This window comes from Bacillus sp. FSL H8-0534 (genome assembly GCF_038005885.1).
In the GTDB taxonomy this organism is placed as follows: Bacteria; Bacillota; Bacilli; order Bacillales; family Bacillaceae_G; genus Bacillus_A; species Bacillus_A pseudomycoides.
Map to the genome: position 1 here is coordinate 3,270,686 of NZ_JBBOUC010000001.1, position 57,671 is coordinate 3,328,356.

The 57,671-nt window shown below is 39.3% G+C and carries 59 protein-coding genes and 1 pseudogene (2 of these 60 running past the window's edge); 56 read left to right on the forward strand and 4 right to left on the reverse strand.

Translation table 11 applies throughout. From position 1 onward, the window contains the following. From MHH71_RS16750 to pyrG, 7 genes are all read left to right on the forward strand, one after another. Positions 1–474 carry the final stretch of an acetyl-CoA C-acetyltransferase gene (locus MHH71_RS16750; RefSeq protein WP_097814688.1) on the forward strand. It extends 810 nt beyond the left edge of the window, so 474 of the gene's 1,284 nt are visible here — the last part of the coding sequence; its start codon lies beyond the left edge, outside the window; it ends in the stop codon at positions 472–474. Between the two features lie 18 nt (positions 475–492). Continuing rightward, a complete protein-coding gene (locus MHH71_RS16755; protein WP_006096674.1) occupies positions 493–1,344 on the forward strand; it encodes a 3-hydroxybutyryl-CoA dehydrogenase in 852 nt (283 codons plus the stop codon). 89 nt (positions 1,345–1,433) lie between these two features. Continuing rightward, a complete protein-coding gene (locus MHH71_RS16760; protein WP_033799260.1) occupies positions 1,434–2,564 on the forward strand; it encodes an acyl-CoA dehydrogenase in 1,131 nt (376 codons plus the stop codon). A 27-nt stretch (positions 2,565–2,591) separates the two neighbouring features. Continuing rightward, entirely contained in the window at positions 2,592–3,731 is a 1,140-nt protein-coding gene (gene acdA / locus MHH71_RS16765) for an acyl-CoA dehydrogenase AcdA (RefSeq protein ID WP_003202333.1), read from the forward strand. 63 nt (positions 3,732–3,794) lie between these two features. Next, on the forward strand, positions 3,795–4,424 hold the full coding sequence (locus MHH71_RS16770; RefSeq protein ID WP_018764915.1) for a TetR/AcrR family transcriptional regulator: 630 nt from the start codon (positions 3,795–3,797) through the stop codon (positions 4,422–4,424). Between the two features lie 323 nt (positions 4,425–4,747). Beyond that, complete coding sequence (gene rpoE / locus MHH71_RS16775) at positions 4,748–5,266, forward strand: DNA-directed RNA polymerase subunit delta (protein WP_006096672.1); 519 nt, start codon at positions 4,748–4,750, stop codon at positions 5,264–5,266. Between the two features lie 257 nt (positions 5,267–5,523). Then, on the forward strand, positions 5,524–7,131 hold the full coding sequence (gene pyrG, locus MHH71_RS16780) for a CTP synthase (RefSeq protein ID WP_003202338.1): 1,608 nt from the start codon (positions 5,524–5,526) through the stop codon (positions 7,129–7,131). Between the two features lie 35 nt (positions 7,132–7,166). Here the strand turns inward: pyrG and MHH71_RS16785 are convergent, their stop codons facing one another. After that, positions 7,167–7,694: a DUF2529 domain-containing protein gene (locus MHH71_RS16785; RefSeq protein ID WP_006096671.1), complete on the reverse strand. Its 528-nt coding sequence runs from the start codon at positions 7,692–7,694 to the stop codon at positions 7,167–7,169. A gap of 205 nt (positions 7,695–7,899) precedes the next feature. On the opposite strand from MHH71_RS16785, the gene spo0F reads away from it, so the two are divergent. The 14 genes from spo0F to MHH71_RS16855 all read left to right on the forward strand — a co-directional run bounded on the left by spo0F (position 7,900) and on the right by MHH71_RS16855 (position 21,524). Then, complete coding sequence (gene spo0F, locus MHH71_RS16790) at positions 7,900–8,268, forward strand: sporulation initiation phosphotransferase Spo0F (RefSeq protein WP_000398590.1); 369 nt, start codon at positions 7,900–7,902, stop codon at positions 8,266–8,268. A 210-nt stretch (positions 8,269–8,478) separates the two neighbouring features. Further along, positions 8,479–9,336 carry a class II fructose-bisphosphate aldolase gene (locus MHH71_RS16795; RefSeq protein ID WP_018781175.1) on the forward strand — a complete coding sequence of 286 codons (858 nt, stop codon included), beginning with the start codon at positions 8,479–8,481 and terminating at the stop codon, positions 9,334–9,336. A 388-nt stretch (positions 9,337–9,724) separates the two neighbouring features. Further along, positions 9,725–11,014 (forward strand): UDP-N-acetylglucosamine 1-carboxyvinyltransferase, encoded by a 1,290-nt coding sequence (gene murA / locus MHH71_RS16800; protein WP_003202346.1) that lies wholly within the window; start codon positions 9,725–9,727, stop codon positions 11,012–11,014. Positions 11,015–11,202: 188 nt separating this feature from the next. Then, on the forward strand, positions 11,203–12,168 hold the full coding sequence (gene glpX, locus MHH71_RS16805; RefSeq protein ID WP_003209232.1) for a class II fructose-bisphosphatase: 966 nt from the start codon (positions 11,203–11,205) through the stop codon (positions 12,166–12,168). A 217-nt stretch (positions 12,169–12,385) separates the two neighbouring features. Then, positions 12,386–13,657, forward strand: a complete 1,272-nt coding sequence (rho, locus tag MHH71_RS16810; RefSeq protein ID WP_003202242.1) for a transcription termination factor Rho — start codon at positions 12,386–12,388, stop codon at positions 13,655–13,657. 377 nt (positions 13,658–14,034) lie between these two features. Next, entirely contained in the window at positions 14,035–14,280 is a 246-nt protein-coding gene (locus MHH71_RS16815) for a type B 50S ribosomal protein L31 (protein ID WP_000643436.1), read from the forward strand. Between the two features lie 109 nt (positions 14,281–14,389). Further along, positions 14,390–14,974, forward strand: coding sequence for a thymidine kinase (locus MHH71_RS16820; protein ID WP_006096669.1), 585 nt, complete (start codon positions 14,390–14,392; stop codon positions 14,972–14,974). A gap of 397 nt (positions 14,975–15,371) precedes the next feature. Beyond that, a complete protein-coding gene (gene prfA, locus MHH71_RS16825; RefSeq protein WP_026008495.1) occupies positions 15,372–16,439 on the forward strand; it encodes a peptide chain release factor 1 in 1,068 nt (355 codons plus the stop codon). Continuing rightward, positions 16,439–17,290, forward strand: a complete 852-nt coding sequence (prmC, locus tag MHH71_RS16830; RefSeq protein WP_006096667.1) for a peptide chain release factor N(5)-glutamine methyltransferase — start codon at positions 16,439–16,441, stop codon at positions 17,288–17,290. Before prfA ends, prmC begins: the two co-directional genes overlap by 1 nt. A gap of 311 nt (positions 17,291–17,601) precedes the next feature. After that, the gene (gene spoIIR, locus MHH71_RS16835) at positions 17,602–18,477 is read left to right on the forward strand and encodes a stage II sporulation protein R (RefSeq protein ID WP_006096666.1); all 876 of its coding nucleotides are present in this window, start codon (positions 17,602–17,604) and stop codon (positions 18,475–18,477) included. Positions 18,478–18,527: 50 nt separating this feature from the next. Further along, entirely contained in the window at positions 18,528–18,986 is a 459-nt protein-coding gene (locus tag MHH71_RS16840; RefSeq protein ID WP_018764922.1) for a mechanosensitive ion channel protein, read from the forward strand. 107 nt (positions 18,987–19,093) lie between these two features. Next, entirely contained in the window at positions 19,094–20,137 is a 1,044-nt protein-coding gene (locus MHH71_RS16845) for an L-threonylcarbamoyladenylate synthase (protein ID WP_006096664.1), read from the forward strand. A gap of 333 nt (positions 20,138–20,470) precedes the next feature. Next, positions 20,471–21,019, forward strand: a complete 549-nt coding sequence (locus tag MHH71_RS16850; RefSeq protein ID WP_006096663.1) for a manganese efflux pump MntP — start codon at positions 20,471–20,473, stop codon at positions 21,017–21,019. A gap of 229 nt (positions 21,020–21,248) precedes the next feature. Continuing rightward, a complete protein-coding gene (locus MHH71_RS16855; protein ID WP_018781178.1) occupies positions 21,249–21,524 on the forward strand; it encodes a DUF3935 domain-containing protein in 276 nt (91 codons plus the stop codon). A gap of 65 nt (positions 21,525–21,589) precedes the next feature. Here the strand turns inward: MHH71_RS16855 and MHH71_RS16860 are convergent, their stop codons facing one another. Together MHH71_RS16860 and MHH71_RS16865 are read right to left on the reverse strand one after the other, a co-directional pair. Next, complete coding sequence (locus MHH71_RS16860) at positions 21,590–22,201, reverse strand: flavin reductase family protein (protein ID WP_003202262.1); 612 nt, start codon at positions 22,199–22,201, stop codon at positions 21,590–21,592. Positions 22,202–22,567: 366 nt separating this feature from the next. Next, positions 22,568–22,954, reverse strand: a complete 387-nt coding sequence (locus tag MHH71_RS16865) for a DoxX family protein (protein WP_006096661.1) — start codon at positions 22,952–22,954, stop codon at positions 22,568–22,570. Between the two features lie 390 nt (positions 22,955–23,344). Here MHH71_RS16865 and MHH71_RS16870 point away from each other — a divergent pair, with 390 nt between their 5' ends. The 18 genes from MHH71_RS16870 (at position 23,345) to MHH71_RS16955 (ending at position 37,342) form a co-directional block, all read left to right on the forward strand. Next, the gene (locus MHH71_RS16870) at positions 23,345–23,842 is read left to right on the forward strand and encodes a PTS sugar transporter subunit IIA (protein WP_006096660.1); all 498 of its coding nucleotides are present in this window, start codon (positions 23,345–23,347) and stop codon (positions 23,840–23,842) included. Between the two features lie 264 nt (positions 23,843–24,106). Continuing rightward, on the forward strand, positions 24,107–24,547 hold the full coding sequence (locus tag MHH71_RS16875) for a low molecular weight protein arginine phosphatase (RefSeq protein ID WP_018781180.1): 441 nt from the start codon (positions 24,107–24,109) through the stop codon (positions 24,545–24,547). A 138-nt stretch (positions 24,548–24,685) separates the two neighbouring features. Next, positions 24,686–25,129 (forward strand): ribose 5-phosphate isomerase B, encoded by a 444-nt coding sequence (rpiB, locus tag MHH71_RS16880; RefSeq protein ID WP_003202270.1) that lies wholly within the window; start codon positions 24,686–24,688, stop codon positions 25,127–25,129. Between the two features lie 57 nt (positions 25,130–25,186). Next, a complete protein-coding gene (locus MHH71_RS16885) occupies positions 25,187–25,759 on the forward strand; it encodes a TIGR01440 family protein (protein WP_018764926.1) in 573 nt (190 codons plus the stop codon). Positions 25,760–26,010: 251 nt separating this feature from the next. Next, positions 26,011–27,252 carry a serine hydroxymethyltransferase gene (gene glyA, locus MHH71_RS16890; RefSeq protein ID WP_006096657.1) on the forward strand — a complete coding sequence of 414 codons (1,242 nt, stop codon included), beginning with the start codon at positions 26,011–26,013 and terminating at the stop codon, positions 27,250–27,252. 451 nt (positions 27,253–27,703) lie between these two features. After that, on the forward strand, positions 27,704–28,333 hold the full coding sequence (upp, locus tag MHH71_RS16895) for a uracil phosphoribosyltransferase (protein WP_003202275.1): 630 nt from the start codon (positions 27,704–27,706) through the stop codon (positions 28,331–28,333). 373 nt (positions 28,334–28,706) lie between these two features. Next, positions 28,707–28,820 carry a DUF4024 domain-containing protein gene (locus MHH71_RS16900; RefSeq protein WP_003202277.1) on the forward strand — a complete coding sequence of 38 codons (114 nt, stop codon included), beginning with the start codon at positions 28,707–28,709 and terminating at the stop codon, positions 28,818–28,820. Positions 28,821–28,846: 26 nt separating this feature from the next. Beyond that, positions 28,847–29,071 (forward strand): AtpZ/AtpI family protein, encoded by a 225-nt coding sequence (locus MHH71_RS16905; protein ID WP_001171217.1) that lies wholly within the window; start codon positions 28,847–28,849, stop codon positions 29,069–29,071. Further along, positions 29,071–29,463 (forward strand): ATP synthase subunit I, encoded by a 393-nt coding sequence (locus MHH71_RS16910; RefSeq protein WP_006096656.1) that lies wholly within the window; start codon positions 29,071–29,073, stop codon positions 29,461–29,463. The genes MHH71_RS16905 and MHH71_RS16910 overlap by 1 nt, the downstream gene beginning before the upstream one ends. A gap of 7 nt (positions 29,464–29,470) precedes the next feature. Next, entirely contained in the window at positions 29,471–30,190 is a 720-nt protein-coding gene (gene atpB / locus MHH71_RS16915; protein ID WP_006096655.1) for a F0F1 ATP synthase subunit A, read from the forward strand. A 61-nt stretch (positions 30,191–30,251) separates the two neighbouring features. Next, positions 30,252–30,470, forward strand: a complete 219-nt coding sequence (gene atpE, locus MHH71_RS16920) for a F0F1 ATP synthase subunit C (RefSeq protein WP_000052064.1) — start codon at positions 30,252–30,254, stop codon at positions 30,468–30,470. A 126-nt stretch (positions 30,471–30,596) separates the two neighbouring features. Then, positions 30,597–31,103 (forward strand): F0F1 ATP synthase subunit B, encoded by a 507-nt coding sequence (gene atpF / locus MHH71_RS16925; RefSeq protein ID WP_003202282.1) that lies wholly within the window; start codon positions 30,597–30,599, stop codon positions 31,101–31,103. After that, positions 31,100–31,642 (forward strand): F0F1 ATP synthase subunit delta, encoded by a 543-nt coding sequence (locus MHH71_RS16930; RefSeq protein ID WP_018764928.1) that lies wholly within the window; start codon positions 31,100–31,102, stop codon positions 31,640–31,642. The genes atpF and MHH71_RS16930 overlap by 4 nt, the downstream gene beginning before the upstream one ends. Before the next feature lie 11 nt (positions 31,643–31,653). Continuing rightward, the gene (atpA, locus tag MHH71_RS16935) at positions 31,654–33,162 is read left to right on the forward strand and encodes a F0F1 ATP synthase subunit alpha (RefSeq protein WP_006096654.1); all 1,509 of its coding nucleotides are present in this window, start codon (positions 31,654–31,656) and stop codon (positions 33,160–33,162) included. A 215-nt stretch (positions 33,163–33,377) separates the two neighbouring features. Continuing rightward, positions 33,378–34,238 carry a F0F1 ATP synthase subunit gamma gene (atpG, locus tag MHH71_RS16940; RefSeq protein WP_003202288.1) on the forward strand — a complete coding sequence of 287 codons (861 nt, stop codon included), beginning with the start codon at positions 33,378–33,380 and terminating at the stop codon, positions 34,236–34,238. A gap of 236 nt (positions 34,239–34,474) precedes the next feature. After that, the gene (atpD, locus tag MHH71_RS16945) at positions 34,475–35,869 is read left to right on the forward strand and encodes a F0F1 ATP synthase subunit beta (RefSeq protein WP_006096653.1); all 1,395 of its coding nucleotides are present in this window, start codon (positions 34,475–34,477) and stop codon (positions 35,867–35,869) included. A gap of 20 nt (positions 35,870–35,889) precedes the next feature. Next, a complete protein-coding gene (atpC, locus tag MHH71_RS16950) occupies positions 35,890–36,291 on the forward strand; it encodes a F0F1 ATP synthase subunit epsilon (RefSeq protein ID WP_006096652.1) in 402 nt (133 codons plus the stop codon). 211 nt (positions 36,292–36,502) lie between these two features. Then, positions 36,503–37,342, forward strand: a complete 840-nt coding sequence (locus MHH71_RS16955; RefSeq protein ID WP_006096651.1) for a DUF975 family protein — start codon at positions 36,503–36,505, stop codon at positions 37,340–37,342. Between the two features lie 74 nt (positions 37,343–37,416). On the opposite strand, the pseudogene MHH71_RS16960 reads toward MHH71_RS16955, so the two are convergent. After that, positions 37,417–40,092, reverse strand: a pseudogene (locus MHH71_RS16960) (putative bifunctional diguanylate cyclase/phosphodiesterase). Positions 40,093–40,519: 427 nt separating this feature from the next. Between MHH71_RS16960 and MHH71_RS16965 the strand changes: the two are divergent. From MHH71_RS16965 to MHH71_RS17045, 17 genes are all read left to right on the forward strand, one after another. Further along, complete coding sequence (locus tag MHH71_RS16965) at positions 40,520–40,888, forward strand: NADH-quinone oxidoreductase subunit A (protein ID WP_006096649.1); 369 nt, start codon at positions 40,520–40,522, stop codon at positions 40,886–40,888. Further along, positions 40,879–41,397 (forward strand): NADH-quinone oxidoreductase subunit NuoB, encoded by a 519-nt coding sequence (gene nuoB / locus MHH71_RS16970; protein ID WP_018764931.1) that lies wholly within the window; start codon positions 40,879–40,881, stop codon positions 41,395–41,397. Before MHH71_RS16965 ends, nuoB begins: the two co-directional genes overlap by 10 nt. Beyond that, a complete protein-coding gene (locus MHH71_RS16975) occupies positions 41,394–42,653 on the forward strand; it encodes an NADH-quinone oxidoreductase subunit C (RefSeq protein ID WP_078211613.1) in 1,260 nt (419 codons plus the stop codon). The genes nuoB and MHH71_RS16975 overlap by 4 nt, the downstream gene beginning before the upstream one ends. A gap of 4 nt (positions 42,654–42,657) precedes the next feature. Further along, on the forward strand, positions 42,658–43,758 hold the full coding sequence (nuoD, locus tag MHH71_RS16980) for an NADH-quinone oxidoreductase subunit NuoD (protein WP_003209223.1): 1,101 nt from the start codon (positions 42,658–42,660) through the stop codon (positions 43,756–43,758). Further along, complete coding sequence (gene nuoH / locus MHH71_RS16985) at positions 43,758–44,759, forward strand: NADH-quinone oxidoreductase subunit NuoH (RefSeq protein WP_033799258.1); 1,002 nt, start codon at positions 43,758–43,760, stop codon at positions 44,757–44,759. Before nuoD ends, nuoH begins: the two co-directional genes overlap by 1 nt. 25 nt (positions 44,760–44,784) lie before the next feature. Then, a complete protein-coding gene (gene nuoI / locus MHH71_RS16990) occupies positions 44,785–45,204 on the forward strand; it encodes an NADH-quinone oxidoreductase subunit NuoI (RefSeq protein ID WP_003202066.1) in 420 nt (139 codons plus the stop codon). Next, a complete protein-coding gene (locus MHH71_RS16995) occupies positions 45,201–45,725 on the forward strand; it encodes an NADH-quinone oxidoreductase subunit J (RefSeq protein WP_016112671.1) in 525 nt (174 codons plus the stop codon). The genes nuoI and MHH71_RS16995 overlap by 4 nt, the downstream gene beginning before the upstream one ends. Next, a complete protein-coding gene (gene nuoK, locus MHH71_RS17000; RefSeq protein WP_018764934.1) occupies positions 45,718–46,032 on the forward strand; it encodes an NADH-quinone oxidoreductase subunit NuoK in 315 nt (104 codons plus the stop codon). Before MHH71_RS16995 ends, nuoK begins: the two co-directional genes overlap by 8 nt. Positions 46,033–46,061: 29 nt before the next feature. Next, a complete protein-coding gene (gene nuoL / locus MHH71_RS17005; RefSeq protein WP_006096646.1) occupies positions 46,062–47,924 on the forward strand; it encodes an NADH-quinone oxidoreductase subunit L in 1,863 nt (620 codons plus the stop codon). Further along, positions 47,921–49,423: an NADH-quinone oxidoreductase subunit M gene (locus MHH71_RS17010; RefSeq protein ID WP_033799257.1), complete on the forward strand. Its 1,503-nt coding sequence runs from the start codon at positions 47,921–47,923 to the stop codon at positions 49,421–49,423. Before nuoL ends, MHH71_RS17010 begins: the two co-directional genes overlap by 4 nt. Positions 49,424–49,430: 7 nt before the next feature. Next, the gene (gene nuoN / locus MHH71_RS17015; protein WP_033799730.1) at positions 49,431–50,945 is read left to right on the forward strand and encodes an NADH-quinone oxidoreductase subunit NuoN; all 1,515 of its coding nucleotides are present in this window, start codon (positions 49,431–49,433) and stop codon (positions 50,943–50,945) included. A gap of 261 nt (positions 50,946–51,206) precedes the next feature. Beyond that, positions 51,207–51,443, forward strand: coding sequence for a DUF1146 family protein (locus MHH71_RS17020; protein WP_003202077.1), 237 nt, complete (start codon positions 51,207–51,209; stop codon positions 51,441–51,443). Positions 51,444–51,495: 52 nt separating this feature from the next. Further along, positions 51,496–52,203 (forward strand): YwmB family TATA-box binding protein, encoded by a 708-nt coding sequence (locus tag MHH71_RS17025; protein WP_006096643.1) that lies wholly within the window; start codon positions 51,496–51,498, stop codon positions 52,201–52,203. Positions 52,204–52,238: 35 nt separating this feature from the next. After that, positions 52,239–53,543: a UDP-N-acetylglucosamine 1-carboxyvinyltransferase gene (gene murA, locus MHH71_RS17030; protein WP_003209210.1), complete on the forward strand. Its 1,305-nt coding sequence runs from the start codon at positions 52,239–52,241 to the stop codon at positions 53,541–53,543. 248 nt (positions 53,544–53,791) lie between these two features. Further along, positions 53,792–54,805 (forward strand): stage II sporulation protein D, encoded by a 1,014-nt coding sequence (spoIID, locus tag MHH71_RS17035; RefSeq protein ID WP_006096642.1) that lies wholly within the window; start codon positions 53,792–53,794, stop codon positions 54,803–54,805. A gap of 241 nt (positions 54,806–55,046) precedes the next feature. Further along, positions 55,047–56,663, forward strand: a complete 1,617-nt coding sequence (locus MHH71_RS17040) for a long-chain fatty acid--CoA ligase (RefSeq protein WP_006096641.1) — start codon at positions 55,047–55,049, stop codon at positions 56,661–56,663. 125 nt (positions 56,664–56,788) lie between these two features. Next, positions 56,789–57,671: the 5' portion of a LytTR family transcriptional regulator DNA-binding domain-containing protein gene (locus MHH71_RS17045; RefSeq protein ID WP_003202086.1), read on the forward strand. Its footprint extends 125 nt past the window's final position; the window shows 883 of its 1,008 coding nt (coding positions 1–883); its start codon is at positions 56,789–56,791; its stop codon lies off the right edge, out of view.

Sequence of the window (57,671 nt, forward strand, 5' to 3'; positions counted from 1 at the left end):
GATAAAACAGCGGCAGTAACGGCTGGAAATGCACCAGGGTTAAATGATGGCGGCGCTGCGCTTGTATTAATGAGCGAGGACAGAGCGCAGCAAGAAGGAAGAAAACCGTTAGCGACGATTTTAGCACATACAGCAATTGCGGTAGAAGCGAAAGATTTCCCAAGAACACCAGGGTATGCGATTAATGAGCTTTTGAAGAAAACAGGTAAGACAGTGGATGAGATTGACTTATTTGAGATTAACGAAGCCTTTGCAGCAGTTGCAATTGCGAGTGCAAATATTGCAGGAATTGATCCGGAAAAAATTAACGTAAACGGTGGCGCGGTTGCGATGGGACATCCAATTGGAGCAAGCGGGGCACGGATTATTGTAACGCTTATTCATGCACTGAAGCAACGCGGCGGCGGCATTGGAATTGCATCGATTTGCAGCGGCGGTGGCCAAGGCGACGCGATTATGATTGAAGTTCATTAATAAAAAGGGGGAGAAAAAATGAGTGTGCAAAAAATTGTTGTAATCGGTGCGGGGCAAATGGGTTCAGGTATTGCACAAGTATGTGCGATGGCAGGATATGACGTATATATGCAGGATTTGAAACAAGAGCAATTAGATCGGGGATTATCCATTATTACAAAAAACTTAGCACGCCAAGTAGAAAAAGGACGCATGGATGAAGAGTCAAAGGAAGCAACTTTAAATCGTCTTACAGCGACGCTTGAATTAAATTGTGTAAAAGAAGCAGATCTTGTTATTGAGGCAGCCGTTGAGAAAATGGATATTAAAAAGAAAATTTTCGCAAATTTAGATGAAATTGCACCAGAACATGCGATTTTGGCGACAAATACATCGTCTTTACCAATTACAGAAATTGCAGCGGTAACGAAAAGACCAGAGAAAGTAATTGGGATGCACTTTATGAATCCAGTTCCGGTTATGAAGCTTGTTGAAATCATTCGGGGTCTTGCAACAGATGATGCAGTATACGAAACAATCGAAGACATTACAAAGAAAATCGGAAAAGTACCAGTTGAAGTAAACGATTTCCCTGGATTTGTTTCCAACCGTATTTTATTACCGATGATTAATGAAGCGATTTATACGCTATATGAAGGCGTCGCAACAAAAGAAGCAATTGATGAAGTGATGAAGCTTGGTATGAATCATCCAATGGGGCCGTTAACATTAGCAGATTTTATTGGTCTAGATACGTGTTTATACATTATGGAGGTTCTGCATGAAGGACTAGGAGATAGTAAGTATCGCCCATGTCCGTTATTACGTAAATATGTAAATGCTGGTTGGTTAGGTCGAAAAACAGGTCGTGGTTTCTACGTATACGAATAGAAAGCAAGGGTAGGTCTCCCTCTTTTTTACAAAGTAGTGGTCTTACCAGGTGGTTGAAAAAAGATATATCGCAAATGGGGGCGGGGCATATGAATTTTCGTTTTACAGAAGAGCAGCAGATGATGAGGAAAATGGTTCGAGATTTTGCACAAAAGGAAATCGCTCCCTTTGTTCCAGAGATGGAACAAGGGGTGTTTCCTAGAGAGATTTTGAAGAAAATGGGTGAACTTGGACTTATGGGGATTCCAGCACCAGCGAAATATGGCGGTGTGGAAATGGATTTCATTTCTTACATTTTAGCTATTGAGGAATTATCAAAGGTGAGCGCGACAATTGGTGTTATTTTGGCGGTACACACATCGGTTGGAACAAACCCAATTTTATATTTTGGAACAGAAGAACAAAAGCAAAAATATGTTTCTAAACTAGCGACGGGTGAATATTTAGGTGCATTTGCTTTAACTGAGCCAAATGCGGGATCAGATGCAGGTAGCTTAAAATCAAGAGCCGTAAAGCAAGGTGATCACTATGTCATTAACGGTTCGAAAGTATTTATTACAAACGGTGGCGAGGCGGATACATATATCGTGTTTGCTTCTACGAATCCAGATGCAGGAAAGAGCGGAATTTCTGCGTTTATTGTAGAGAAAGATACACCAGGCTTAATCGTTGGAAAAGACGAACATAAGATGGGACTGCTTGGTTCTCGTACAGTGCAATTAACATTTGAAGATATGAAAGTACCAGTAGAAAACCTGCTCGGTGAAGAAGGACAAGGTTTTAAAGTAGCGATGGCGAATTTAGATGTTGGTCGCATTGGTATTGGAGCACAGGCACTTGGCATCGCCGAGGCAGCGCTAGCATGTGCAGTGGATTATGCGAAGGAGCGTCAGCAATTTGGAAAGCCAATTGCCGCGCAGCAAGGACTGGGCTTTAAACTGGCGGATATGGCTACGAGCGTAGAAGCTGCGAGGTTACTTGTATATAGAGCGGCATCGCTTAGGGCACAGGGACTTCCTTGCGGGAAGGAAGCATCTATCGCAAAGCTGTTTGCTTCGAAAACAGCGGTCGATGTCGCAATTGAAGCGGTACAAGTATTTGGCGGTTACGGCTATACGAAAGATTATCCAGTTGAGCGATTTTTCCGTGATGCAAAAATTTGTGAGATTTATGAAGGAACGAGTGAAATACAGCGGCTTGTTATTAGCCGAGCATTATAAAGAGAAGAGAGAGTGAGGGGAAGGAACATGGATTTTAAATTATCAGAAGAGCATGAAATGATACGAAAAATGGTTCGAGATTTTGCGAGAAATGAAGTGGCGCCGACGGCAGCGGAGCGAGATGAAGAAGAACGATTTGACCGCGCTTTATTTGACCAAATGGCGGACCTTGGTTTAACAGGAATTCCATGGCCTGAAGAATACGGCGGGATTGGAAGCGATTACTTAGCGTATGTGATTGCTGTAGAAGAGTTATCTCGTGTTTGCGCTTCGACAGGTGTCACGTTATCTGCTCATACTTCGCTTGCTGGTTGGCCCATTTTTAAATTTGGAACAGAGGAACAAAAACAAAAGTTTTTACGCCCGATGGCGGAAGGGAAGAAAATTGGTGCATATGGTTTAACAGAGCCAGGTTCTGGTTCAGATGCAGGCGGAATGAGAACGACAGCGAAGCGAGATGGCGATCACTACATTTTAAATGGTTCTAAGATTTTTATTACAAATGGCGGCATTGCTGATATTTATGTTGTCTTTGCATTGACTGATCCAGAATCAAAGCAGCGCGGCACAAGTGCATTCATTGTAGAAAGCGATGCGCTAGGATTTTCAGTTGGTAAGAAAGAGAGCAAGCTTGGGATCCGCTCTTCACCAACAACAGAAATCATGTTTGAAGACTGCCGTATTCCTGCTGAAAATTTACTTGGCGAAGAAGGACAAGGGTTCAAAATTGCAATGCAGACGCTAGACGGTGGTCGTAACGGTATTGCGGCGCAAGCTGTTGGTATTGCGCAAGGAGCTTTAGATGCTTCTGTGGAGTATGCAAGAGAACGGCATCAGTTTGGAAAGCCAATTGCTGCGCAGCAAGGAATTGGTTTTAAATTAGCAGATATGGCGACAAGTGTAGAGGCAGCACGCCTATTAACATACCAAGCTGCTTGGCTAGAATCAGAAGGACTTCCGTACGGAAAAGAATCAGCGATGTCGAAGGTGTTTGCTGGGGATACAGCGATGAAAGTAACGACGGAAGCAGTACAAGTATTTGGTGGTTACGGTTATACGAAAGATTACCCGGTAGAACGGTTCATGCGTGATGCAAAGATTACGCAAATTTATGAGGGAACACAAGAGATTCAAAGGCTTGTAATTTCTCGCATGTTAACGAAATAAGAGAAAAAGCGTAGGTATTTTCCTACGCTTTTTCCTTCCAAATGGTAGAGAGAGGTGAAGAGGATGGTTAAGCACAATGTGCATGCGTCTGTAAAGGATGAGAAATTGGTTGCACTAAGGCGCGAGCAGATGATTAAAGGAGCGGTGCAGCTCTTTAAGCAAAAGGGATTTCCTCGTACAACAACGAGGGAAATTGCAAAAGCGGCCGGGTTTAGTATTGGAACACTTTACGAATATATCCGTACGAAAGATGATGTGTTGTATTTAGTATGTGATAGTATTTATGAACATGTAAAAGAACGATTAGAAGAAGTGGTCTGCACGGAAAAAGGAAGCGTTGAAAGTTTAAGGGTAGCCATTACGAATTATTTTAAAGTAATGGATGAGTTGCAAGAAGAAGTATTAATTATGTATCAAGAAGTTCGTTTTTTACCGAAAGAGTCTCTTCCATATGTACTAGAAAAAGAGTTTCAAATGGTGGGAATGTTTGAAAATATTTTAGAACAGTGTACGAAAAATGGCACATTTACATTAACGAAAAAGGAAATTCAACTGCTGGCTCATAATATTTTTATTCAAGGACAAATGTGGGGATTTAGACGCTGGGCCCTGCAAAAACTTTATACATTAGAGGAATATACAGAAATGCAGATTAGGTATGTATTACATGGCGCGCATATGCTTCCGAAATAAAACGATATCCCCCTTCTTTTAGGCGGGAGAGAGCATCTAGCCATGCATAGAAGCGGCCAGTGCCTTTTTTAGCTCCATGCCGAGTGAAACCAGAAGGAGAAAATGAGAGGAAATCCCCACTGATTAAAGTTTCACTTTATATAGTCCCTACAGGTTAATCTTGTAAATAATGGTCTGTAATCACTTTTATCGATTGCTCGTGAAAGTTTCCCGTTTTTTTTGTAGCATATTTGTTGGAGTTTTGTTTATAATGAATAGTATGGATTTTTTTAAACAGGCCGTTATATATAGGATTATATTTTAAGAAAGGAAGTGCCGCATAAGTGGATTTTAAGAAATATTCACCAGAAGAGCTAAAAGAATTATCCATGATTGAAGTTGTACATAGTGTTTTAGAGGATAAAAGACAGGCAACGTCATTCCATGATTTAGTTCAGGAAATCGCTCAAGTGCTGGGACTATCTCAAGAACAAGTTGCTGCGAAGATCGCACAATTCTATACAGATTTAAATATCGATGGACGTTTCATCAATTTAGGAGAAAACCGTTGGGGGATACGTAGTTGGTACCCATACGAGCAAATTGATGAAGAAATCTTACCTCAGCCAAAGCCTAAGAAAAAACGTAAGGTTGAAGAGGAAGAAGATTTTGATGACTACATTGAAGAAGACGAAGACGACTTCGACGGTGATGACGAAGAAGATGATGATGTAGAAGATTTGGACAAGGTTCTTGACGAAGACGATGATCTTGATGATTTAGATGAAGATGATGAAGAGGAAGAATTCGCTGACGAAGAACTTGAGTATGATGAAACAGAAGAAGAAGAGGAAGAAGTGTAGTTCTTGACTTTTTATTATCGTCCATGTAGAATCATTTTTGGGCTCTTTAAAACAGGACGATAATACTTTTAAAGTGTAAATATAAAAGAAAATTGCTCCCTACTTATTACTTTTCGTGATGAGGGGAGCAATTTTCTTTTTTGTTTTTTGTTTAGAAAATAAAAAGAGTCTAACAATAAGATAGATAAGGTGTTATCTACATACGTTGCGCTTTGCAACGGTGATTATATAACAACAAAGTAGAAGGGAGTACTTTTATGACTAAGTATATTTTCGTAACAGGCGGTGTAGTATCTTCTTTAGGGAAAGGGATTACAGCAGCATCTCTTGGAAGACTTTTAAAAAATCGTGGTTTAAACGTAACAATCCAAAAGTTTGACCCATACATTAACGTAGACCCAGGGACAATGAGCCCATACCAACACGGTGAGGTATTCGTAACAGATGATGGCGCAGAAACAGACTTAGACCTTGGTCACTATGAGCGTTTCATTGACATTAACTTAAACAAATACAGCAACGTAACAACAGGTAAAATTTACTCTTCTGTTCTTCAAAAAGAGCGTCGTGGTGAATATTTAGGAGGAACAGTTCAAGTTATTCCTCACATTACAAATGAAATTAAAGAGCGTGTATATCGTTCAGGCCGCGAAACAAATGCGGACGTTGTTATTACAGAAATCGGGGGAACTGTTGGTGACATCGAGTCTCTACCATTCCTAGAAGCAATTCGCCAAATTAAGAGCGATATTGGTCGTGACAACGTAATGTATATTCACTGTACATTAATCCCGTACTTAAAAGCAGCGGGTGAAATGAAAACAAAACCAACGCAACATAGCGTTAAAGAACTTCGTAGCTTAGGTATTCAGCCAAATATTATCGTTGTTCGTACAGAATTGCCTGTTTCTCAAGATATGAAAGACAAACTTGCTTTATTCTGTGACATCGATACAAAAGCAGTTATCGAAGCGCGTGATGCAGATACGTTATATGCAGTTCCATTATCGCTTCAAGAGCAAAATATGGACCAAATCGTTTGCGATCACTTAAAACTAGACAATCCAGCTGCAGATATGACAGAGTGGACTGCATTAGTTGAAAAAGTACGTAACCTATCTAAGAAAACAAAAATCGCTCTTGTTGGTAAATATGTAGAACTTCAAGATGCATACATTTCTGTTGTAGAAGCACTTCGCCATGCAGGATATTCATTTGATACAGATGTAGAAGTGAAATGGGTAAATGCTGAGCACGTAACAGCAGAAAACGTAAAAGAATTAGTTGGCGACACAGACGGTATCCTTGTACCAGGTGGCTTCGGCGATCGCGGTGTAGAAGGGAAAGTCGCTGCAATTCAATATGCACGTGAAAATAAAGTTCCATTCTTAGGAATTTGCTTAGGAATGCAACTTGCATCAATCGAATTTGCACGTAACGTATTAGGATTAGAAGGGGCTAACTCTTCTGAAATTAATCCTGACACGCCTTATGCAATTATTGACTTATTACCAGAACAAAAAGATGTAGAAGACTTAGGTGGCACACTTCGTCTTGGTCTATACCCATGTAAGCTTACTCCAGAAACAAATGCTTACAATGCGTATAATGAACCAGTTGTATACGAGCGTCATCGTCATCGTTATGAGTTCAACAACGAATTCCGTAAAGACATGGAAGGCGCTGGATTTATCTTCTCTGGTACAAGCCCAGATGGTCGTTTAGTAGAGATCATTGAATTACAAGATCACCCTTGGTTCGTGGCAGCACAGTTCCACCCAGAACTTGTATCTCGTCCAAACCGTCCACAACCATTGTTCCATGATTTCGTAAAAGCTTCTATTACGAATAAAGAAAGCAAGTAATAAAAAAGGCGTCCAAATTTGGACGCCTTTTTCTTTTACTCATATTCGTTTATCATTTCATCAATTGTAAATTTTAATCCGTGATAAGCAAATAGGGATAAGATTAAACTTGGGAACCCATAACGGTTGCCTTCATCATTCGGGATTAAACCTTTTAGCAATTTTGTATCAATATGTACATCTGTGAATTGTTCTAGTGAGACTTCGCCATTTTGGATGGCTGAAATACCAACAATGGAGTGTCCTTCTTCTTGTAGCTGCTTCGCTAATGAAATAATATTTTCATCTGTTGAAAAACGACTGATAAGAAGTACGCGGTCTGCCGATGTCACTTCTGCTTTTGTACCATTTTCGATTAAGCGCTTTGCATGTTTTAGCGGCTCTGCGCCGTGTAATGCTTCCGAAACAACGCCGTCCATTTCGTTTGTACCGTGTAAATAAACGATGCCATCACCAACTAACGCTTGCGCAAGTAGACGGGCACTATCTTCTATATTCATCTCTTCTTTTTGAGAAATCTTTGTGAAATAGCCGCTTAGCTGAGTAGAAAAAATTTTTAACATTGTATTGCTCCTTTCGATTGTATTAAGGCGGCTTTCATTATAGCTTATTTTTTTAGAAAGGCGAAGTAATAGAGGTAGCATAACAAAATAGTAGGCGGTAAAATAAGAAAGAAATGGGAAGGAATTTGGTAAAGAATAGCGAAAATAAATCGAATAAGATATAAGAAGCTTTTAATCTTGTATTTACACAGAAAGGTTGGGGACTATGGAAGGGAAAATTTTAATCGTTGATGATCAATACGGCATTCGTGTGTTATTGCATGAAGTGTTCCAAAAAGAAGGTTATCAAACGTTCCAAGCAGCAAATGGATTTCAAGCTTTAGATATTGTGAAAAAGGATAATCCAGATTTAGTTATTCTAGATATGAAAATTCCAGGTATGGATGGTATAGAGATTTTAAAACATGTGAAAGAAATTAACGAAGATATTAAAGTTATTTTAATGACTGCTTATGGGGAGTTGGATATGATCCAAGAAGCGAAAGATTTAGGAGCTTTAATGCACTTTGCTAAGCCGTTTGATATTGATGAAATTCGCCAAGCAGTACGAAATGAAATCGCTGTAGAGGCTTAAAAATGAATTTTTTATAAAAAATATGAAAAAAAGCGTTTACATGGACTGATGAGCAGGTGAATACAGTTGAGTTTTTGAGTACAAGTTGTTATCCTATTGAGTGTAGAAAAAAGTCCGGTATGTAGATATACATATTTTACCTTATTCTGGTCATACTACCAGCGATAAGAACTTATCGGATACAAAAAACGTTTTTTAGGAGGATTCATCATGCCTTTAGTTTCCATGAAAGAAATGCTAAACAAAGCACTAGAAGGAAAATACGCAGTTGGTCAATTCAACATGAACAACTTAGAGTGGACTCAAGCTATCTTAGCTGCTGCGGAAGAAGAAAAATCTCCTGTAATCTTAGGTGTATCTGAGGGTGCAGCTCGTCATATGACTGGTTTCAAAACAGTTGTAGCTATGGTTAAAGCTTTAATCGAAGAAATGAACATCACTGTTCCTGTAGCGATTCACCTTGACCATGGTTCAAGCTTCGAAAAATGTAAAGAAGCAATCGATGCAGGTTTCACATCTGTAATGATCGACGCTTCTCACCACCCATTCGAAGAAAACGTTGAAACTACTAAAAAAGTAGTAGAATACGCACACGCTCGTAACGTATCTGTAGAAGCTGAGCTTGGTACAGTTGGCGGACAAGAAGACGATGTAATCGCTGAAGGCGTTATCTATGCTAATCCTGAAGAGTGTAAACACCTTGTTGAAGCAACAGGTATCGATTGCCTAGCTCCAGCTTTAGGTTCTGTACACGGCCCTTACAAAGGTGAGCCTAACTTAGGATTTAAAGAAATGGAACAAGTTCGCGACTTCACTGGTGTACCTTTAGTACTTCACGGTGGTACTGGTATCCCAACTGCTGATATCGTAAAAGCTATTTCTTTAGGTACTTCAAAAATCAACGTAAACACTGAGAACCAAATCGAGTTTACAAAAGCTGTTCGTGAAGTATTAAACAAAGATCAAGAAGTTTACGATCCTCGTAAATTTATCGGACCTGGCCGCGAAGCTATCAAAGCAACTGTTATTGGTAAAATTCGTGAATTCGGTTCTAACGGTAAAGCGTAAGAATAAAATTCCGTTTTGGAAACCGTCTAGTCTTTTAGACGGTTTCCTTTCGTTGTATAATGAAAGCGTGAACAAGTCTTAAGATTAAATGAATTGCCAATTTATTCACATGAACTGTAAGGAAATGTGAAAATGGAAAATGGTGTGAATGATTCTATTAATAAACGTTATCATGTATCTAAGATGAATTGACGAGTATAGCTTGACGGGCAGTTAGTCTTCATCTACTCGCCTAAAGCCTACCTATTTTAAGGTGAGGGCTTACCGCTTGTTAAGTTGAGGAAAGGGAAAAGTCAAAAATGATTGGCTCTTTTGTTTTTCTTGATAGTATGCTGAACAAATGAGATTCTTAAGGAAAATAAATACATTCATAAGAAGGGAGCTCAACATGGAAAAGTTGCTGATTGAAGGTGGAAGACCTTTAAACGGATCAATTCGCGTGAGCGGTGCAAAGAACAGTGCTGTTGCTCTAATTCCAGCGACCATTTTAGCTGATACTCCAGTGACCATCGGTGGTGTACCTAATATTTCAGATGTGAAGATGTTAGGAGACCTATTAGAGGAAATTGGAGGAGTTGTAACGTACAATCAGGAGGAAGAGATGACGGTTGATCCTTCCAAAATGGTTGCTATGCCCTTGCCGAACGGGAAGGTAAAAAAATTACGTGCTTCTTATTACTTGATGGGCGCTATGCTTGGCCGCTTTAACAAAGCTGTAATTGGGCTTCCTGGTGGATGTCACTTAGGGCCAAGACCAATTGATCAGCACATTAAAGGATTTGAAGCATTAGGTGCACATGTGACAAATGAGCAAGGTGCAATCTATTTAAGAGCGGATGAATTACGAGGAGCTCGTATTTATTTAGATGTTGTTAGTGTAGGAGCAACGATTAACATTATGCTAGCAGCTGTGCGTGCAAAAGGTAGAACGGTGATTGAAAACGCTGCGAAAGAACCAGAAATTATTGATGTAGCAACATTACTAACAAGTATGGGGGCACGAATTAAAGGTGCTGGTACAGATGTGATTCGTATTGATGGTGTGAATTCTCTGCACGGTTGTCACCATTCTATTATTCCAGACCGAATTGAAGCGGGTACGTACATGATTTTAGGAGCGGCGTCTGGTGGAGAAATAACAGTTGATAATGTAATCCCGCAACATTTAGAGTCAATCACTGCAAAATTACGAGAAGCTGGTGTACAAGTTGAGACGAACGATGATCAAATTAAGGTAAATGGGGATCGTAAGTTAAAGATTGTTGATATAAAAACACTTGTGTATCCAGGATTTCCGACAGATTTACAGCAACCTTTTACAACTCTTTTAACAAAGGCGCATGGAACGGGAGTTGTAACGGATACGATTTACGGTGCTCGTTTTAAACATATTGATGAATTGCGCCGGATGAATGCACAAATTAAGGTAGAAGGCCGTTCTGCTATTGTGACAGGACCTGTTGCTTTGCAAGGAGCAAAGGTAAAAGCGAGCGATTTACGAGCGGGTGCTGCACTTGTAATTGCAGGATTAATGGCTGAAGGGATTACAGAAGTGACAGGGCTTGAACATATTGACCGAGGTTATGAAAATATAGTAGACAAGCTTAAAGGTCTTGGTGCGAACATTTGGCGAGAACAAATGACGCGGCAAGAGATTGAAGAAATGAAAAATGCATAATTTGCAAAGATTGTTGGCAATGTACTCTTGATATGGAGTTTTGCTTATTATTGCAAAATGAAGATGAAGTGGTGGTGCTTCCGTTAATGGGGGACGAAGAATTACTGCTGACGGAAGCTACAATTTATAGAAGGAACCGGTTCACAAAATACGGCATAAATATTAAGACTTAAAGGAGAGGGATTATTGTGGAAAGAAGTTTATCTATGGAGTTAGTACGTGTAACAGAGGCTGCAGCATTATCATCAGCGCGTTGGATGGGACGCGGAAAAAAAGATGAAGCAGACGGTGCAGCAACATCAGCAATGCGCGATGTGTTCGATACAATTCCGATGAAAGGTACAGTTGTAATTGGTGAAGGGGAAATGGATGAAGCGCCAATGTTATACATCGGGGAAAAATTAGGTACAGGATACGGACCGCGCGTCGATGTTGCAGTTGATCCGTTAGAAGGAACGAATATCGTAGCAGCTGGAGGCTGGAATGCACTTGCTGTTATTGCGATTGCGGATCACGGTAATTTGTTACATGCTCCTGACATGTACATGGATAAAATTGCAGTTGGACCAGAAGCAGTTGGTGCAGTTGATATTGACGCACCTATTATTGATAACTTACGCGCTGTTGCAAAAGCGAAAAATAAAGATATTGAAGATGTTGTAGCAACAGTTCTAAACCGCCCGCGTCACCAAGCGATTATTGAAGAAATTCGCAAAGCTGGCGCTCGTATTAAATTGATTAATGATGGCGATGTAGCTGGAGCAATTAATACAGCATTTGATCGTACAGGTGTTGATATTTTATTCGGTTCTGGTGGTGCACCTGAAGGCGTTCTTGCAGCAGTTGCATTAAAATGTTTGGGCGGGGAAATTCACGGGAAGCTTCTTCCTCAAAATGAAGCAGAATTAGCTCGTTGTAAAAAAATGGGTATTGAAGATATAAATCGTATCCTTCGTATGGAAGACTTAGTGAAAGGTGACGACGCAATCTTTGCAGCAACAGGCGTAACAGATGGTGAATTACTACGTGGTGTTCAATTTAAAGGCAGTGTTGGTACAACAGAATCCCTTGTTATGCGTGCAAAATCCGGAACAGTTCGTTTCGTTGACGGACGCCATAGCTTAAATAAAAAACCAAATTTAGTAATTAAATAAAGAGAAAACAGAAGCAATATAAAAAGCGGAGACAAATTTTCTTGTCTTCGCTTCTTTTATTTGTGTTACAACGTATTGATTAAAACTGGATAAAAGGGTTACAATAGTGAATATTACCCTACTTGAACTTATTGCCTTTCATTATTATGTATTTGCCTTCCGTATATTTTCCCTTTACCCATGTGAAAAGAGAATAATGTCAAAGTGTGGTGTCTGAATGAATTTGTCAATTGCAGCATTAGAAAACATGAAATTAAAAGAGTTATACGAGCATGCGAAAGAATTTAAGATTTCGTATTACAGCAAATTAACAAAGAAAGAGTTAATTTTTGCTATATTAAAAGCTCGTGCAGAAAAAGAAGGTTTCTTCTTCATGGAAGGTGTACTCGAAATTATTCAATCAGAAGGATTTGGGTTCCTACGTCCAATCAACTATTCTCCAAGCTCAGAAGATATTTATATTTCAGCTTCGCAAATTCGTCGTTTTGATTTGCGTAATGGAGATAAGGTTTCTGGTAAAGTACGCCCGCCGAAAGAAAACGAACGCTATTTTGGATTGCTGCAAGTCGAAGCAGTAAATGGTGATGATCCAGAATCAGCAAAAGAGCGTGTGCATTTCCCTGCATTAACACCGTTATATCCAAATCGTCAAATGAAATTGGAGACGGAGCCGAAGAAACTATCAACACGCATCATGGATTTAATTGCACCAGTTGGATTTGGACAACGTGGTTTAATTGTCGCGCCTCCAAAGGCTGGTAAAACGATACTATTAAAAGAAATTGCTCATAGTGTCACAACAAATCATCCAGAAGCAGAATTAATCGTACTTTTAATTGACGAACGTCCAGAGGAAGTAACGGATATTGAACGTTCTGTTAAAGGTGATGTTGTAAGTTCTACGTTCGATGAAGTACCGGAAAACCACATTAAGGTGGCTGAGCTTGTATTAGAACGTGCGATGCGTCTTGTAGAACATAAAAAAGACGTTATCATTTTAATGGATAGTATTACCCGTTTAGCACGTGCTTACAACCTTGTTATTCCACCAAGTGGACGTACATTATCGGGTGGTATTGACCCAGCTGCGTTCCATAGACCAAAACGATTTTTCGGGGCAGCTCGTAACATTGAAGAGGGCGGTAGCTTAACGATTTTAGCAACAGCACTTGTTGATACAGGGTCTCGTATGGATGATGTTATTTACGAGGAGTTTAAAGGAACAGGTAATATGGAACTTCATTTGGATCGCTCGTTAGCTGAGCGTCGTATCTTCCCAGCGATTGATATTCGCCGTTCTGGTACGCGTAAAGAAGATCTATTAATTCCGAAAGAACATTTAGACAAGCTATGGGGCATTCGCAAAACAATGCGTGATACACCAGACTTTGTTGAAAGTTTCTTACGCAAGATGCGTCAAATGAAAACAAATGAAGAATTTTTACAAAACATTGTTGCAGATTCCAAAAGATATGTAACAACGAAGTAAAGGGAAACGGTGATGACTCGCTTATTTTTATGCTAAGCGAGTTTTTTCATGTCTTTTTGTGGAGAAGTTTAGCTAGTTAGAGTTAAATGAGCCGTCTTCGCTTTTAGGTATATCCAGTTTCAGCGGCAAGAATGGTCGGTGGCTTCGCGTCTTCCTACGAGGCAAAAGGCGCCTCTACGTCAGAAGCTCCATCCCCCTCTCATTCTGAACGAGCCGCTTTCGCTTTTAATTTATAAAAGACAAAAACAGGTAGTTGCAAAATGAAGTTAGCCTTGTTATAATTTCATCATATGTGTTTCATCATTATAGTTGTATTCGCAGCTAAAGATGAAAAACTCTGTTTCGAAAATGATTCAGGGCGGAAGGAGATGAAAAGAATGAAAGCAGGAATTCATCCGGATTACAAGAAAGTTGTATTCATGGACACAAACACAGGCTTCAAATTCTTAAGCGGATCTACTAAAGGATCTAGCGAAACGGTTGAGTGGGAAGATGGAAACACTTATCCATTACTAAAAGTTGAGATCAGTTCTGATTCTCACCCATTCTACACTGGACGTCAGAAGTTTGCTACTGCAGACGGACGTGTTGACCGCTTCAATAAGAAATACGGTCTTAAGTAATAAAAAACATAAAACAGGCAAGTGTATCTATTCGCTTGTCTGTTTTTTTTGCGAAAATATTAAACCTTTACCCTACTTTGGATAAAAAAGTAGATGAAAGGAGAGCTCCATGTACTTAATAAATCAAAACGGTTGGGTTGAAGTGATTTGCGGAAGTATGTTTTCTGGAAAATCAGAAGAGCTCATCCGCCGCGTGCGCCGTACACAATTTGCAAAGCAACATGCGATTGTATTTAAACCATGTATTGATAACCGTTATAGTGAAGAAGATGTTGTATCACATAATGGATTAAAGGTAAAAGCAGTTCCTGTTTCAGCTTCAAAAGATATATTTAATCATATAACAGAAGAAATGGACGTTATTGCAATTGATGAGGTGCAATTCTTTGATGGGGACATTGTGGAAGTGGTGCAAATATTGGCAAATCGTGGCTATCGTGTCATTGTAGCCGGTTTAGACCAAGATTTCCGTGGTCTACCATTTGGACAAGTTCCTCAGCTGATGGCGATTGCTGAACATGTAACAAAATTGCAAGCAGTTTGTTCTGTATGCGGGTCTCCAGCAAGCCGTACACAACGTTTAATTGATGGAGAACCGGCTGCATTCGATGATCCAATTATTTTAGTTGGGGCTTCAGAGTCATATGAGCCGCGTTGTCGTCATTGTCATGCAGTACCTACAAAACAAAAATAAGTAAAACTCGCTACAATAGGGCGGGTTTTTTTCGAAAATAGATGAAGAGTGGGGCGGGCTGCCTGCACCTTTAAAATAATATCTAGTTTCGGTGGCAAGCTCTTCGCGTCTAAGAACCTTCCGCAAAAAAGGCAAAGAGCGCCTTGTGTGCGAAAGAACCTTAGCCGGTCAGAGCTGAACGAGCCACCTACGCTTTTAAATAATATCTAGCTCCGGCGGCAAGAATGGTCGGTGGATTCGCTTCTTCCTGCGAGGAAAAAGGCGCCTCTATGTCAGAAGCTCCATCCCCCTCCCATTCTGAGCGAGCCGCCTGCACTTTTAAAATAATAATTTGCGTTTTTTTGATTAAGTACCATATACTATTTGTATTAAAGACTAGGATGTTGAGGTGAATGATGTGTTAGATCGTTTGCAAGCTGTAGAAAATCGTTATGAGAAGTTAAACGAGCTGTTAAGTGATCCAGAGGTTATTAGTGATTCGAATAAACTTCGTGAATATTCAAAGGAACAATCTGATATGCAAGAAACGGTAGAGGTGTACCGTGAGTATAAAGATGTTCGTGCGCAATTACGAGATGCGAAGGCAATGTTAGAAGAAAAGTTAGATGCTGACATGCGTGAAATGGTAAAGGAAGAAGTTTCTGAGTTAGAGGGACAAGAGAAAGAATTATCAGAGCGTCTGAAAATTTTACTTGTTCCAAAGGACCCGAATGATGATAAAAACGTTATTGTGGAGGTTCGTGGTGCTGCTGGTGGCGATGAGGCTGCTTTATTTGCTGGTGATTTATACCGTATGTATAGCCGTTATGCTGAGGTACAAGGTTGGAAAACTGAAATTATCGAAGCGAGTTATACAGAGTTAGGTGGATATAAAGAGATTATCTTTATGATCAACGGTAAAGGCGCTTTCGCAAAGTTGAAGTTTGAAAATGGTGCACACCGTGTGCAACGTGTTCCGGAAACAGAATCTGGTGGACGTATCCATACTTCTACAGCAACTGTAGCTGTATTACCGGAAGCAGAAGAAGTAGAAATCGATATTCATGAAAAAGATGTTCGTGTTGATACATTTGCTTCTAGTGGTCCTGGTGGACAAAGTGTTAATACAACGATGTCAGCGGTACGTTTAACGCATTTACCGACTGGTGTAGTTGTATCTTGTCAGGATGAAAAATCGCAAATTAAGAACAAAGAAAAAGCAATGAAAGTATTACGTGCACGTGTTTATGATAAATTTAGACAAGAAGCGCAAGCTGAGTACGATCAAAACCGTAAACAAGCTGTTGGTACGGGAGACCGTTCAGAGCGTATTCGTACGTATAACTTCCCGCAAAACCGTGTTACAGACCATCGAATCGGTTTAACGATTCAGAAGCTAGATCAAATCTTACAAGGTAAGTTAGATGATTTCATCAATGCCTTAGTGATGGAAGATCAGGCGCAAAAGATGGAGGCAGCTGAGTAATGCGTGTCTATGAAGCCCTGAAATGGGCTTCTTCTTTTTTACAAGAAAATGGGCGAGATGAAAATGCGGGAGAAATTGTCCTTTGTCATGTATTAAAGACGAATCGAACAGGCTTAATGATGAACATGCGTGAAGAAATGTCTGAGGAACAACAGAAGACGTTTACGAACTTTATCCACAAACATGTAGGTGGGATTCCTGTTCAATATATGATGGGATATGAAATGTTTTATGGTCGTTCGTTTTTCGTAAATGAAGAAGTATTAATACCAAGACCAGAAACAGAAGAGCTTATAGTAGGTGTATTAGATAGAATCCAGCGTATGTTTGGTAAGCAGGAACTGCATATAGCTGATATTGGTACGGGAAGTGGAGCAATTTCAATTACGCTCGCTTTAGAAAATCAAAATCTTCATATGTATACAGTAGATATCGCACAGGAATCTATTGAAGTTGCGAAAGAAAATGCAAAAGCATTAGGTGCAAATGTAACGTTCTATCATGGTGATTTATTATCACCGTTTTATGAAACGGGGCAAAAATTAGATGTTGTTGTTTCGAATCCCCCGTATATTCCAGAAGAAGACTGGAGAGGCCTTTCTCCGGTTGTAAAAGAGCATGAACCGAAGCGTGCGCTTGTTGGCGGGGAAGATGGGCTTGATTTTTATCGCCGTTTTATGGAAGAGTTGCCAAACGTCTTGCAAAGAAAAGCAATTGTTGCTTTTGAAGTAGGCATAGGGCAAGGTGAAGATGTTAAAAGGTTATTGCAGCAGACATTTCCGCATGCCCATGTAGAAGTTGTATTTGATATTAACGGAAAAGATCGTATGGTATTTGCGGAAATGGAGTAAGGATAGAACCTTACTCCATTTTTCTATATAATCCATTTTGCCTTTTCAACATATAAGTCGCGGCTATGAAAAATAAAAGGTGACCTGCCCTCGTTTTCTCCTTCTGTTTTCATGTGGCATGGGAAGAAAAAAGGACCTTGCCCGCATCTATGCATGGCTAGATGCTCTCTTCCACCCAAAAAGAAAGGTTTTAAATCGTTTTTTTCAATTTGTATTTACTACACTCGAAAGTTTTTCTATAGATTTAGAATTTAATAGTTTAGAAAGAGGTAAGAGTGTCTACACTGTTTACAGAAGGGACGGTGTAGGAGATGAAAAAACAAGCGATTGCCTATTTTCTTTTATTATTAATTGGTGCACAGTTACTTGTGCAGTTTGGATATATGAAAGTTGATGCGAAGGGAAAAACTGTTATTCCGAAAGAAGCTGTTCGATTACGTATTTTAGCAAATAGCGATTCGAAGGAAGATCAGGCGCTAAAACGTAAAGTGCGCGATGAAGTAAAGACGCAAATTGATGGTTGGGTAGCAGATTTGAAATCGTTTGAAGACGCACGTCGCGTTATTCAGAGTCACATCCCAGAAATTGAAAAAACGGTTGCTAATACGTTAAAACGCGAAGGAAGTAAAGAATCATTTCAAGTTACATTTAGCAAAAACATTAAATTTCCTACAAAAGTATATGGGAATTTTATTTATCCAGCAGGGGAATATGAAGCAGTACTCATTTCAATTGGAAAAGGCGAAGGGGCAAATTGGTGGTGCGTGTTATTCCCGCCAATGTGTTTTCTAGATTTCTCTAGTGGATCGGCTGTAAAAAAAGAGGAGCATGTTGTAAAAGCAGAATCAATGGATGAGGAAGAACAGCCAGTAAAAATACAGGAAGAAAAAGAAGAGGTATCGGAAAAACAAAATCAAGATGTTCTGTCGAAACAAAAAAAGGGACAAGAAACATCGAAAAAAGAGGTTATTTCAAAAGTACAAACTCCTGTGAAAGAAACAAATGAAAAGATTGCACAAGAAAAAAGCGTAAAACAGGGAGAAAAACAGCCTGTGGAAAAAATAGAAAAGCCTCTGGAGAAGAAACAAAAACAAACAATTGAAACAGTAGAAATAGAAGAGCAAGAGGAAAAACCGAAAGTGAAATTATTTATTGTAGAAGCATTCACATCGTTATTTTCTAAATAAGTACTAGTTTGGAATCCTTCCTCATATATAGAAATGAGGAGGGATTTGTTGTGAAAAAGACTTATTTTGCTACAAACGCTGATGTTGAGAGATTACATTCTTTTTTCGGACAAGCTAATAAAAAAGATGATAAAATAAATGAGTTATACGAGCAATTTATGATATTGGAAGATGACGGAGAGATACAAGCTGTAATTGGTTATGAACAAAAAGGAGAAAATGCACTCATTCGTTCTTGTTTGTTCACACCTATTGTGGATAACAAGACTTTCTTATATTTTTTTGAAATGTTTTTGCAGTATATGAAAGAGAAAAGTATGGGGCAAGTATATTTACTCACAAATCATCCACAATCTGTGACGATCTTTCAGTTTTTTAACTTTATAACTGTGGAAAAACATAAAGTTCCAGAGGATATTCAGCAGTTAGAACATTTTTGTGAAAATATAAAACAGCAGAATGTAATAATACTAAATTGTCAGCTATTCACAAAGTTATCCACTGATTAATTGGGTTTATCCACATTTTGTGGATAAACCTTGTTTGTCTTTTGGATAAATCTCATAGTAAACTAAATATAACAAGTATTTCATGGGAAAAAAGGACGTGGGAAAAAATGCATACAAATATGTGGACTGTGGATAATGTTGTGGAAATAAAAAAAGATTATCCACAATTACAAAAAGCAGCAAAATTACTAAGGGAAAATGAAGCGATTGCTTTTCCGACAGAGACGGTATACGGGCTAGGAGCAAATGCGATGAATGATGAAGCAATTGCGAAAATTTTTGAAGCGAAAGGCAGACCGAGTGATAATCCACTGATTGTCCATATTGGTTCTAAATCGCAGTTAAAAGGAATTGTTAGAGGAATACCAGAGGTTGCAGAAGTCTTAATGAAGCACTTTTGGCCGGGACCATTAACAATTATTTTACCGAAAAAAGAGGGGATTTCTGAAAAGGTTACGGCTGGTTTAGATACAGTTGGAGTTAGAATGCCGGATCATCCAGTGGCGCTAGCTCTTATTGAAGAAGCGAATGTACCTGTTGCAGCACCCAGTGCCAATCGTTCTGGGCGTCCGAGTCCAACACTAGCATCTCACGTATATGAAGATTTAAATGGAAAGATTGCTGGTATTGTTGATGGTGGTGCGACTGGCGTTGGGGTTGAATCAACGGTAATTGATTGTACAAGTGAAGTACCGACGATTTTACGTCCAGGTGGAATTACGAAGGAGCAGCTAGAAGAAGTGATCGGAACTGTTTCGTTAGATCCTGCGCTAAAAGATGAGAAAGAAAAACCGAAGGCACCAGGGATGAAATATACACATTATGCACCGAAAGCACCACTTAGTATTGTTGAAGGGTCTCGTGATTTTATTCAACAGCTTATAGATCAGAAGAAAGACGAAGGGTATACGGTAGGTGTATTAACGACAGAAGAATATCAACATGAATATAAAGCGGATGTTGTATTGTCTTGCGGAGTGCGAAGTGATTTAGCAAGCGTTGCAACTAAATTATACGATGTGCTGAGAACATTCGATGCCAGCAAAGTAGATGTGATTTTTAGTGAGTCATTTCCGAATGAAGGAATTGGAAATGCGATCATGAACCGTTTAACGAAAGCGGCAGGGCATCATATTATTATTGAAGAGTAGGCGAGTTGAAAAATTAAAACCTATTTTTTAGGGTGGAAGAGAGGATCCGCTCATGCATAGAAGCGGTCAGTACCTTTTTGGCCCCATGCCGAGTGAAACCAGAAGGAGAGAACGAGCGCGGGGTCACCTTTTGTTTTTCATGGCCCTAATGTGAATGTTGAATAATTGAAATGGATGTATCCTGTAAAAGCCCGATTAGTGGGGCTAATAATCAGTGGGGGATGAAGAAAATTCCCACTGATTAAAGTTTCACTTTATACAGAAAAATTTCGTAGATTCTATTTCTCCTCGGATGAGCATATTGTGAAGTAGCAAGTCCGAGGAGGGACATGGATGACGGTTGAACAACTAGTACCTTTGATTATAATGGCATTTGCCTTAGGGATGGATGCATTTTCTGTAAGCCTCGGCATGGGTATGATAACGCTCAGAATGCGACAAATCATTTATATCGGTATGACAATAGGGCTGTTTCATATTGTTATGCCGTTTCTCGGTATGATACTAGGTCGTTTTTTATCAGAGAAATTTGGGCATATTGCGACTGTTGCTGGGGCTATTCTGTTAATTGGATTAGGATTTTATATTGTGTATTCTTCCATTTTAGAAAGTGAAGAAACAAGGTCTGCTCCGGTGGGAATTAGCTTATTGGTATTTGCATTTAGTGTAAGTATAGATAGCTTTTCAGTTGGGCTCAGCCTCGGGATTTACGGAGCGCAAATGGTTGTAACAATATTGATGTTTGGATTGGTCAGTATGATATTAGCATGGGGTGGTTTACTTATTGGAAGACATGCAAAGCATATGCTCGGTACATATGGTGAAGTACTCGGCGGTATTATTCTTGTTGGGTTTGGATTATGTCTTCTTTTTCCAATATAATCTTGCTATCATATAAGAAAATGGTACATTTAGTTTTTGACATTTTTATCAAGATAGTTATGTAGGTTTATTGTTTGCGGGGCTATTTTATAAATAGTAGTACTTTGCTGGATGAAATGAAATTGGGAATGATAACGGAAGCCTCTTTCCTGTACAACCTTACTGTTTCTATTATTGCTTGTCGTACTAAAAATAACTCTAACTCTTATACATAGAAGGGATGGTACAAGTGACAAGAGTAAAACAAATTTTGGGTATTATTATTAGCTTTTTCGTATTTTGGTTTAGTATGCTCGGTGTACAAATGTTTGCTGAGTTTTTAGATATAAGTTCTTTAAAATTTATTGAGGGAAAAACAGAGACGGCTCGTATGTTTTATTCGCCGTATCCATTTTTTATCGTTTTTCTTATTACATTGCTCTCTTTATATTTCTTTGTTGTAAAGCTTGGAAAACCGAAGAAGGAAAATGCGCCTACGCTAGAAGAAAAGCGTGAAGAAATATAAAAAAAATCCCCTGCTTATAATGGCGGGGGATTTTTTGTTGTGGAATGAACGAGCTGTCGCTACTTTTAAATTGGCCTTACAAGCTCAAATTGTTCTCCTAATTTTGCGTAGTTGTGTCCTGCTAGGCGGCTTACTGGTTTTAGTCCTTCTGCATGAATTCGTCCGTTTTCATATAAATGTTCTGCGACGTGGAACCGGACAACGCGGCCGATAAGAAGGTCACATGCTGGGGAGTCTTCTGTTCCACCTAGTGGGATGGCGCGTTCTAATACGCACTCCATTCGAATATTCGCTTCTTTTACGCCTGGTACGGAGATGACATCACTTTCGATCGGGGTTAGTTTCGCTAATTCAATTTCACTTTGATTTGGAGGGAGGTTTGCAGCGGTTTCGTTGATGGCCTCCACATAGGATTCGTCGGAAATATGTACAACAAATTCACCTTTTTCAATGGCGTTTCGAGAAGTATCTTTTCTTTCTCCTCCTTTACGTTGTACGGAAACAGAAATGAGCGGCGGATTAGCAGCAACGATATTAAAATAGCTATATGGAGCCCCGTTTAAAACACCATCTTTTGTTACAGAAGTTACGAATGCTACAGGGCGCGGAATGATACTCCCTGTTAATAATTTGTAATTATCTTTTTCTGTTTGTTCGTTTGGATTAATCGAAAGCATATTTGTAATCTCCCTTCCTCGATATGAATACTTCTTTGTTTGTTTACAAGATAATGGAGGGAAACTCCTGCTAAAAAAATATTTTTTTGACGGTTTTTGTAAATGAGAAAAAAGAATAGGAGTAGATTCCAGCTTGGAATCTACTCCTATCATTAATAAATATATAAATACATTTTGATTTTTCAACATATAAGTCGCGGCTATGAAGAATAAAAGAGGATCTGCACTCATTTTCTCGCTTTGTTTTCACTTGGCATGGGGCTGGAAAAGGATCTGACCGCTTCTATGCATGGCCGGATGCTCTCTCCCACCTAAAAAAAGTTTTTTTCAATTTGCACTTATATATCTTGAAATTGAGATAACTGATTAAAGTAAAACGTAAGCGCCAGGTCCAGTTAACGCAACGCCAACTGCAATAGCGATTAAGATCATGTTATATTCAAACCCGTTTTGTGTTACCCAGTAGCCATTTTTTCCGTGTACAGTAAAGATTGCAACTAGCATTGTACCAATGATAAATAATGAGCCAACCCAAGTGAAGATACCTGCAGCGAATAAGAAACCACCTAATAGCTCAGTTGCGCCAGCCATAAATGCCATGAATACGCCAGGGCGTAAGCCGATTGATTCCATCCAGCCGCCTGTTCCTTTCAGACCGTGACCACCAAACCAGCCAAATAATTTTTGAGTACCGTGACCCATGAATGTAATTCCGATAACAAGACGAATAAGAAGAAGACCGATGTTCATCATTTATAAAACCTCCAAAAAGTTATTTACTTACCTTATGTAAGTTATAATAAATGAGTTACTTACTTTAGTCAAGTGACTTTCTTATGAAATTCGAAGAAAATTTTACAAATCAATAATAAAAAATAAATATGTTGTAAAGACCTCTAGACAAGTGGAGGAGAAAAAGAGAAAATACAAGTAAGAAGTTAATTCTCATCATTGTTATTCAGACAATCTGAATTGACTGGAATTTTGCAAAGCGATACAATAAGGGTCTATTGGTAATAACGTAATTCTTTTCGAAAGCGTTTTTACAATATAATATTTGAAGTGTGAAGTCTTACGTGTATCTCAATCTTTACTAGGGATTGCCCTATACATTTTCAACCTAATTATAAGGAGGACTATCCTATGTTTAAAAAATTATTTGGCCTTGGTTCAAAAACAAATGTAGAAACACTCGTAGCTCCATTAACTGGAGAAGTGAAAAATATTGAAGAAGTACCAGATCCAGTATTCGCTGGTCGTATGATGGGCGACGGTGTTGCAATCGTTCCTACTGAAGGTGTAGTTGTAGCACCAGTAGATGGCGAAATCGTACAATTATTCCACACAAAACATGCTGTTGGAATTAAAGCGAAAAACGGTACAGAAATTTTAATCCATGTTGGTTTAGAAACTGTAAAAATGGAAGGCGAAGGTTTCGAAGCCCACGTATCTGAAGGACAAGCTGTGAAAGCTGGCGATAAATTAATTTCTTTCGATTTAGAATTAATTCGCGAAAAAGCAAAAAGCACAATTACTCCAATTGTTATTACAAATACAGATGCAGCTGAATCTATTAATACAACTGTAGGTGTTTCAGCTACAAAAGGTTCAACAGAAGTAATGAAAGTTACAATGAAATAATGATTTTTTGTAAGGAATCCATTTTATATGAAATGGATTCCTTATTTTATTTAGTCATAAGTTTTTTTCGTGGGATGTTTTAGTGATGTATGGTACTATATTGAAGGTACTTGGAACTAGGGTTTCACATATATGTGGATAAGGCGTATTTCTCTTAGAAAAAATAAAAGGGAAATGCGCCTTTTGTATGTTCACATTTCTTTTGTTCCATTGTAATGTACGTTATGATGAATGTAGGACATTCACCATAAGGAGTGGATTTGGATGAAGCGAGTGTTGTTTGTTTGCACTGGAAATACATGTCGTAGCCCAATGGCAGAAGCGTTGCTTCGTCACTATGGGGAAGGGAAATTTGAGGCGAAGTCTGCTGGTGTTTTTGCCAGTTTTGGAAGTGATGCATCTTTACATGCAAAAGATGCATTAGCAGAAAAGGGGATTAAAGTAGCGCATGCTTCGCAGCAAATAACGAATGAATTACTTGAGTGGGCTGATATGGTACTCACGATGACGGAAAGCCATAAACAACTTGCGGTTGAATATCATCCGAGTGCTAGGGAGAAAGTGCATACATTCTATGAATTTGTAGAGGGTACAAGTAAAGATATTTCAGACCCGTTTGGCGGTTCTCTTTCTATTTATCAATCAACATTAGTAGAGATGGAAAAACTTGTACAAACTTTATTGGAAAAATATTCAGAAGGTTAATGTTTCGTGTATAATACGATATTGGAGATGACCTTGCTTGGAATGAGCAAGTGAGTATCAAACTTTTGCAATCATTCATCAGTGGGGATAAGTAATCCTACCTGATAGAAGTTTCACTAAAATTTTGGAGGGGTCAAAATGAAAGTAGTAGTAGCATCTGATCACGGTGGAATGAATATCCGTAAAGAAATCGTAAGTTTATTAGAAGAATTGAATATTGAATATGTTGATTTAGGATGTGAATGTGAAGCAGGTTCTGTTGATTATCCTGATTTTGCATTTCCAGCGGCAGAAATGGTTGCAAATGGTGAAGTAGACCGTGGTATTTTAATTTGTGGAACAGGTATTGGTATGTCAATTGCAGCAAATAAAGTACACGGTATTCGCTGTGCGTTAGTACATGATACATTTAGTGCAAGAGCAACAAGAGAACATAATGATACGAATATGTTAGCGATGGGTGAGCGTGTAATTGGTGCGGGTTTAGCGCGTGATATCGCAAAAATTTGGCTAACAACTGATTATGAAGGCGGACGTCACGAAAATCGCGTAGGGAAAATTAAAACATACGAAGCGAAGTAATCTTCTATTAGGACATACTATAATTTGTTGAACCAATCTGTGGAAGGAAGAGGCGTCATGACGGAAATAGTAAAAATGAAAGAGCAGCTACAAATATCGCTTTCTGATTTTCAAGAGCAAGCTTCTTTACAAAGCGGGCAAATTTTTGTAGTGGGCTGTAGCACGAGCGAGGTGCTCGGAGAGAGAATTGGGACATCAGGAACGATGGAAGTGGCGGAAGCGATTTTTTTTGAGCTAAAACAATTTCAAGAGCAAGCTGGTATAGAGTTGGCATTCCAATGTTGTGAGCATTTAAATCGTGCTTTAGTAGTAGAGAGAGAAGTAGCAATGAAGTATCAATTTGAAATTGTAACTGTTACGCCTGTTAGATCAGCCGGTGGTGCATTAGCAACATATGCCTATCACAATCTAAAGGATCCTGTAGTCGTGGAATTTATAAAAGCAGATGCGGGCATGGATATCGGTGATACATTTATTGGTATGCATCTAAAACATGTTGCGGTTCCAATTCGTACACGTGTAAAAGAGATTGGAAGTGCACACGTAACGATGGCTAAAACACGTGCGAAACTTATTGGTGGGGCACGTGCTGTATATGCGGCAGTAGAAGAAACAGTTACCTGTAGCTAAAAATAAAGAAGAAACAGAAATACTGTATCCTTTATATAACATGTAAAGAGGTATGTAGTCTGACTTCGTAAAGGATAAAAGAAAAGACCGAACTCGGTCTTTTTTTCTTTTATGATATAGAAAGTCATGTTAGAATGTAGTTGAAAACATGAAGGTTCTAAAGAATTACAACTTGAATTTTCGTTTTTTCTCAATAAATAAGAAAAAACTATCGGGAATCAGTGTAATTCGTTCAGAAAAGGGGGATTTTGGTGGATCATTTAAAACGTCAAGATGAAAAGGTATTTGCTGCAATTGAAGCAGAACTAGGAAGACAGCGTTCAAAAATTGAATTAATTGCCTCAGAAAACTTCGTAAGTGAAGCTGTAATGGAAGCACAAGGTTCTGTTTTAACAAACAAGTATGCAGAAGGATATCCTGGTAAACGTTACTATGGCGGTTGTGAGCATGTAGACGTAGTAGAGGATATTGCACGTGATCGCGTAAAAGAAATCTTTGGCGCAGAGCATGTGAACGTTCAACCACACTCTGGTGCACAAGCGAACATGGCTGTATACTTCACGATTTTAGAGCAAGGCGATACAGTACTTGGTATGAATTTATCCCACGGTGGTCACTTAACACACGGAAGCCCTGTTAACTTCAGTGGGGTACAATATAATTTCGTAGAATATGGCGTTGATGCTGAATCACACCGCATCAATTATGATGATGTGTTAGCAAAAGCAAAAGAACATAAGCCAAAATTAATCGTTGCAGGTGCAAGTGCGTACCCTCGTGTTATCGATTTCAAGAGATTCCGTGAAATCGCAGACGAAGTTGGTGCATACTTAATGGTAGATATGGCACATATCGCAGGTTTAGTTGCAGCAGGTTTACATCCAAACCCAGTACCACATGCACATTTCGTTACAACAACAACACATAAAACATTACGTGGCCCACGTGGCGGTATGATTTTATGTGAAGAAAAATTTGCAAAGCAAATTGATAAATCAATCTTCCCTGGTATTCAAGGTGGACCACTAATGCACGTAATTGCTGCGAAAGCTGTTGCATTTGGTGAGACACTTCAAGAAGACTTTAAAACATATGCACAAAATATCATTAATAATGCACAGCGCTTAGCAGAAGGTCTTCAAAAGGAAGGACTTACACTTGTTTCTGGTGGAACGGACAACCATCTTATCTTAATCGATGTTCGTAACCTAGATATTACAGGTAAAGTTGCAGAGCATGTATTAGATGAAGTTGGTATTACTGTAAACAAGAACACAATCCCATTTGAAACAGCAAGCCCATTTGTAACAAGCGGCATACGTATTGGTACAGCGGCGGTAACATCTCGTGGCTTCGGATTAGAAGAAATGGATGAAATTGCAGCAATTATTGCTCATACGTTAAAAAATCATGAGGATGAAGTTGCATTAGAAGAAGCACGTAAGCGTGTAGAAGCATTAACAGATAAGTTCCCAATGTATACAGATCTATAATAGATTAGATGAAGACTGCTGAAGCATATATTGTTTCAGCAGTCTTTTTTTCATTTGAAACACAAGTTCTTAATAGATAGTTTTTCAGAATACCTTCTATAAGTGATAGTTTCTACCGTAGAAGATATGAAATTGTAGTTTTCTCTGTCTGCGAGTGGCAGGATAAATGGGTTTTAAGATAGTAAAATTTGGATATTTCCACATAGGAGAGCGGGTTAGCTAAGTGAGAACATAGATAACTTCCGAAGTATGTATACAAACAATGAATAATTTTTGGATATATAATGAAGGATACGACTTCCATAATTGGTAAAGATATTAGGTAGGTTCATAATAGATTTGAAACTTTTCCAAATTTGCCCTTGAATATTAGTAGCGTTTTCTTTACAATCGTAAATAGTGTAAAACGGCGTGTACGCACGCATGAATATCATCTGAAGGAGAGATTCACATGGGAAAACTGTATGTATTTGATCACCCGTTAATTCAACATAAGATTACATATATTCGCGATAAAAATACAGGTACAAAAGAATTTCGTGAATTAGTGGATGAAGTAGCAAGCTTAATGGCATTTGAAATTACACGCGATCTTCCACTTGAAGAAATCGAAATTGAAACACCTGTAAGCAAAGCGAAAACAAAAGTGATCGCTGGTAAAAAGCTTGGTCTAATTCCGATTTTACGTGCAGGCTTAGGAATGGTAGACGGAATTCTGAAATTAATCCCAGCAGCAAAAGTAGGACACGTTGGTTTATACCGTGACCCAAAAACATTGCAACCGGTAGAATACTATGTGAAACTTCCAACGGATGTAGAAGAACGTGACTTTATCGTACTTGATCCGATGTTAGCAACAGGTGGTTCTGCAGCTGAAGCAATTAACTCTCTGAAAAAGCGCGGTGCGAAGCAAATTAAATTAATGTGTATCGTAGCTGCACCAGAAGGAGTAAAAGTAGTACAAGAAGAACATCCTGATGTTGATATTTATGTGGCGGCATTAGATGAAAAATTAAATGACCATGGTTATGTTGTTCCAGGTCTTGGCGATGCTGGTGACCGTTTATTTGGAACGAAGTAAGACAACAGACGAGAGGGAATTCCCCACTCGTCTTTTTTGTATAAATATTGAGGGTAGGGGAGGAGTATGGTGTTTTTTGTATATGCAACATAACTTGCATATTTTTCACATATAATATAGAAGTCAAACGTCTAATAAGCCCTATATTATAGAAGAAAAACGTTATATCGTAAAAATATAATAGTGACAAACTTGTGAACTTTTTCTTCTATTATAAGGAGAAAACTTGAAGAAATCAGATATCTTTGACCAGTATTTAGAAGGGGAACGTTTTCATTTTTGGCAAGAAATTACTAATACTCAAATTTTTTGATTTTTTACGATTTCTCGTTGACAGTGCTAATACCCTATTGTATGCTAACTACGGGGATGGATGGTAGGGCTTTCAGTGACAAATTTGCATCTATTCCGTGACGAAAAAGTAAACTTTTTATTTTGTATAGAATTTATGCAAGAAAATGAGTTATTATTAACACATCGTGAATGAGGGTTACATATTGGAGGGATGAATCCTTGCAAAAAAACGATCGCAACCCGGTAAAAGCTTATGCTTTAATGTCAGGTATTCTTGCTCAATTAGTTGGTTCCATTCTTGTTGGAATTTTTGGTGGGCAATGGATTGATAGTAAGGTTGGAACGTTTCCGTTGTTTCTTATTATAGGCTTATTGCTAGGATTAGGAACAGGGATTTACGCAATGATTCGACTCATTCGACATTACTATTCGGGAGAGCAATGATGATAGACGTACATGGACTTGTCCACAGACAAAAGAAATATATGTACTACTTGCTTGCGCTTCTAGTGCTAGGATGGGGATTTACCTCTTACAAGGATGTATTTCTTGGACTGATTATCGGAACGATTTTCAGTTTTCTTAGTTTGCGCATCATTGCACGTAGAACAGACAAGCTATTAGATCGCGTTACAAATGGAGAAAACGTGAAATTTAAAGCAACGGCTGTTAGTACATATTCGAGATTTGCCACGATTGGGTTATTAATTTTATTTGCCGCGAAATATCAGCATTTAATTGCGATGTGGAGCTTAGGTGTAGGATTGCTGACAGGATATCTTGTCATGATCATAGATTTTCTTTATTTAGAGTATAAGAGCAGGGAAGAGAGGTGAATTACTAGTGGAACACGGTAAATTAGTTGAATTTCTAGGTTTAACGTTCGATTTGTCCTCAGTCATGATGGTTACTGTGGCAGCAGTTATTGTTTTCTTAATCGCTGTTATTGGAACTCGCACATTAGCTCTTCGTCCAACAGGAATGCAAAACTTTCTTGAGTGGATTTTAGACTTTGCGAAAGGGATTATTAACAGTACGATGGACTGGAAAACAGGTGGACGCTTTTTAACACTCGGCGTTACACTTATGATGTTTATTTTCGTATCAAACATGCTCGGCCTACCATTCATGTATTCAACAACTGAGGCTGGTGAACACATTGCATGGTGGAGATCGCCAACGTCTGACCCAGCAGTTACATTAACATTAGCCGTGATGGTAGTTACCCTCACCCATTATTATGGAATTAAGATGAAGGGTACAAAAGAATACTTAAAAGGATTTTTCCAACCTATGAAGTTCTTATTTCCTTTAAAGGTTATTGAGGAATTTGCTAACACATTAACGTTAGGTCTTCGTCTATTCGGTAACATCTATGCTGGTGAGATTTTATTAGGATTACTTGCTAAATTAGGCGGAAGTACAGTACTTGGAGCATTAGGTGCTATTGTGCCGATGTTAGCATGGATGGGATTCAGTGTATTCGTTGGTTCAATCCAAGCGTTTATCTTTACAATGTTAACGATGGTTTATATGGCTCATAAAGTAAGTCATGACCATTAATATACTTTAATAAGTAAGTAAAAAAATCTATTTTTTTATAATACAAAGGAGGACAAATTAAATGAGTTTAGGTGTAATCGCAGCTGCAATTGCAATTGGTTTATCAGCATTAGGTGCAGGTATTGGTAACGGTCTTATCGTATCACGTACAATCGAAGGTGTTGCTCGTCAACCAGAATTAAAAGGCGCACTTCAAACAATTATGTTCATCGGGGTTGCATTAGTTGAGGCACTTCCAATCATCGGTGTAGTTATTGCATTCATCGTAATGAACAAATAAGGGAGACTCCCCTTACATAGATGGCGAAGAGTGTTTTTGGACTTTCTTCGCCATTGCTTTATGAACGAAATGGTTGTCTTTTTTTTCATATAGTCAATTTAGATATCACGAAGGGAGTGAATCCTTGTGCCAACTTTAATTTTAGGAGCTGCCATTCCATTTGGAACGATTGCTTATACATTGTTAGTTTTCCTAATTTTATTAATCATGCTACGTAAATTTGCTTGGGGTCCTTTGATGGGAATTATGAAGGAACGTGAAGAGCATGTTGCTAGTGAAATCGATGCTGCAGAACAAAACAATGCAGAGGCGAAGAAATTAGTAGAAGAACAACGTGAAATGTTAAAACAATCACGTGTTGAAGCACAAGAGTTAATCGAAAGAGCGAAAAAGCAAGCAGAAGATCAAAAAGATGTTATTGTTGCTGCTGCAAAAGAAGAAGCAGAATCTATTAAAGCATCTGCTGTACAAGAAATTCAACGCGAAAAAGAGCATGCGATTGCTGCTCTGCAAGAACAAGTCGCTTCTTTATCTGTTCAAATTGCTTCTAAAGTAATTGAGAAAGAATTAAAAGAAGAAGACCAAGTGAAGTTAATTCGCGATTATATTAAAGAAGTAGGAGAAGCGCGATGAGCAATGAGATTGTAGCAAAACGTTATGCTGTCGCTCTTTTTCAAATTGCAAAAGAAAAACACGTATTAGAAATGTTTGAGGAAGAATTACGCCTTGTACAAAACGTTTTTGTAAAAAACGGAGAACTACATAGCTTTTTAACACAACCAAACATTTCAAAGGAGCAGAAAAAAACGTTTCTTTCTAACGTGTTTGCTTCTGTTTCTGAATCAATTTTAAATACGTTATATATTTTAGTTGATAACAAACGTATTGAAATTCTACCTGAAATTGCAAATGAATATGTTGCTCTTGCTAATGAAGAACGTAACGTAGCTGATGCAACTGTATATTCAGTTCGTCTTCTATCAGAAGATGAAAAGCTTAACATTGCAGAATCATTTGCAAAAAGAACAGGAAAAGATGCAATCCGTATAAAAAATGTTGTAGATGAAGATTTACTAGGCGGCATTAAAGTACGCATTGGAAATCGCATTTATGATGGTAGTTTACAAGGAAAATTAGCACGTATTCAGCGTGAACTTATGAAGAATAGATAGGGGTGAAGCACATGAGCATCAGAGCTGAAGAAATTAGCGCACTGATAAAGCAACAAATTGAGAACTATCAGTCTGAAATCGAAGTTAGTGATGTTGGTACAGTTATCCAAGTTGGTGACGGTATCGCGCGTGCTCATGGTCTAGATAACGTTATGGCTGGTGAACTTGTAGAGTTCTCTAACGGCGTTATGGGACTAGCACAAAACTTAGAGGAAAATAACGTAGGTATCATTATTTTAGGACCTTACACAGAAATCCGTGAAGGTGACGAAGTTCGTCGTACTGGTCGCATCATGCAAGTGCCAGTAGGAAAAGAACTAATCGGTCGTGTTGTAAACCCATTAGGTCAACCAGTAGATGGTTTAGGCCCAATCAATACAACAAGCACTCGTCCAATCGAAAGTCCAGCACCAGGTGTAATGGATCGTAAATCTGTTCATGAGCCACTTCAAACAGGTATTAAAGCGATCGATGCTCTTGTACCAATCGGTCGTGGTCAACGTGAGTTAATCATCGGTGACCGTCAAACTGGTAAAACAGCAGTTGCACTTGATACAATCTTAAATCAAAAAGATGAAGATATGATTTGTATCTACGTTGCAATTGGACAAAAAGAATCTACAGTACGTAACGTAGTAGAAACACTACGTAAGCACGGTGCGTTAGAATACACAATCGTTGTAACTGCATCAGCTTCTCAACCAGCTCCATTATTATACTTAGCTGCTTATGCTGGTGTAACAATGGGTGAAGAGTTCATGTACAATGGTAAACACGTATTAGTAGTATATGATGACTTATCAAAACAAGCAGCTGCTTACCGTGAGCTTTCATTACTATTACGTCGTCCTCCAGGTCGTGAAGCATATCCAGGGGATGTATTCTACTTACATTCTCGCTTACTAGAGCGTGCGGCAAAATTAAGTGATGCAAGAGGCGGCGGTTCTTTAACAGCTCTACCTTTCATCGAAACACAAGCAGGGGACGTATCAGCTTACATTCCAACAAACGTAATCTCTATTACAGATGGACAAATCTTCTTACAATCTGATTTATTCTTCTCTGGCGTACGTCCAGCGATTGATGCAGGTACTTCAGTATCTCGTGTTGGTGGATCTGCTCAGATTAAAGCGATGAGTAAAGTATCAGGTACACTTCGTCTTGACCTTGCGTCTTATCGTGAGTTAGAAGCGTTCGCTCAGTTCGGTTCTGACCTTGATAAAGCAACACAAGCGAAATTAAACCGTGGTGCTCGCACAGTTGAAGTATTAAAACAAGGATTACACAAGCCGTTACGAGTAGAGAAACAAGTTATTATTCTTTACGCTTTAACACGTGGATTCTTAGATGATATTCCAGTAGCGGATATCACTCGTTTTGAAGAAGAATTCCATGCTTGGTTAGATTCAAATGCAGCTGAGCTATTAAGTGAAATTCGCACAACAAAGAAACTTGCGGATGACGACAAATTTGCAGCAGCAATCAACGGATTCAAAAAAGTATTCGTAGCTTCTGAATAATAAAAAGCGGAAGCGGCTTCTGCCGCTGAAACTAGATTATATAAACAGGCAATTCTTACAGGAATTGCTGACGGTTATGTAGAGGAAAAGAGTAGGTGCACCTATTCTTTTCCTTCAATCATGAGCAAGAATATCTTGCAATGTAGATTAGAAAGATGAACGAAAAGGATTCTTACTAATCGTGCCAACTTCCGGAAAAAAGGTGGTGAAAACCTGTGGCATCTTTACGCGATATAAAAGCGAAAATTAACTCGACTAAGAAAACGAGTCAAATTACGAAAGCGATGGAGATGGTATCTGCATCGAAGTTAAGTCGTGCAGAGCAAAATGCTAAATCTTTCGTTCCGTATATGGAAAAGATTCAAGAAGTAGTAGCGAGTATTGCGCAAGGTAGCAAAGGGATCAATCATCCAATGCTAACAGCGCGTCCTGTAAAGCGTACAGGATACATCGTTATTACATCTGATCGCGGACTAGCAGGTGGTTATAACAGTAACGTATTACGTACAGTAAGTAACGTAATTCGTGAACGTCATAATATGGATTCAAACCAATATTCAATTATTGTGCTTGGACGACTAGGACGTGATTATTTAAAACGTCGCGGCTTTAACATTATTGATGAAGTAGTTGGATTATCTGACCACCCATCATTTACAGATGTTAAAGACCTTGCTTCTCGAGCAATCGCGATGTTCGCAGATGGTGCTTATGATGAACTGTACATTTACTACAATCATTTTGTAAGTAAAATTTCACAAGAAGTAACGGAAAATAAAATTTTACCGCTTACGGAAGTGACATCTGACAAACCGACGACAGCTTATGAATTTGAACCTTCTGAAGAAGATATCTTAAAAGTGTTATTGCCACAATACGCAGAAAGCTTAGTGTACGGTGCATTACTAGACGGTAAAGCAAGTGAACACGCAGCGCGTATGACAGCAATGAAAAGTGCTACAGACAACGCGATGGAAGTTATCGATTCACTTACACTTTCATTCAACCGTGCTCGTCAAGCAGCGATTACGCAAGAGATTACGGAAATCGTTGGTGGCGCAGCAGCGTTAGAATAGTAATATAAGGCGGAAGCGGTTCGTTCAGAATGGGAGGGGGATGGAGCTTTTGACGTAGAGGCGCTCTTTGCCTCGCAGGAAAAAGCGAAGTCACCGAGCATTCTAACCGCTGGAGCTAGATTAATAAAAAGCGGAAGCGGCTCTTTTGGAAGAGTCGCCCAAGCTATACTAATAAAAAATGAAAGCCGACTCTCATAGAAAGCTGGCTAATTTAAAGAAAGCTAGGAGGGAACCCGATGAATAAAGGGCGCGTTACGCAAATCATGGGTCCGGTTGTAGACGTTAAGTTTGACGGCGGAAAGCTACCTGAAATCTACAATGCCCTTAGAATTAAACAAGACGCAGTTAACTTAACTTTAGAAGTTGCACTTCACTTAGGTGATGATACAGTTCGTACAGTTGCGATGTCTTCCACAGACGGACTTGTTCGTGGTACTGCAGTAGAAGATACTGGCAAAGCGATTTCTGTTCCAGTTGGTGATGCAACACTTGGTCGTGTATTTAACGTATTAGGTGATGCAATTGACTTAGATGGTGAGGTTCCAGCAGATGTACGCCGTGATCCAATTCACCGTCAAGCACCTGCATTCGAAGAGTTATCTACAAAAGTAGAAATTCTTGAAACTGGTATTAAAGTAGTAGACTTACTTGCTCCTTACATTAAAGGTGGTAAAATCGGTCTATTCGGTGGTGCCGGTGTAGGTAAAACAGTATTAATTCAGGAATTAATTAACAACATCGCACAAGAGCACGGTGGTATCTCTGTATTCGCTGGTGTAGGTGAGCGTACTCGTGAAGGTAACGACTTATACCATGAAATGAGCGATTCTGGCGTAATCAAGAAAACTGCGATGGTATTCGGACAAATGAACGAGCCACCTGGTGCACGTCAACGTGTTGCATTAACAGGTTTAACAATGGCTGAACATTTCCGTGATGAGCAAGGACAAGACGTACTATTGTTCATCGATAACATCTTCCGTTTCACGCAAGCGGGTTCTGAAGTATCTGCCCTTCTTGGTCGTATGCCATCTGCGGTAGGTTATCAGCCAACACTTGCAACAGAAATGGGTCAATTACAAGAACGTATTACATCTACAAATAAAGGGTCTATCACGTCTATCCAAGCGGTATATGTACCAGCCGATGACTATACTGACCCAGCACCAGCTACAACGTTCGCTCACTTAGATGCAACAACAAACTTAGAGCGTCGTTTAACACAAATGGGTATTTACCCAGCGGTAGATCCATTAGCATCTACATCTCGTGCACTTTCTCCAGAAATCGTAGGAGAAGAGCATTATGAAGTAGCTCGTCAAGTACAGCAAACTCTTCAACGTTATAAAGAGCTTCAAGATATCATCGCTATCTTAGGTATGGATGAGATCTCTGAAGAAGATAAGTTAGTTGTACAACGTGCTCGTCGCATTCAGTTCTTCTTATCACAAAACTTCCACGTAGCGGAGCAATTTACAGGTCAAAAAGGTTCTTACGTACCTGTAAAAGAAACAGTTCGTGGTTTCAAAGAAATTCTAGAAGGAAAATATGATGACCTTCCAGAAGATGCATTCCGTCTTGTTGGTAGTATTGAAGAAGTTATTGAAAACGCGAAGAAAATGATGGCGTAAGGCCTTAGGAGGGACGAATTATGAAGACATTTCCAGTCAGTATTGTAACTCCTGATGGACCGGTTTACGAAAAAGAAGTAGAAATGGTAAGCGTGAAGGCAGAAAGTGGGGAAATGGGGATCTTATCAGGTCACATTCCAACTGTTGCACCGCTGAAAATTAGTGCGGTTCGTTTGAAAAATGGCGGTCACACTGATTATGTAGCAGTAAGCGGTGGCTTTATCGAAGTTCGTCCAGATAAAGTAACAGTATTAGCACCATCTGCTGAAGAAGCAAACCATATCGATATTCATCGTGCAAACGAAGCGAAGCGCCGTGCTGAGCAACGTATGCAAGATAAACAAGTACATGTTGACTTCAAGCGTGCAGAACTGGCGCTGCAGCGTGCAGTAAACCGTTTGAACGTTTCTGATATGAAATAAAAAAATCCGTAAAGGTTCATTCCTTTACGGATTTTTTTATGCTGTGATGTTAAAGTACTGTAAAAGAAAAAGGTTAAGTATAAAAAAGCTCTCTCAATCAACATTTCCCTATATTTTAAAAAATGGAAAACTATGTATCATAAAAATGGTATAATTATTATGTTTCTACTTAGAAACTCGAGACTTTGGTTGAACAAAAGGGGATGAGAATTTGATTAGTGAAATGAAACGAGAAGCTTTGCAATCATTGAAGGGGAGATGGGGACTGGGTATAGGTTCGACAATTTTATATTTTATTTTAAACTATCTTATATCGATAATCCTCGGACTTATTATAATACTGCCTTTTGCTATTGTATTTTTATTAGTAGTCGATTATACAACTATATTTGAAGGGGAAGAGATGGGAATCGGTGTAGGTCTTGGCATTGTGATGTTCTATTTACTTATAATAATTGCTAATATTGCATCATATGGTATTATGGCGTATGGTCTCACGAGCGTGTATGTACAGATCAGTAGGAGAAAAGATGCTTCACTAGATGCTTTATTTGAAGGATTCCGTGGTTTTAAAAGAATGTGGAATGCTGCGAAACCAATGTTCTTAATCTTTTTATATTGTGGGATTTGGATTCCTGTTGTAGTAATCAGTATCTTTTTTTTGTTAGCACAAGTTGGTAATGGAGCTGGAGAAGGATTAGGTATTGCCTTTTTAGTTCTATTGATTATTGCATTTATTATTGTTATTATTATTTATTTTTCTTATACAATGACATATTATGTTATGATAGAACATCCGGAATATGGTGTTTTACAAGCGATGAAAGAGAGTAAGGCAATTATGAAAGGGCATAAAATGGATTTATTCCTTTTATGGTTGAGCTTCATCGGTTGGGCAGTGTTACCTATAATTCCTTTTTTATGGCTAAGTTTCATGGGTTGGAACGTGTTAGCTATGTTTATTTTTGGAATAGGATTTGTTTTGTTATGTCCATATTTTTTAACAACGACAGCGCATTTTTATCAACACATATCAAATAAAGAATTATGATAGGAGTACATATAGAAACGAGATGCACATATGTACTTTATCTTTTTGAATGATGAAAACCCCCAGCATGAACATTAATTGTTCATACTGGGGGTCTTTTGTAGGAATTTCATAAATTCTTTACCGCTTAGCGGTTTGCTAGAGTAATAACCTTGCATATATTTACAGCCATTGTTTTGTAAGAATTGGAGTTGTTCTTTCGTTTCAATTCCTTCTGCAACAACGGAGAGTTGTAATGTATTTGCAAGTGAAAGAATCGTTGATACAATCGCTTTTTCTTCTTCGCGATGTTCAGCCATTTGTGTGAATTCTCTTGGTACTTTTAATGTATTAATTGGATAAAGAGATAGATAGGCAAGTGACGAGTAGCCGGTGCCAAAATCATCGATTGATGTTTGAACTCCGTATTCTTTTAATTGTCTTAGCTTTAATAAAGTTTCTTCTTCATCTATCATGGCGATTCGTTCCGTTAATTCGAGTGTTAAGAATTTGGGCTCCAAGTTTGTTTCTTGCAGTATATTTAGAATTACATCGATTAAGTTATCCTGCTGAAATTCTTTTGCTGATAAATTAACGCTCATATTTAAATCAGTATAGCCAAATTGATGCCAAGCTTGCAGTTGTTGACAAGTCTGTTTTAACATCCAGTGACCGAGCGGGATTATTTGAATCGTTTCTTCCGCTATCGGAATGAACTCACACGGAGAGATAACACCTAGATCTAGATGTTGCCAACGAATTAATGCCTCTGCTCCGATTACCTTTTTTGTGACGACATCGATTTGTGGTTGGTAGACGATAGAGAATTCATGATTTGCTAAGGCAAGCGGTAAGTCTTTTTCAATTCTAGCTTTTCGTTCTATCTTTTCATACAGCTCTTTTGTATAAAAAGAACTACCATTTTTCCCTTTATGTTTCGTTTCATACATCGCCATATCAGCATGCTGCAAAATAGACATCACATCTTCACCATCTTCTGGATAGATGGCGATACCGATGCTTGGTGAGATTTGCAGTAGATGATTTTCAATTTCAAATGGTTTATTCATCGATGATAAAATGTTGTCTGCAACTCTTTGCACTTCAGAGTTTTCTTCATAATCTTCTATAAGAAGTGTAAATTCATCTCCAGCAAGCCGCACAATCTTCACATTTTGTTTTGAAATTTGCTTCAATCGTTTTGCTACAGCAATTAAGAGAAGGTCTCCTATTCGATGTCCCAGAGTATCGTTTATAATTTTAAAGCGATCTAAGTCAAGAAATATAACTGCAAAGGATTCTTGTTCTTTTTTCGCCTTTATAATGGCGGATTCACGGTATTCCTGGAAAGCACGGCGATTTGCTAGTTCAGTTAATGTATCATGATATGCTAGGAAGTTAATTTGCCTTTGTTGTTGTTCACTTTCTGTAATGTCTTTAATCATCAGATAAATTCCTGTAATATGTTCCTTTAATATAATAGGAACAGCTGTAACGTGTAAATAATAAATGTCTCTGTTTTTATGGTATGCTCGTATATCTAAAGAAATAGAGCGTCCTTGTTTTACATGGCGGAATGCGTCGATTACTTTTTGTGAATCCTTTTCATAAACGAGGGAATGACATGGTTTTTGTAACAACTCGTTTGTTTGATAGCCAAGTAATGTAGTTCCGGCATTATTAACATTTAAAAAATCCCCATATAAATCTAATGTGAAAATTGGATCTGGATGATGTTCATATAAAGATTTAAACATTTGCTTGCTTTGAAACAATTCATTTTTTTGATCTACTAAATCTTCTGTGCGTAACTCAATTTGTTTTTCTAGTTCTTGACTGAAATGGAGTTGTTGTAGTAAAAGTCTTTTATTTTGTCTTCGTATTAGCAGGTGGCGAAGTAATACGAAGAAAAATGTGATGATAAAGCCAACTACTAAAACAGGAGAAAAGGTATGTTCCACTAATATAAAAGTAATAAGTGTAATAACAGATATATATGGTAACGATAAACGAATTGTTTCACCAGATTTAGGTGTTAATAATACTTGGCTAGGTTTCTGTTTTGCATTTGTACGAATGAGACATGCAAATGTAACCATCATGAATAAAGCTTGATAAAATGGTGCAATAATAAACATAGAGTATCCAGGTTTAATATATTTAATGTAAGCATAAACCGAATCTAGAATGGCATAAAAAATAAGAGCACTACTAAGTAGAGCAGCAACCTGTTTTGACATCAAAGATAGCGGACGGAATAATAAGCTAATTCCTATTAATAAAAATACTAAATCTGCCATTGGATACATAAGTAAAACAAATGGAGCTATAGGAGACATTATATTTGTATGAATAACATTCGAAATAAAAAGGTAATAGCATATTGTAAATAAAGCCGTGACAATGATGCAAACATTACATAAGGTAAAGAGTTTTTTCCATGTTGTACTTTCATACATCAGTGTATAAAAGAATGCCACTATGTAGCTGATTAAAAATAATAAATAAAAGGCATCAGACGGATCAACAAATGTATAATATTCGTGCAAAATGAAGCGTTGATAAGCAACGATGATATCACCGATAAAATAAAATACCGAACCAATTGTTAATGACATCTAAATTTTATAATAATGCCCTTTTTTATTGCGTGAAAAATAGAGCAAATAACTACAAATTATAATGTCGAGCGAGATGGTCGTTAAGCCTGTGATCATTTGAAATGGAATAGAGTATTTTGAATAAAAAAGTAATCCTATATAGTGAATCATAAGGTATAACAATAAAGAGCCTATAAGGATGGTTAAATGTGTGTGATTCTTTGTTTTCACTAAATTCACCTGCGATATAGACGAGTATAAAGCGTCTTTTCTATTTTCTTGAAGAAGTTGCTTGATACGTATATGCAGTGTCCATATTTTATTTTACACATTTATGACAAATTGTAAAAATGAGGGGAGAGTTGAGTGGTTATTAAACTGGTTAAAATGACTGTAAACCAAGTAGTATGAGGGAAAATCTCACCTTATGTTACTTGGTTTTTCTTTTTCCCAATATATCGACATAGGAATTTGAAGTTTGTTATAATGAACGTAATAGTTGCATTATTTAGAAAAATTTAAAAATAATAAATAATGCAGGTGAGACATATTGTTTACTAAGTGAACTTGTTCTTAATTTAGGGGGGAGGGCTTCAGGGTGGCAAATGTATATGAAAATAGTTATATGATTGTTGGCATCTTTTTACTATTGGGCATATTACTGCCGGTAGTGGCTCTTACATTAGGCAAGCTGCTGCGCCCACATAAACCAAGTGCAGCAAAGGAAACGACGTACGAAAGCGGAATTGAACCCTATCATGATGCAAATGTTCGTTTTCATGCTCGTTATTATATTTTTGCATTATTGTTTGTCATTTTTGATGTGGAAACTGTATTTTTATATCCGTGGGCTGTCGCATATGACAAGCTTGGTTTGTTCGCGCTTATTGAAATGTTGATCTTTGTCATTATGTTGCTCATTGGTTTGGCCTATGCTTGGAAAAAGAAGGTGTTACAATGGTTATAAATTTTGAAGATTTACATCCAGGGGAACGAGCGGAATTAGAGAGAAATATCTTTTTTACAACACTTGAACAGATAAAAGGATGGGCACGTAGTAATTCTTTATGGCCGATGACATTTGGACTTGCATGCTGCGCGATTGAAATGATGGGAGTTGGCTCATCGCATTATGATCTAGACCGGTTTGGGTCATTTTTCCGGACATCGCCGAGGCAATCAGATGTCATGATTGTTTCAGGAACAGTAACAAAGAAAATGGCACCAATTGTGCGTCGTTTATACGATCAAATGCCAGAACCGAAATGGGTTATTGCAATGGGTTCTTGTGCAACAGCTGGTGGCCCGTATGTGAACTCGTATGCTGTTGTGAAAGGGGTGGACCAAATCGTACCGGTAGATGTGTACATTCCAGGATGTCCCCCGAACCCAGCTGCTTTAATTTATGGGATTAATAAATTAAAAGAGAAGATTCGTTACGAAGCAAAGACTGGAAAGCAGGTGACGAATAGATGAGCGATCCGAATAAAGAGATAGAGGACATGAAAAAAGAGGCGGCAAGACATGCGAAAGAAGAAGCGCGGAAACGGCTTGCTGCTAGGCATGAGGTGGAAATGTCTAAGAGTGAGGTACAAGGAGAAGAAAAAGAGAAAGCGCTACCAAAAGAGGCGGAGATAAATATAGAGGAAGCAAAACGACTTGCCGCAGAGGCAGCAAAAGCAAAGGAGGCAGCGTTAGCGAAGCAGAAAGCAACAGAAGGCGAAGCGATATCGGAAGAGGAAAGGGCAAAAGCGAAGGCGAAAGCCGCGGCAGCAGCAAAGGCAAAAGCGGCAGTGCTAGCAAAGCAGAAAGGAGCAGAAGGCGAAGCGATATCGGAAGAGGAAAGGGCAAAAGCGAAGGCGAAAGCCGTGGCAGCAGCAAAGGCAAAAGCGGCAGCGCTAGCAAAGCAGAAAGGAGCAGAAGGCGAGGCAATATCGGAAGAGGAAAAAGCAAAAGCGAAGGCGAAAGCCGCGGCAGCAGCAAAGGCAAAAGCGGCAGCGCTAGCAAAGCAGAAAGGAGCAGAAGGCGAAGCGATATCGGAAGAGGAAAGGGCAAAAGCGAAGGCGAAAGCCGTGGCAGCAGCAAAAGCAAAGGCAGCCGCATTGGCAAAACAAAAAGCAACAGAAGGCGGAGCGCCATCTAACGATGAAAAGGCAAAGGCAATTGCAGTGGCGAAAGCAAAGGCGGCAGCTGCTGCCAAGGCAAAAGGTGCTGCGGGTAAGAAGGAAGAAGAGCCGGGGCAGGAAGAAACATCACCGAATCAGCCATATTTAGATGCTTATGTAAAGATTATTAAGGAGAAGACAGGCGAACATTCATTAGTAGATTACTATATTAATAAACTTTCAAAAGATGTACCAACGCTTGTTGTTGAGCCGAAGAATTACTATGAAGTGATGGAATTATTAAAGTGTCATGAAGGACTTGCCTTTGATTATATGTCGGAGTTACATGCGACGGATTTCGTTACACATATGGAAGTGTATGTCCATTTGTTTTCATATGGAAAGCGTCAATCTGTAGCAGTGAAGGTGAAGGTAGATAGGGAGGCGCCGCGGGTAGCATCGATTGCGCCGCTATGGCACGGGGCGAACTGGCCAGAGCGAGAAGCGTATGATTTGCTTGGTGTTGTCTTTGAAGGTCATCCCAATTTAACGCGTATTTTAATGCCAGATGATTGGGCGGGTTATCCGCTTCGAAAAGATTATGAGCCTTTGGATGTGGAGGTGTAGCATTATGATCCGTACAGAAGAAATGCTTTTAAATGTAGGACCGCAGCACCCGAGTACGCACGGTGTATTTAGGCTTGTTATTAAAATTGATGGGGAAATTATTAAGGAGGCTACACCTGTCATTGGGTATTTACACCGTGGAACAGAGAAAATCGCAGAGAGCTTGCAGTATACACAAATTATTCCTTATACAGATCGAATGGACTATTTATCAGCGATGACGAATAACTATGTGATTTGTCACGCTGTTGAGACAATGATGGGCCTTGAAATTCCAGAGCGTGCAGAATATTTGCGAGTACTTGCAATGGAGCTTGGCCGCGTTGCGAGTCACCTCGTTTGGTGGGGAACAAACCTTCTTGATATTGGAGCGGTTAGTCCGTTTCTATATGCATTCCGGGAGAGGGAGATGATTATTAATCTCTTAAATGAACTCTGTGGTGCGCGGCTAACGTTTAATTACATGCGAGTGGGCGGTGTAAAATGGGATGCTCCAGATGGCTGGATCCGAAAGGTCCGTGAGTTTGTTCCATATATGAGGGAGCAATTGAAAGGCTATCACGACCTTGTGAGCGGAAACGAAATTTTCTTGAATCGTGTGAAGGGCGTTGGAATATATAGCGCGGAAGATGCGCTTTCTTATTCGCTTAGCGGGGCAAATTTACGCTGCACAGGTGTGAAGTGGGATCTTCGCAAGGATGAACCGTACTCTATTTATGATCGCTTTGATTTTGATATTCCGGTAGGAAACGTGGGGGATGCTTGGGATCGTTACGTTTGTCGGATGGAGGAGATTGAGGAGTCTCTCAAAATTATTGAGCAGGCGGCTGAGCAATTCCCATCAGAAGGGCCAGTGTTGGCGAAAGTGCCGAAAATTATTAAGGCACCAAAGGGCGAGGTATTTGTCCGGATCGAGTCGCCGCGCGGAGAAATTGGCTGTTATATTGCTAGTGAAGGAAAGAAAGAGCCGTATCGCTTAAAGTTCCGCAGGCCATCTTTCTACAACCTTCAAATTTTACCGAAGCTTTTGAAGGGCGAAAATATCGCGAACTTAATTACGATTTTAGGTGGCGTTGATATTGTGCTTGGGGAGGTTGATGGGTGATGATAGAGCGGCTCTTAGAGTCATCGGCAAGCTGGACAAATTTTTTCATCTTTTTTGGGTTAGCGGTGCTTCTTTTATTTGCTGTCCTTGGATTTGTTACATATGGGATTTTAGCAGAGCGAAAAGTGATGGGATTTATGCAAGGGCGGATTGGTCCGAACCAGGTCGGCGGCAGATTCGGTTTACTGCAAACAGTTGCTGACGTTTTAAAGCTTTTATTAAAAGAAGATAGCATTCCGAAAGCCGCAGATAAGCCGCTGTTTATATTGGCACCTGTTATTGCATTTGCACCAGCTTTTATGGTGCTTGCAGTCATTCCATTTACGGATAAATTTCAGTTTGCAGATATTGGAGTCGGGCTTCTTTACTATATTGCTGTATCAGGGATTACAACGATTGGTGTTGTGACCGGGGGATGGGCATCAAACAATAAATATTCACTTTTAGGCGGGATGCGTGCGGCAGCGCAAATGATTTCCTATGAAATTCCACTTGTAATGAGCGTCATTGGTGTTGTCTTATTAGCTGGCAGTCTGAATTTAAATGAAATTGTAGCGGCGCAGGAGAAGGTTTGGTACATTTTCGCACAGCCAATCGGTTTTGTAATTTTCTTAATCGCAGCGGTTGCAGAGTTGAACCGGACGCCGTTTGACTTACCAGAGGCGGAATCGGAACTTGTTTCTGGATATCATACAGAGTATTCGGGGTTTCGCTGGGCATTCTTTATGCTTTCTGAATATGTATACTTCTTTGGAATGGCTTCGCTCATTACGGTGCTCTTCCTAGGAGGATGGAATCCAGTTATGTTCCTTGGTTTTATTCCTGGAGCTGTATGGTTTGCCTTAAAGTTTAGCTCGGTGGTCTTTCTCTTAATTTGGTTCCGCGTTACGTTTCCACGTATCAGGGGCGATCAATTAATGGAGTTTGGCTGGAAGGTATTATTGCCAATCGCACTTGCGAACATTTTCTTAACGGCATTGATTAAGGAGTTGTTCTTCTAATCCATGAGGGGGGTGCCACTAAGATATGAAAGGACTATTTAAAGGATTAAAGTATACGCTTAGCAACTTAAGTAAGAAAAAAGTAACGTACGATTATCCCAATCAACCATTGCCACTACCAGATCGCTTTCGAGGGATTCAAAAATTTTATCCAGAAAAGTGTATTGTTTGTAACCAATGTGCCAACATCTGCCCAACCGACTGTATTCAACTAACAGGGAAGAAGCATCCGGATCCGGCGAAAAAAGGAAAAATCATTGATACGTACGATATTAACTTTGAAATTTGTATTCTGTGCGATTTATGTACAGAGGTTTGTCCAACAGAGGCAATCGTTATGACAAACAATTTTGAGCTAGCGGAGTATACGCGTGATGATTTGTTTAAAAATTTGCAGTGGCTAGATGAAAATGATGAGAACGTCAGAAAGGAGAATAAAGCATGAACGGCGAGTTGATAGCGTTTTTTTTACTATCCTTAACGGCAATTATCGGTGGTATTCTTATGCTGAACTTAACGAAAGTCATGCATATGATGCTCGCTCTTGTGTTTACGTTTCTTAGCATTGCGGGATTGTATTTTCTATTATCGGCAGAGTTTGTTGGAGTAGCGCAAATCTTAATTTATTCCGGGGCGATTACGATTATTATGATTTTTGGCATTATGTTAACGAAACATGACGCTGAAAATGAATCTAGTTTTAGTTTTCGTAAATGGCTCATTTTCTTCGCAGTAGTAGTGTTTGGCGGGGTGATGTATTTCGCTGTTAATAATATAGATTTTACAAATCGAAGTGTACAAGGAAGTGTACCACTTCATGAACAAAACACACTTCAAATTGGTACACTCTTATATTCGAAATATGTCATTCCATTTGAATTAACGTCGGTTATTTTACTTGTTGCACTTGTTGGGGCAATTGTACTTGCGAAGAAGGATGAGAAAGAGGGGGATTCCAATGAGTAGTGTTCCAACTTCCGCCTACTTAGCTCTTGCCATTATTCTGTTTTGCATTGGTTTATTCGGGGCTTTAACAAAGCGGAATACGGTCATTGTTTTAGTTTGTATTGAACTGATGTTAAATGCGGCGAATTTAAACCTAGTCGCCTTTAGTAAATTAGGTTTTTTTCCGAACTTAACAGGACAAATCTTTTCACTGTTTACGATGTCTGTTGCCGCAGCTGAAGCAGCAGTTGGACTTGCAATATTAATTGCGTTATATCGTAAACATGCAACAGTTAACGTAGATGAAATGGATTCGCTTAAGGGTTAGCATTGTGACCGAAAAGGGGGAAGGAAACAATGATCGATTATGCATGGCTCATACCGCTTTTCCCACTTACCTCGTTTTTTTTGCTCGTTATGTTTGGGGAAAAATTGAGAGAAGGAAGCAGCTTACTTGGTATCTTTCTCACATTTCTTTCCTTTGTGGGTGCGGCGACTGTATTAATAGAACGGTTTTCATCAGAAACAGTAAAGCATCAGTGGTTATGGCTCCGAATTGGTGATGTGGATCTTTCGTTTGGTTTTGAGATTAACGCATTAAATGCTTTGATGCTTTTTATTGTGACACTCGTTAGCTTCCTTGTACATGTGTATTCAAAAGGGTATATGCATGGTGATGAGAGGTTGCCCGTATTTTATGCGTATTTAGGGCTCTTTACATTTGCGATGCTCGGGCTTGTTATCTCGACGAATTTACTACAGCTTTATATATTTTGGGAATTAGTTGGACTTGGCTCGTTTTTACTAATTGGTTTCTATTTCTTTAAAGAGGAAGCGAAGGCTGCTGCGAAAAAAGCATTTATTATGACGCGTATTGGAGATGTAGGTTTATTTATCGGGATGATTTTACTCTTCTGGCAGGCTGGTAGCTTTGAATATGAAGTAATCTTTAAAGCGATGAAAATGGGAGACATATCACCTACTATGATAACGCTCACGGCAATCTTGATCTTTATTGGTGCCATGGGGAAATCAGGTCAGTTTCCGCTTCATACGTGGCTACCGGATGCGATGGAAGGGCCAACGCCTGTATCTGCGCTCATTCACGCGGCAACGATGGTTGCAGCAGGTGTGTACTTAGTGGCAACGATGTTTCCGCTATTCTCTGCAAGTCCTGCAGCGATGCAAACAGTCGCGGTTGTTGGCGCCTTTACTGCAATCTTTGCTGCGTCCATTGGCCTCGTACAAACGGATATAAAAAGAGTCCTCGCATATTCAACAGTGAGCCAGCTCGGCTATATGATGCTCGCGCTTGGCTCGGCAGGATACGTTGCTGGAGTCTTTCATTTAACGACACATGCTTTCTTTAAAGCATTGCTTTTCTTAGCGGCAGGAAGCGTCATTCATGCGGTGCATACGCAAAACATTAATGAAATGGGCGGATTGCAGAAGAAAATGAAAGTGACGGGGCTACTCTTCTTAATCGGCACGCTAGCAATTAGTGGTGTCCCGCTCTTCTCAGGTTTTTTTAGTAAGGATGAAATTTTGGCGGCGACGTGGATGCACGGCAATTATGTTTTGTTTGTCCTTGCGGTTCTCGCAGCATTTTTAACGGCGTTTTACATGTTCCGGTTATACTTTCTCGTTTTTACAGGAGAGGCGAAGAAAGAAGAGGATGTGCATGAATCTCCGCGCGTCATGACATTTCCGATGATTGTCCTTGGTATTCTTGCAGTTTTGGCAGGGTATATCAATACGCCTTGGTTTGGCACGTTTCTTGGGGACTGGCTTACAAAGAATGTCCCGTTCCAAGTAGAGCAAAGTCATGGTCCGGTGTGGATTATGATTGTTGCGACACTCGTTTCGTTTGCGGGCATTCTCGCGGCATATCTTATCTATGGGAAACGATCTATTTCTAGAGATCGGGATGGCGGAAAAGAAACAGTCCTATATAGCCACCTTAAGGAAAAATATTATGTAGATGAACTGTATAGTGTGACTGTGCTCCCGCTCGTAAAAGGAATCGCTTATGTGCTTCACTTATGTGAGGTCTATATTGTGGAAGGAATCGCCCAGTTAATCAGAGGTATTGTGAGAGGGGCAAGCATTGTTGGTTCTAAACTTCAAAACGGAAACGTACAAGTATACGGAACCGCAGTGGCTGTTTCCGTGGCGACATTAGTTGTCATTCTGTTATATACGGGGGGGTATTGGCAATGAATGCATTATTATTATCATTCTTCATTTTCTCCCCGCTTCTAGGGATTCTCTTACTTACGTTAACACCGAAAACGGAAGTGCGTGCAGTGCGAGTCCTCGGTTTGTTCGGAACAATTCTTCCGCTTGGCATCGCGATTGTTCTGGCTAGTACATATGCTTCCGGAAAGAGCTTAACGATGTTTGCTGAAAAGGTGAAATGGATTCAATTCGGACATTTTCCGGGCGTAGATGAAAAGTTGTTTTCTATTTACTATGAGCTTGGTATCGATGGCTTTTCGCTTGTGATGATGATACTCACGGCGCTTTTAGCAACACTTGCGGCGATTACTGCCTTTTCCATTCAAAAAAATATAAAAGGTTTTTACATGCTTTTGTTAACACTTGAAATTGGGATGCTCGGTGTCTTTGCAGCAGAAAATTTACTTCTATTCTTTGTCTTCTTTGAAATTACATTACCACCGATGTTTTTGCTTATTGGAAAGTGGGGGAAATTGAACAGTGAAAAAGCTGCCTATAGTTATTTGATTTATAACGGAATTGGATCAGCGATTTTACTCATTGTTTTCTCTATCCTCTTTGCAAAAACGGGTACAACAAATATTGCAGATTTAAAAGATATTTTGACTGGGGTGGACACGGCGCTTCTGGGCGATATTTCAAGTTCATTGCAGCTCGGTTTATTCATTGCACTTATGATAGCCTTTGCTATTAAGCTACCGGTATTCCCTTTGCATCGCTGGATGGTGAATGTGCATGTCGAGGCCCATCCTGCTGCGGTGATGCTCCATGCGGGTGTTCTGCTCAAGATTGGAGCATACGGCATCGTTCGCTTTGGGAAGGGGCTATTCCCGGAGCAGTTTCAAGACTTTGCGATGCTACTGGCGATTTTAGGGGTAATCAACTTGCTATACGGTGCTTTTCTAGCGATCATTCAAACAGATTTTCGAAAGGTACTCGCTTATTCCAGTATTTCGCATATGGGAATCGTTTTAATGGGACTTGGGGCACTGAATGCAGCCGGTATGAAGGGAGCGCTATTTCAAGTCGTATCTCACGGTTTAATTGCAGCGCTACTATTTTGCTTGCTCGGCATGATTGAGGGGCGTTTTGGCACGTCTGACATTACGAAGCTTGGTGGCCTCGCAAAACAAGTTCCTGTGTTAAGTGGTTTCTTATTAGCAGGAAGCATGGCTTCGCTTGGCCTTCCGGGCATGTCTGGGTTTGTTAGTGAGTTTCTTGCATTCCTCGGACTATTTCAAGGGAAGCCAATGCTCGCGGCGATCGGTGCGCTTGGCATCATTTTAACAGCGGTATATGTCCTAAGGGCTACGCTTCAAGTGACATTTGGAAAGAAGGAATTGGCAGCGAGGCCGGATGTCCGCGGCTGGGAATACGTTCCGATTGTGCTCTTGCTCACTTGTATTCTTGCAATTGGTATTATGCCAGAACTGTTAGGGACGCCGCTGCAATACACAGTGAAAATATTGGGGGTGAGGTAGGATGGATATGAATACATTACTTAGCTTATCTTGGCATTTAATGGTACCGGAGTTCATCATTCTTGGAGCGGCCATCCTTCTCTCGCTTCTTGATTTATTTCTAAAGTTTGATCGTAAGTATTTAGGGCTTGGGGCGATTGGAGCGGCAGTGCTATCGCTAATCGCATTAATTACATTGTATGGTGAACCGGCTGGAGACATTTTAAGTGGTTCGTTTGTACTAGATGGATTTTCAAAAGGGTTTAAAACGTTACTATTAATTGGAGCCATCCTCGTTTTATGTATGGCGATGAGCGATGATAAAAAAGAGCCGATTCAAGATAAAGGGGAATACTATTATTTATTTTTAATGGCAGTTCTCGGTGCGATGTTTATGGCGTCTAGCGTCGACTTTATTACGCTCTTTATTGGCCTAGAGTTGTTATCACTGTCTTCGTACATTTTAGTTGGGATTCGAAAGACAAATCGTGCTTCGAATGAAGCGGCGATGAAATATGTTATTAATGGCGGAATTGGGACGGCTATTACGCTCTTTGGAATGAGTTACTTATACGGCATTACGGGGGCTACTAATATTATTGGTATGCAGGAAGTTCTCATGCAAGGTGTGGATGGCAGCATTCAACTTTTGTTATCGCTTGCTTTCTTGCTTCTGTTTGTTGGGCTGTCCTTTAAAATTGCGACGGTGCCGTTTCATATGTGGGCACCAGACGTATATGAAGGGGCCGTGACACCTGTTACAACTTTCCTCGGGACAATTTCTAAAATCGCCGGTTTTATTATGATGATAAGATTGTTCCTTATGGTATTCGGCGCTATACCTGTTCATGGAAGTGAGCAAACAGTATTTGCTAACATGAGCGTATATATTGCCGTGCTCGCTATTATTACAATGATCATTGGTAATGTAGTGGCACTCAAGCAATACAGCGTAAAGCGTCTATTCGCCTATTCTGGCATAGCACACGCTGGATATTTACTCGTTCCGCTTGTAGCGTTATCACCATTTACAATGGATAGTATGTGGTTTTATATGTTGGCATACCTGTTAATGAATATAGGAGCTTTTGCAGTCATCCACGGATTAATCTTACAAAGCGGAAAGGAAAATTTCACAATTTTCTCTGGTTTATACAAACGCTCTCCGTTTGCCTCTGCAGCGATGACCATTTTCATTCTGTCTTTGGCAGGAATTCCAGGAACAGCTGGTTTTATCGGAAAGGTTAATATTTTCTTAAGTGCCTTCACTGCTAGTCCAGCCCATTACGTGCTGGCATCAGTCATGATGGGCACAACGATTATCTCGTTTGTATATTATTTCCGTATTTTGCAGCAAATGTTCTTTCGAAAGAGTAGTGAAGAAGATCCGGTACACTTACCAATCAATTTGAAAGTCGTCATTAGTTTTTGTTTAATTGCAACTGTATTACTCGGAATTCTACCGGCAATTGGCTACAATTTCTTTTATGAATATTTTCCATTGATGAAAGATTTCTTCTTCACAGGGAACGTGGTACAATAGTGAAAACAAAAAGTGTAGAGTCATCGCTCTACGCTTTTTATTGTGGAGCAATGAGAGGGGCAAAGTGAAACTTTCGTTAGCGCGAGACCTTATCCTTCACGAATGTGATGCTCGAACAAAGTAAACTCTAATAGGTAGTGCCCTTCTTTCAGAGGGATACTTTATACTGCCTGTTTGGGCGGGAAAAAGTGTGGTTTCCATTTATATGGGATCGTTTTGCATCCTAGATGATGGTAAGCCAAACAAAAGGAGTCGATTTTTTTGGCGCAACTTTTAGGGCAACAAGCACTGATTGCGATTGTTTCGCATTTATTGTTTATTACCATTACGTGGTGGGCCTTACAAGGTATCCATATTGAACGCCTGATGAAATCTGGAAAGGTATTGCAGACGAGGATTTTACTCATTCTTGTTACGATTGCCATTGGGACATCTGTCAGCAACTTTTTTCTTGATTATTTAGGGTATTCGAAGAGTTTAACGTATTTAGTCAAGTAAGTGTATAGAACCTCATATCTCCGTTAACAATGGGGATAGGAGGGGATGAAACTTGAAAAGCTTAAAAACAATTCTTATTGTTGTCGTAAGTATTGTCGTATTCTTGGTCGGGTATAAAGAGATAAAGCCCGTAAGTGACGAAGGGAAAATGGAGAGTATGATCGCAGCTCTTGAAAAAAATGGAGCAGAGGTAGAGCAGTGGTCATGGTTAGCACGAGAAACCAGAACCATTTCTAATATACATACGTTTCAAAAATTGTTAAATGAAGTGAAAGAAAAAGCGGATATTCAAAAATGGGAATTGGAAACATCTCATGATGGATATAAAGCAACAGCATACAAAAAATTTTCTTCTTATGAAGAACGAATAGTAGTAACTTGGAGTAAGGAAAATAGTAAAGAAAACACTTTCATTATCTTTGAAGTAAGCGGGTCAAAATGGGACCCTAAAAGCATTCGGGAAATGGATAAAATTTTTAGTACAAAACCTACAATTTACACTTGTGTTCAAGGTGTACTGAGTGATAAGATTGAAGGTGTTTTGCAAAATAAAACCAATCAGGTTTTGAAAGATCTTTCAGCAAGAGCGATCGAGAAGATAGAAGAAAGAGCATTTGTGTCAGTCTCCGCATATAATAAAAAGTGGAATGACGCTCTTTCAACAAATAGAGAGAAAATCAATGTGCAAATAGCAATACGCTCTACAGACAGTAAAGATACAATTGTGGTTGGCACACCGATCATAACTTCTGAGTATTGAATAGATATTGAAAAAAGGACACGGAGGGGAATAAATTGGAAAAAATCATCGTCCGTGGCGGAAAGCGGTTGAATGGCACAGTGCGTGTTGAGGGCGCAAAAAATGCTGTATTACCTATAATCGCTGCAGCCCTATTAGCGAGTGACGGAAAGAATGTACTATCTGAAGTACCAGTTTTGTCTGATGTATACACAATTAATGAGGTATTACGTCATTTAAATGCTGAAGTCGTATTTGAAAATAACCAAGTAACAATTGATGCTTCAAAGGAGTTAAATATTGAAGCACCATTTGAATATGTACGTAAAATGCGTGCGTCCGTTCAAGTAATGGGACCACTATTAGCACGTAATGGTCGTGCTCGTATTGCACTTCCTGGTGGATGTGCAATTGGTTCACGTCCAATTGACCAACATTTAAAAGGCTTCGAAGCAATGGGAGCGAAAGTAAAAGTTGGTAATGGCTTTGTTGAAGCTTATGTAGATGGACAATTACAAGGCGCGAAAATTTACTTAGACTTCCCAAGCGTAGGTGCAACAGAAAACATTATGTCTGCTGCTACATTAGCAAAAGGGACAACAGTACTTGAAAACGCAGCAAAAGAACCAGAAATCGTTGACTTAGCTAACTTCTTAAATGCAATGGGAGCAAAAGTACGCGGAGCTGGAACTGGAACGATTCGTATCGAAGGCGTTGATAAATTATATGGTGCACACCATTCTATTATTCCTGACCGTATTGAAGCAGGAACGTTTATGGTTGCAGCAGCAATTACTGGTGGAGACATCTTAATTGAAAATGCTGTACCAGAACATTTACGTTCTATCACAGCGAAAATGGAAGAAATGGGTGTTAAGGTTATTGAGGAAAACGAAGGCGTACGTGTTATCGGCCCAAGTAAATTAAAAGCCGTTGATATTAAAACAATGCCTCATCCAGGTTTCCCAACAGACATGCAATCACAAATGATGGCATTGTTATTACATGCGGATGGAACAAGCATGATTACAGAAACGGTATTTGAAAACCGCTTCATGCATGTGGAAGAATTCCGTCGTATGAATGCAGACATCAAAATTGAAGGCCGTTCTGTTATTATGAATGGACCTAACAACTTACAAGGTGCAGAAGTAGCAGCAACTGACTTACGTGCTGCAGCGGCATTAATTCTAGCTGGTTTAGTATCAGATGGTTACACACGTGTAACAGAATTAAAACACCTTGATCGTGGATATGTAAACTTCCATGAGAAACTAGCTGCATTAGGTGCAACAATTGAACGTGTAAATGAAAAAGTAGAAGAAGTGACGAAGCAACAAGTTTCTGACCTTCACGCTTAAGTTTGAGTAGTCTCTATGTCTTTTTGACATAGAGGCTATTTTTATTGGGCTATTATTGTTATAGTCAACAAATTCCTTTTTTATGCCTGTCCACCTGAAAAATTTAGAAAATTCTTTCCTTTGAGATTGCATCCTGTCATATCAGTACTTTATATTTTCCCTTTGCAGAAGTTCCTCCCGATATGTTCTAAAAGCTTGTCACGTTCCATAAGAATGAAATGAGTCTAATTTCATAGTGGGGGAAAAAGATGAAAATTTCAAAGCCACTTTTCATTACAATGGCGCTCTTAGTGGCGCTCGTCATTATTGTACCGACCGTACTTGTTATTCCGTTTACGAAAGCGAAAGTAAGTCAGCCGCCCGAACATCCTCCAGCCATGCAAAGTGTGCCAGCTCCTAAAAAGGTAAATACTGCTGTCCAAGTTACTGTGTATCGTAATGCACAAAAGAAGGTAGAAACGATGCCGATGGAAGAGTATGTTACAGGTGTAGTAGCTTCTGAGATGAATGCTAGCTTTGAAATGGAGGCATTAAAAGCACAGGCATTGGCAGCGAGAACATTTATTGTACAGCGTATGCTAGGCGGAAGTAAGAAAAACAATGCGGATGTGACAGATACGGTTAATGATCAAGTGTACAACAGTAAAGAAGAGCTAAAGAAGACATGGGGCAAAGATTATGAGAAAAATTTGAAGAAGATTGAAGAAGCTGTGTCTAAAACAGCCGGACAAGTTTTAACCTATGATGGTAGTCCCATTACGGCGTCCTTCTTCTCAACAAGTAACGGTTATACAGAAAATGCTGCAGACTACTGGGGGAGCGACTTACCATATTTAAAAAGCGTAGACAGTCCATGGGATCAAGCTTCTCCAAAATTTGCGAGTGAGCAAACTTTTACTGTAGATGATTTTCAAAAGCGTCTTGGCGTAAAGGTGCTTGCAAATGGAAAAGTCGGTAATATTAAAGACCGTACAGAAGGAAAACGGGTGAAGGATGTAGAGTTTCAAGGAAAGGTATTAACAGGGAAAGAAGTAAGAACAAAACTGGGATTACGCTCCTCTGACTTTACATGGAAACAACAAGGAAAGAGCATTGTCGTCACAACGAAAGGTTTCGGCCATGGCGTTGGCATGAGCCAGTATGGTGCCAATGGAATGGCGAAAGAAGGAAAAGGATATACGGATATTGTTGCTCATTACTATAAAGGTATCGAAATTAAAACGCTAAACGAGTATGAAGGAAAGTTAATGGCGAAGAACTGATGCTTAAGGGTTACTGACAGTTGGGCGCTGCTCGTTTGAAAATATATCGGCGCTTTTTGGAATATATCAACCGTTCGACAAAACTTAGTGATTATTTGACAACAAAGGAGCTCATCCCAATGAGCTCCTTTTGTCATTATTTGTAGAAAACGAAAGAAATGTTAACGGCTTTTGTCTCGTTTTGTTGTGTTATAATACAGTTGTATGTGTATATATAAAATAATAACAGGGGGCATGAAATATGATGATGGATGTACCACTTCTCATTCCAGCAATGATGGAACGAGCGGAGAAATATTTTTCAAAAAAGGAAGTTGTTTCGCGCACTGCATCGCGTATTCAAATATTAACATACGGAGAGATTGCGAAGCGGACAAGACGGCTTGCTAGAGTACTAAATAAAATGGGGATTGATAGAGGGGACAAAGTTGGAACAATCGCTTGGAATCATCACCGCCATTTGGAAGCATATTTTGCAATTCCAGGAATTGGGGCGGTGTTACATACGATTAACTTACGGCTCTCCGCAGAGCATATTTCTTATATCATTAACCATGCTGAAGATAAAATCATTCTCGTTGATGAAGATATGGTTCCTGTATTAGAAAGTATTCAACACGAAATTCCTCATGTGAAAGCATTTATTATTATGACAGATGATCACGAACTACCTCACACAACACTATCACCAGTATATCATTACGACAAACTACTCGAAGAAGGCGACGAAACATTCCCATTCATAACAGACTTAGATGAAAAAGAACCTGCGGGTATGTGCTATACTTCCGCAACGACCGGAAAACCGAAAGGCGTTGTGTATACACACCGTAGTATTGCACTCCATAGTTATACGCTCGGCCTTGTGGACGGCGGGAATCTATCAGAAGTAGACACTTGTATGCCTGTCGTTCCGATGTTCCATGTAAACGCATGGGGGCTTCCGTTTGCAGGTACATGGTTCGGCACAAAGCTCGTCTTACCAGGACCACACTTTACACCGGAAATATTAGCTCAGCTTATTGAGCGTGAGAAAGTGACAATTACTGCTGGTGTACCAACAATTTGGATTGGGTTACTGCAAGAGCTTGAAAAATATCCGTATGATATTAGTAGTATTCGTACGATATGGTCAGGTGGATCAGCAGCACCAGGAAGCATGATTCGCACATATGAGGAGAAATATGGAATTGCTTTTAGGCAAATATATGGAATGACAGAAACAAGCCCAGCTGTTGTAATTAACTGTCCAAAGTCATATCAGCGCGATTTACCGAAAGAAGAATATTATGAACTACGCTCCCGCCAAGGATACTTATTCCCAGGCCTTGAAATGAAGGTAATTGGTCAAGAAGGGGAGATCAAATGGGATGGTGAAGAAATGGGAGAGCTTTGCCTGCGCGGACCGTGGATTGCGGGTAGTTATTATAACGATGAACGTACAGCAGATTCCATGCAGGATGGCTGGTTACATACAGGAGATATTGTAACTGTTGATCCAGAAGGGTTTATTAAAATTGCTGACCGTACGAAAGATTTAATTAAAAGCGGCGGTGAATGGATTTCCTCCGTTGATTTAGAGAACGCTTTAATGGCACATGACAAAGTACTAGAGGCATCTGTCGTTGCCGTGCCACATGAAAAATGGCAAGAACGCCCTGTTGCCTGCGTTGTCTTAAAAGAAGGACAAACAGTAGAACAAGAGGAGCTCTATGCATTATTAGAAGACCAGTTCCCGAAATGGTGGATGCCGGATGACATTTTATTCGTGGAAGAGATTCCAAAAACATCTGTCGGGAAATTCCTGAAAAGGGCACTTCGTGATCAGCTGAAAAGTTATATGGTGAAGCAGCAGTAATAGTTGTATGTTAAAATCAATCAAAAAGGAGCTAATTTAGCTCCTTTTTATTTTTGAGATAAATATCATAATCTTCCATTAACTGTTTGGTATAATGAGATAAAAACTCATCTGGAGGAGAAAACATGGCGTTATTGGAGTTAAAACAATTGGGTAAGACGAACCAGTTGCAGGCGATTCAGCTTGAAATTGAAAAAGGGCAATGTGTTGTGCTGCAATGTAACAATCATACGGCGAAGATTTTACACCGCATTATAATCGGTGAAGAAGAGGCATCGGCTGGAAGTGTTTTATTTGACGGGGAACCGATTCAAAAGCAAGTCTACTCGCGCATTGGTTTTTGTTTTTTAAAAGATGAGGCATATAACCGCTTAAAAGTAAAAGAATACTTCGCCTTTTTATCCGGATTGTATGACTCGAATATTAGCATAGAAGAAGTTGTCCAGTATGTTGGTTTACTAGATAAAATGAACGTCAAAATTGAAAAGCTATCATTTTCTGAAAAACGCCGTCTTCACATTGGGCGGGTCATGATTCATAATCCGGATTTAATTATTTTTGAAGAGCCAGAGCAAAATGTAGATATAGAGAGCACAATTATCATTCGAAAAGCAATTATGAAGATGAAAGAACAAGGGAAGGCCATCTTTATTACATCATCCTTTTTATCAGATGCACTTTCTTTAACAGAAGATGTGTATGTATTAAATCCAGATGGCGTTAAAAAAGTAGAAATCGAACAAGAAGAAGGGGAAGAGATAGATCAAGAAAATATCGTTCAAATGATTCCGCAAATGAAGCTCGAAAGAATCCCAGCAAAAGTGAACGATAAAATCATTTTGCTTGATCCGATGGAAATTCATTTTATTGAAACGCAAAATGGAACAACGCATATTCATGTTCGCGAAGGGGACTTTGTATGTGCGTTAACATTAAGTGAGTTAGAAGAAAGATTAAAAGGTTTTGGATTCTTTCGATGTCACCGCTCTTATCTTGTTAACTTACAGC

What these genes read in the sequence shown, in the direction of transcription:
- MHH71_RS16755 (WP_006096674.1), top strand. Translation starts at nt 493, where the DNA reads ATGAGTGTGCAAAAAATTGTTGTAATCGGTGCGGGGCAAATGGGTTCA.
- MHH71_RS16760 (WP_033799260.1), top strand. Translation starts at nt 1,434, where the DNA reads ATGAATTTTCGTTTTACAGAAGAGCAGCAGATGATGAGGAAAATGGTT.
- acdA (WP_003202333.1), top strand. Translation starts at nt 2,592, where the DNA reads ATGGATTTTAAATTATCAGAAGAGCATGAAATGATACGAAAAATGGTT.
- MHH71_RS16770 (WP_018764915.1), top strand. Translation starts at nt 3,795, where the DNA reads ATGGTTAAGCACAATGTGCATGCGTCTGTAAAGGATGAGAAATTGGTT.
- pyrG (WP_003202338.1), top strand. Translation starts at nt 5,524, where the DNA reads ATGACTAAGTATATTTTCGTAACAGGCGGTGTAGTATCTTCTTTAGGG.
- MHH71_RS16785 (WP_006096671.1), bottom strand. Translation starts at nt 7,694, where the DNA reads ATGTTAAAAATTTTTTCTACTCAGCTAAGCGGCTATTTCACAAAGATT.
- spo0F (WP_000398590.1), top strand. Translation starts at nt 7,900, where the DNA reads ATGGAAGGGAAAATTTTAATCGTTGATGATCAATACGGCATTCGTGTG.
- MHH71_RS16795 (WP_018781175.1), top strand. Translation starts at nt 8,479, where the DNA reads ATGCCTTTAGTTTCCATGAAAGAAATGCTAAACAAAGCACTAGAAGGA.
- murA (WP_003202346.1), top strand. Translation starts at nt 9,725, where the DNA reads ATGGAAAAGTTGCTGATTGAAGGTGGAAGACCTTTAAACGGATCAATT.
- rho (WP_003202242.1), top strand. Translation starts at nt 12,386, where the DNA reads ATGAATTTGTCAATTGCAGCATTAGAAAACATGAAATTAAAAGAGTTA.
- MHH71_RS16815 (WP_000643436.1), top strand. Translation starts at nt 14,035, where the DNA reads ATGAAAGCAGGAATTCATCCGGATTACAAGAAAGTTGTATTCATGGAC.
- MHH71_RS16820 (WP_006096669.1), top strand. Translation starts at nt 14,390, where the DNA reads ATGTACTTAATAAATCAAAACGGTTGGGTTGAAGTGATTTGCGGAAGT.
- prmC (WP_006096667.1), top strand. Translation starts at nt 16,439, where the DNA reads ATGCGTGTCTATGAAGCCCTGAAATGGGCTTCTTCTTTTTTACAAGAA.
- spoIIR (WP_006096666.1), top strand. Translation starts at nt 17,602, where the DNA reads ATGAAAAAACAAGCGATTGCCTATTTTCTTTTATTATTAATTGGTGCA.
- MHH71_RS16845 (WP_006096664.1), top strand. Translation starts at nt 19,094, where the DNA reads ATGCATACAAATATGTGGACTGTGGATAATGTTGTGGAAATAAAAAAA.
- MHH71_RS16850 (WP_006096663.1), top strand. Translation starts at nt 20,471, where the DNA reads ATGACGGTTGAACAACTAGTACCTTTGATTATAATGGCATTTGCCTTA.
- MHH71_RS16860 (WP_003202262.1), bottom strand. Translation starts at nt 22,201, where the DNA reads ATGCTTTCGATTAATCCAAACGAACAAACAGAAAAAGATAATTACAAA.
- MHH71_RS16865 (WP_006096661.1), bottom strand. Translation starts at nt 22,954, where the DNA reads ATGATGAACATCGGTCTTCTTCTTATTCGTCTTGTTATCGGAATTACA.
- MHH71_RS16870 (WP_006096660.1), top strand. Translation starts at nt 23,345, where the DNA reads ATGTTTAAAAAATTATTTGGCCTTGGTTCAAAAACAAATGTAGAAACA.
- MHH71_RS16875 (WP_018781180.1), top strand. Translation starts at nt 24,107, where the DNA reads ATGAAGCGAGTGTTGTTTGTTTGCACTGGAAATACATGTCGTAGCCCA.
- rpiB (WP_003202270.1), top strand. Translation starts at nt 24,686, where the DNA reads ATGAAAGTAGTAGTAGCATCTGATCACGGTGGAATGAATATCCGTAAA.
- MHH71_RS16885 (WP_018764926.1), top strand. Translation starts at nt 25,187, where the DNA reads ATGACGGAAATAGTAAAAATGAAAGAGCAGCTACAAATATCGCTTTCT.
- upp (WP_003202275.1), top strand. Translation starts at nt 27,704, where the DNA reads ATGGGAAAACTGTATGTATTTGATCACCCGTTAATTCAACATAAGATT.
- MHH71_RS16900 (WP_003202277.1), top strand. Translation starts at nt 28,707, where the DNA reads ATGGTAGGGCTTTCAGTGACAAATTTGCATCTATTCCGTGACGAAAAA.
- MHH71_RS16910 (WP_006096656.1), top strand. Translation starts at nt 29,071, where the DNA reads ATGATAGACGTACATGGACTTGTCCACAGACAAAAGAAATATATGTAC.
- atpE (WP_000052064.1), top strand. Translation starts at nt 30,252, where the DNA reads ATGAGTTTAGGTGTAATCGCAGCTGCAATTGCAATTGGTTTATCAGCA.
- MHH71_RS16930 (WP_018764928.1), top strand. Translation starts at nt 31,100, where the DNA reads ATGAGCAATGAGATTGTAGCAAAACGTTATGCTGTCGCTCTTTTTCAA.
- atpA (WP_006096654.1), top strand. Translation starts at nt 31,654, where the DNA reads ATGAGCATCAGAGCTGAAGAAATTAGCGCACTGATAAAGCAACAAATT.
- atpD (WP_006096653.1), top strand. Translation starts at nt 34,475, where the DNA reads ATGAATAAAGGGCGCGTTACGCAAATCATGGGTCCGGTTGTAGACGTT.
- atpC (WP_006096652.1), top strand. Translation starts at nt 35,890, where the DNA reads ATGAAGACATTTCCAGTCAGTATTGTAACTCCTGATGGACCGGTTTAC.
- nuoB (WP_018764931.1), top strand. Translation starts at nt 40,879, where the DNA reads ATGGTTATAAATTTTGAAGATTTACATCCAGGGGAACGAGCGGAATTA.
- MHH71_RS16975 (WP_078211613.1), top strand. Translation starts at nt 41,394, where the DNA reads ATGAGCGATCCGAATAAAGAGATAGAGGACATGAAAAAAGAGGCGGCA.
- nuoD (WP_003209223.1), top strand. Translation starts at nt 42,658, where the DNA reads ATGATCCGTACAGAAGAAATGCTTTTAAATGTAGGACCGCAGCACCCG.
- nuoH (WP_033799258.1), top strand. Translation starts at nt 43,758, where the DNA reads ATGATAGAGCGGCTCTTAGAGTCATCGGCAAGCTGGACAAATTTTTTC.
- nuoI (WP_003202066.1), top strand. Translation starts at nt 44,785, where the DNA reads ATGAAAGGACTATTTAAAGGATTAAAGTATACGCTTAGCAACTTAAGT.
- MHH71_RS16995 (WP_016112671.1), top strand. Translation starts at nt 45,201, where the DNA reads ATGAACGGCGAGTTGATAGCGTTTTTTTTACTATCCTTAACGGCAATT.
- nuoK (WP_018764934.1), top strand. Translation starts at nt 45,718, where the DNA reads ATGAGTAGTGTTCCAACTTCCGCCTACTTAGCTCTTGCCATTATTCTG.
- nuoL (WP_006096646.1), top strand. Translation starts at nt 46,062, where the DNA reads ATGATCGATTATGCATGGCTCATACCGCTTTTCCCACTTACCTCGTTT.
- MHH71_RS17010 (WP_033799257.1), top strand. Translation starts at nt 47,921, where the DNA reads ATGAATGCATTATTATTATCATTCTTCATTTTCTCCCCGCTTCTAGGG.
- nuoN (WP_033799730.1), top strand. Translation starts at nt 49,431, where the DNA reads ATGAATACATTACTTAGCTTATCTTGGCATTTAATGGTACCGGAGTTC.
- spoIID (WP_006096642.1), top strand. Translation starts at nt 53,792, where the DNA reads ATGAAAATTTCAAAGCCACTTTTCATTACAATGGCGCTCTTAGTGGCG.
- MHH71_RS17040 (WP_006096641.1), top strand. Translation starts at nt 55,047, where the DNA reads ATGATGATGGATGTACCACTTCTCATTCCAGCAATGATGGAACGAGCG.